Raw genomic sequence first — 54868 nt, 5'->3', positions numbered from 1 at the left:
CATCCCTTCGGTTTTTTCAGAGTTTCTCCCTGGTGCTCGGTTTGATGATCGAAATGCATGGCAGAATGTCGCCGATGAATTGAAGGCGCATGTGCTGAAGGAGGCCGAAGCGGCATCCGGTCGCAGCTGGTCGGTGATCAGGGCCGAGGATTACCGGCAATTCTCGATCACGGGCAACAGGGCGGATTTCGAGGCGCTGTATTTCTCCCGCCGGAGGATGCTGAACGATCTCGTGCTCGGCGAACTGGCCGAGGGTAAGGGCCGCTTTCTGTCATCGATCGTCGATGGCGTCATGCTGATCTGCGAGGAAAGCGGCTGGCAGCTTCCGGCGCATAATTCCTACGAGCGCGGCGGCGTGCGCCATGCCCTGCCGAATGTCGAGCGCCCGGTCATCGATCTTTTCGCCGCCGAAACCGGCGCATTGCTCGCCACCGTGGCTGCTCTCCTTGGCGGGCCGCTGGATGAGGTCAGCCCCGTTGTCCGACGCCGCATCGAGCAGGAAGTGCGTGTTCGAATTCTCACGCCCTATCTCGGCACCCATTTCTGGTGGATGGGCAATGGCGCGGAGCGGATGAACAACTGGACGGCCTGGATCACCCAGAACGTTCTTCTCGCGACCTTCAGCCTCGATGCCGATGATCAATTGAAGCGCCGTGTCGTGGAAAAGGCGCTCGGCAGCCTCGATTGCTTCATCAAGGATTATGCCGAAGACGGCGCCTGCGAAGAGGGCGTGGTTTATTACCGGCACGCCGCCCTTTGCATGTTCGGCGCTATGACGATCCTCGACACGGTCGCGCCCGGCTGCATGTCAGCGCTGTGGGCTGAGCCCAAGATCCGCAACATGGCGGAATACATTCTCCATATGCACGTGGACGGCCGCTACTATTTCAATTTCGCCGATTCCGCTGCCGTTATCGACCCCTGCACGGCGCGCGAATATCTGTTCGGCAAGGCTGTCGGATCGGATGCGCTGGCGGCTTTTGCCGCAAGGGACCGTGCGGTGAGCAAGGCGCCGCATCTGCCGGAAGAATGGAACCTCTGGTATCGCGTTCAGGAACTGCTGACCAAGGTGCGACTGCCCGAAGCGGAGCAGCTTCCCGCCGCTGATGCCTCCTATCCCGGCATCGGTCTCCATATCGCTCGCGACGATCGCTTCGCGCTTGCGGTCAAGGGCGGAAACAACGGCGAAAGCCACAATCACAACGATGTCGGCAGCGTTACGCTCTACAAGAACGGCCAGCCGTTCCTGATCGATGTCGGTGTCGAGACCTATACGGCAAAAACCTTTTCATCCCGGCGTTACGAAATCTGGACGATGCAGTCGGCCTTCCACAACCTGCCGACATTCGGCGGCGTGATGCAGTCGGACGGCGCAGCCTTTGCCGCACGCGACATGAAGGCGGAATTTTCGGCCGAAGTTGCGGAGATCTCGCTCGATATCGCCGCTGCCTATCCGCAAGAGGCGAAGCTCCGCGCCTATCGCCGCAAGATTTCCCTTAATCGCGGCCGGGGCGTCGAGATCACGGATGTCCACGACGGAGACCTGCCTGCTGTCCTGTCGCTGATGGTTCGCGATGAGCCGGTCCTTCGCGGCGGTTCGGTTCATGTGGGTGAATTGGGGTCTATCGAGATCGAAGGGGGCGGCGAAGCCGAGATCGAGACGATCGAGATCGGCGATGCGCGCCTGGCGATTTCATGGCCTTCGAAAATTTATCGGCTGCGCATTCCGCTTGTCGGCAAGCAGCTGAAATTGCAGATCGTCTGAGGAGGACGGAATGGAACTGAGACTGAAGGTAATCGGCGCGGGCGGTGATGTCCGTTGCGAGACGACCAATACGGACGAGGCATTTCTCATTTTCCGTGGTGCTTACGAAGATGGTGACCAGGTCGTAGTCGAGGCCTCTGAAGCCGGGCATGTCGTGCTTGCTCTCGATGATGCGATGAGCCCGACGCTCGTCTACCTGAAAGGCGAGAGTTACGCGCTGACCGTTCCCTTCGAAATCCGCCGCGCGCCCTATTCGCCGCGCGCATTTTCGGGTGAACTGCATCGCCTGCATGTCCGCAAGGCTCGCCCGGAAGAAGCGGCGCAGCGCCGCAATCTCGCGCTCAATCCGTGGGACGACAAGGGCAATACAACGCTGTTTCCGCATGCGGAAGCAAATGTCCAGACCCGCGGCGAGACCCAGTTTGCCGCGCGAAATGCCATCGATGGCGAAAAGGCCAATGATGATCACGGCCGCTGGCCCTATACGAGTTGGGGCATCAACATGGACCCGGCGGCTGAATTGACGGTCGAGTTCGGCCGGCCCGTCACGGTCGATGAGATCGTGCTCTATCTGCGTGCCGATTTCCCGCATGATGCCTGGTGGCAAAATGCCAGCGTCACGCTCTCGAGCGGGCAGGTGTACAGCTTTCCTCTGGTGAAGACAGGCAATGCGCAGAGTTTCGGGATCGAAGCGCAGGAGGTCGAGTGGGTCAAGCTGCATAGCCTGATCAAGGCGGAGGATCCGTCGCCTTTCCCGGCGTTGACGCAGATCGAAATCTGGGGCCGCGACTGAATTGGTGCGGAGGCGTTGCCTGGGATTGAAAAAGGGCGCGGTTTGCCCCTTCTCCCCGCACGCGGGGAGAAGGACGAATGCCGCACCCGTCAATTACCCGTTGCTTGCTCGCGAGTTGCGCAACAGCTCGCGATAGCGGGCCTGGCTGCCTCGCAGGTGGTCGCGCATGGCGTTGCGTGCGGCCTCTTCATCACGATCGGAAATCGACATGACGATCGCCTCATGTTCCTTGTGGATCAGGCGGCGATAGGCAGTCTGTTCGGCAAAATCCGGATCCGGCAGCGGGCGTGATTGCGGAATGACGGCGGTGCCGTGAAACTCCAGATGCTGGCGAAACAGCGGATTGTTGGTTGCCTCGGCTATTGCGACGTGAAGCGCCAGATCGGCCTCGCGGATCGATTCATTTTCCTCGATACAGCGCAGAACCTGCCTGTGACATTCGAAGATCGCCTCCTCCTGCGCCGGCGAGCGACGCGCGGCGGCAAGGCCGGCTGCCTCGATTTCCAAAGGCGCGCGGACTTCAAGCACTTCGAGATCGGACGATACGCGTGCCTTGTCGACAGTGCGGGCCGGCGTCACCTGAAAAGCCGGGTCGAGCACGAAAATGCCGGCGCCCTGCCGGACCTCCACGATGCCATCCGATTTCAACGCGGCAACGGCTTCGCGAATAACCGTGCGGCTGACCTTGTGGGTTTCGGTCAGCTCCACTTCGCTCGGCAATTTCTGCCCGGGCGAATACTGGCCGCTCGAAATGGCGTGCCGCAGGCTTGCCCCCACTTTTGAAACCAGTGATCCCGGCCCCTTTTGCCGAACCTTGGTCTGGACCGTCACAGCTGTTCCTCGCGATGCTGCGGATAGGGCGAAGCGATTTCCGGCATATCCGCATGTTTCCTAAATAGGTATGACAAATTTCAATTATTATCAATCGCAGAAAGCTGATCTGCAAAGGTTTTGCGTCCAATTGACGCTTTTCTGTCGAGGGAAACGAAGGCTGGACGAGGGTAATTGTCTGCTGTATCTCTCGAAATCGAGCACATTCGTTTCAGTCATATGATGACATGTGCAGCAGCATTTCGGGAGGATGCAGGCGTCATGGCCATGAATGATATTTTCGATCAGCGTCGTTGTGAACTTGGGGAAGGCGCCTTCTGGCATCCGCAGCGTCAGCAGTTTTTCTGGTTCGATATCGTCAACAATCGGCTCTTAAGCCGGGAAGGCGACAAGCCGCTTGAATGGGCATTCGACGAAAACGTGTCGGCCGCCGGATGGCTTTCCACCGATGAATTGCTGGTGGCGGGAGAGAGCGGCCTCTCGAGATTCGATCTTATCTCGGGAAAGCGCGAGCCAGTGGCTGTATTCCCGCATGATCCCACCTTACGTTCGAACGACGGCCGGGCAGACCCCTATGGCGGTTTCTGGATCGGCACGATGGGCAAACGCTCGGAACAGGAAGCCGGTGCGATCTGGCGCTACTGGCGCGGTGAGTTCCGCATTCTCTTCGATAGGATCAGCATCACCAATGCCATCTGCTTCGATGCGGAGCGCTCGCTTGCCTATTTCTCCGATACCCGCCTGAAAAAGATCTGGCGCGTCCGGCTGGACGGGCAGGGCTGGCCCTCGGGCGAACCGGAGTTGTTCGTCGACCTGACCGAGGCGGGTCTCAATCCCGATGGCGCAGTCATTGATGCCGCGGGTAACTTGTGGAGTGCCCAATGGGGCGCGCGCCGGGTTGCCTGTTACGCATGGGAGAGCGGGGAGGAAATCGCTGCCGAATATTTCGAGGCGACGCGCATATCCTGCCCGGCTTTCGGCGGTGCGGATATGCAGAGCCTTTTTGCCACTTCGGCCTGCCAGGGCATGGGTGCCGAGGCACGCGAGGCCGAACCGCTGGCCGGCGTGACCTTCGAGCGCAAACTCTCCGTCCGCGGAGTGAGCGAGCCGCAGGTAATCCTCGGCTGATCCCCGTTGCTCCGGCAGACTGAGCCCGATGCTGCAGGCATGAACAGGAAAATCGGATGAACCACGCAACGCACGCAGACCCAGATACGGACGAGGCGGTTCTGGAGCGCAAGGCCCGGCTGGAATTCATGACTTGGGAGCGCAAGCCGGCCGAAACCGACAGTGCCGGCCAGAGGGCGTTGAAGCAGAAGCTGGCGCGCTCCGCCAATGCGCGGATTGCCGACACGGCCTATATCGCCGAGGATGCGCGCATCTTCACCACGTCGCTCATCGTCGGCCACCGTTCGTGGATCGCGGCCCATGCGCTGGTTCGTGGAGATGTCGAGCTCGGCTTGAACTGCTCGGTCAATGCCTATGCCTGTATCTCGGGAAAGGTGCGTTGCGGCAATGGCGTTCGGATCGCCTCGCTGGTCTCGATCGTCGGCTTCAATCACGGTTTCGATGACCCGGATACGCCCATCAATGACCAGCCGCACGAAATCAAGGGCATCGTTATCGGCGACGACGTCTGGATCGGTGCCAATGCGGTCGTTCTCGATGGCGTGACGATCGGCAGCGGAGCGGTGATTGCGGCGGGTGCTGTCGTCAACAAGGATGTGCCGCGGCTGGCGATCGTGGCCGGTGTGCCGGCAAAGCTCATCCGCCGCCGCGGGGAAAAGCCGATGGCTGCAAAGTCCCGCCGGGGCGAAGTGGAAAAAGCGCTTCGTTCGATCAGCGATATGGCGGAAAGCCAGTGGCGGGATGTCTTGGGCCATTATCGCCGCCCCGAAGGTTATGTCTCACCGGATGCCGGTGGTGTCGCCCGCGAGAGCGCCCGGCATCAATGCGATGCAATCGAGATCGCCGCGGGTTTCGGCGCGCCGCCTTCCGGGGATGAGGCGAAAGCAATCATCGATCGCCTGCAAGCGATGCAGGACGCGAAGACGGGGCTGTTTCCCGATCCCTTCACCCCGCCCGATCCGTCTCTGCCGGTTCTGGAGGATAATCTCTCCCTCTATAACGTGCTTGCCGCCGGTTACGCACTGGAGATCCTCGGGTCCAGACCGAAATACCGGATCGCCAGTGCGGAGATGGATGCGGTTTCTCTCTGCGACTGGCTGGATGCCCTGCCGTGGAAGAAGCGCGCCTGGCGTTGCGGCGATCGCATCGATGGCATCGCGACGGCGCTTTATTTCAATGCGCGCTATTTCGAAAGCGCTAGAGGGCAAGAGAGGGCGCGCGAAGTCCTGTTCGGATGGCTGGCAACCCATGTCGATCGCGCTACGGGCCTTTGGGGCAGCGCGACTGCGGAGCAGGGGCTTCTCCAGCCGATCAACGGTTTTTATCGCCTCACACGCGGAAGCTATGCGCAGTTCGGCTTGCCCGTTCCGCATCCGGATGCTGCGGTCAATTCGGTTCTCACCCATTACCGGAATTACGAGGGTTTTTCCGGCGATGGCTACACCGCCTGCAACCTGCTCGACACGATCCATCCGCTCTGGCTCTGCCTGAAACAGACGGATTTAAGGCGCGCTGAGGCGGAAGCCATTGCGGAAACCATCATCCTGCGCGCGCCGGAACGGTGGCAGGAGGGAACAGGTTTTGCCTTTGTGGATGGTCAGCAGGCCGGCCTGCAGGGCACCGAAATGTGGCTTTCGACCCTGCATCTCGCCGCCGACCTTCTAGGCCTCAAGGATCAATTCGCCTTCGTGCCGCAAGGCGTGCATCGCACCCGTGCTGCGGGACTGGGCATATAGCCCAGTCGGTGATCGATCCTCAATCAAGCATGACCATGTAGGACGCCACCTGTTCCTCGAAGAATTTCGAAAAGGAGGCGATGCGCGGCAGCAGGGCCTGGTAGGGCGGATAATAAAGCGTCAGCCAGAGTTCCGGCGGTGCCCAGCCCTGCAGTACATGAACGAGGCGACCTGTCCTCAAATGTTCGGCGATGTGGAAGCCGGGCAGCATCGCAACGCCGGCGCCATCGGCCGCCATGTCCGCGAGCACCTCGCCATTATTGGCGCTGAAGGCGCGGCCGGCCGGGATTGTCATGCTGGACCCGCCGTCCGAAAGCACCCAGTTCTCCCTCCTGCTCTCGCCGCTATAGGCAAGGCAATCGTCGGATGAAAGCTCGCTCGGGTGCTGCTTGTCGACGAACCGGCTGCCGGGGGCTGCAACCAGAATGCGCGGCACGACGCGGATCTTGCGCCAGATGGTGAACTTGTCGGAAGGCTGGGACGAAATGCGGATCGCCAGATCGTAATCGTCGTCGACGATGTTGACGAGACCATCCGAGAGCGAAATCTCGAAGCTCATCTTCGGATAGCGTTCCTTGAAACCCGAAAGGATCGGCGGCAGCACTGCCTTGCCGAACCATGTCGGCGCGCTGATCCGCAACCGTCCTTCATCGGCCTTGTGGGCGTTCATCACATCGCGGCGCGCACCCTCCAGCGCTTCGATCGCCAGCTGCACCTGTGCCGCAAAGATCGCGCCGTCGGTGGTCAGCGAAACCTGCCGCGTGGTGCGGACGAAAGCTGGACGCCGAGATCGGTCTCCAAGGCCGCGATGGCGCGCGTCACCGCCGCCGGCGTCATGTCGAGTTCACGGGCCACCTGGGCGAAATTGCGCTTTTCGGCGGCAAGCAGAAAGATCCTGAGGGCTTTGTAATCGTTCATCTGATTATTTCAAAAATTGCAACTCAATCGAAAACAATATTGCAATTCCGCAAGCTGATCAATCGGCCTAAATCTCTGTCCACGAACACAGACAAACGCCGAGAAAGAAAGGCACTCAGATGATCAAGGATATCAAGGGACTGCACCACGTCACGTCTATGGCGTCGGATGCCCGTCAGAACAACCGCTTCTTCACAGAAACACTCGGCCTGCGCCGGGTCAAGCAGACCGTCAATTTCGACGATCCGAGCGTCTACCATCTCTATTACGGTGACGAAAATGGCTCTGCCGGCACCGTCATGACCTATTTCCCCTTCCAGCACATGATGCTCGGCCGCCCGGGCGTAGGTGAAGTCGGTGAAACCCAGTTTTCGATCCCCAAGGGCGGATTGAAGTTCTGGCAGGATCGCTTTGCGGCACAGGGCGTCGATGGGCTCGAAACCGATACCGTCTTCGGTGCCAACCGCTTGCGCTTCATGGGGCCGGATGGCGATGCGCTGGCGCTGATCGAATCTGCCGATGACAGCCGCAAGCCCTGGCTTGCGGAAGGAATACCCGACGATGCGGCGATCCGCGGTTTTGCCGGTGCACGCTTCAACCTGCACGACACGGCGGCGACGGAAGAACTGATCGGCTTCATGGGCTATCAGCGCGCCGAAACGGAAGGTGATGTCACCCGCTTCATCATCCCCGGCGGCAATGGCGCGGATACGATCGATCTGGTTTCCCTGCCGAAAACGCCCTTTGCCCGTCAGGGTGCGGGCTCCGTCCATCACATCGCCTTTGCCGTCGATAACCGCGAAAAGCAGCTCGAGGTGAGAAAGGCTCTGATGGATACCGGCTATCAGGTAACCCCGGTCATCAACCGCGACTATTTCTGGGCGATCTACTTCCGCACGCCGGGCGGTGTGCTGTTCGAAATCGCCACGAACGAGCCCGGCTTCAACCGTGACGAGGATACCGCGCATCTCGGCGAAGTGCTGAAACTGCCCACTCAGTACGAGCCCTTCCGCGACCGGATCGAAGCCAATCTCGAGCCGCTGGCAGCCTGATGGCAGAATAGAAAATCAAAACGCCGCGTGTCCCAGTGACCGCGGCGTTTCAATGTTGGTGCCGGGAGCGTCCGTAGCGCTTGGCGATATGGGCGTTGAACGCCAGCGCCACATGCACAAGCAGCCGGTCGCGCACATCGTCTGCCATATCGAAAAGCGGCATCAGGGCCGCGCCGATATTCTGCACCGTCCGATCTTCGATCCCGCGACAGATCACCAGATCCTCGACCCGCGGCTCCCCCGCCTCGTCGGCAAGTTCCGCCAGATGCTGGCACGGAATATGGAAGACCAGCGCTTCGAAACCGCCACGGATTGCAATACCTGCCCCCTGTTTCAGGCTGATCAGGCAGATGGAGCCTTTCGGATAAGATTTGATCGGTGCCGCTGGCCTGTCCGGCCAGATATCGCGATGCTCGACATCGGTGAGATAAAGCACCACGAGAAATGCATCGTCAGCCGGCAGGATGACCGGCCGGTCATCATCCTCGTAATTGCGCCAGAGATGGGTGATGGAAAGTTCCGCCCGCCGCAGCGGTCTCGTCATCATCAATCGGGCATTGTCCGTCCCGAAATAGTCCGCAATCTTCTCGCCTACCGGCAATGCCTCACTCACATGCGTCTCGCTTGTTCCCGTATCGGCAGCTTATTGCCGTTTTCGGCGGGTATTGAGAAAAGTTGCAGGACCCTGTTCGCCATTTCGACTTAAGCGCTATGGCGAAATCAATCATAATCGACAATCATGTTCGGTATAGAACAGAATAGACACAATCTCGCAGCCATGGCATCAAATTGCATATCACGCATAAACGGTTGAAAGAGAAAGTAGTGCGCCTTGCTCCGTAAATCCACTAGCGGGACGAAATCTTCTGCCGGCCAGAAAACCGACAGTTTCGGATGCCCTTTCGACAAACTCTACAAGGACCAGTTCCTGCAAGGGGCGGATATCTCGTTCTTTCGCAAGGGAACGCGTGAGGACAGGATCGAGCAGGTCGTAACACCCGCCAGCGATCGCGGCTTTGCCATCGGCATATCCACGCTTGCCGGCCACACGCGCCGGATTTTCCACGAGCATCATTCGACAACCCATGCGTTCGAGGAAAACTCGCTCTACATCCGCAATCTTGCCGAACCCTACAAGGCCGATCTCATCGGGGCATTCGACACGCTCCTGCTAGAAATTTCCCCGGCGTCGCTGGCCAGGATCGCGCAAGAAACAGATTTTTCCGGCGTCACGATGCTGGAGGCTGAAACCGCGTCTATCGATCCGGTACTCGCCAATCTCGTGCGCGCGCTCATCCCGGCGCTGGAGCGTCCCGAAGAGGCAAGCAGGCTGTTTGTCGATCAACTGGCAGCGGCGATCGGCACGCATCTGGTCCAGCGTTACGGCAGCAAGACCCCGGCATCCTCACTGCGATCGAGGAAACTCTCGCGCTCACATGAGGCGCTGGCGAAGAACCTTCTGCTCGAAAACCTCGATGGAGACATATCCATTCTGGATGTCTCGCGCGCCTGCAATCTCTCGCGCGGCTATTTTATCCGCGCTTTTCGCGAAACCACCGGCGTGACGCCCTATCAATGGCTGCTCAATGAGCGGATAATGCGCGCACGCGAACTGCTGAAAGGCTCTGAAGCCCCGCTTTCCGAAGTGGCGATTGCCTGCGGTTTTGCGGACCAGAGCCATTTTACCCGCGTTTTCACCAATGTCGTGGGAACCACGCCGGGTCATTGGCGGCGCAACGCCTGAGCGGATTGCCGCCGGTTTCTTCGCCGTGATCTGCCGGCCCAAAGGCCCGCGGTCCCGTATTCATTTTTGCTATTTGCCAAACTAACGTTCCTTACGTTCAAACCGCAGGACTTTAAGACAAGACCCCTGGCGGTAATTCAGCAATTTTCCGCAGTGCGACCGAATGAGTGTTTGGCCAAGGCCAACGATGCGAGCTGTAGAGAAGGCAAAACTACATTGTTTCAAAAAACGCAATTCATTCGCAATTAATATTGCACTTCCGTGAATTTCAAAATCGCTTTAGGTTCCTTGTCAGCAGCCAAGACGAAAGAGTGAACGGAGCGGCAAAGCCTGAAAGGCTCCGAAAACTTGAGAACTTCCTGAAACGAGCGCCGACACCCCGGCGTCCGGCGGGGTGCTGCTGCCAAGTCAAAACCTGCCGCATCAGCGGTTCAACAAACGCCAAGAGGAACCTGAAATGTCCAAGCTCGAAGTCCTGACCCCGAAGAACAGCCAGCTTATCTTCATCGACCAGCAGCCGCAGATGGCTTTCGGCGTCCAGTCCATGGACCGCCAGGTGCTGAAGAACAACGTCGTCGGCCTCGCCAAGGCGGCAAAAATCTTCAACGTGCCGACCACGATCACCACGGTCGAGACCCTTTCCTTCTCCGGCCATACGTTCCCGGAACTGCTGTCGGTCTTCCCTGAAAACGATATCCTCGAGCGTACCTCGATGAACTCCTGGGACGACCAGAACGTTCGCGATGCACTCGACAAGAATGCAGCGAATGGCGCCAAGAAGATCGTCGTTTCGGGCCTGTGGACCGAAGTCTGCAACACGACCTTCGCGCTCTCTGCAATGAACGACCGCTCCAACTTCGAAATCTACATGGTGGCAGACGCCTCCGGCGGCACCACGTCCGACGCCCACAAATACGCGATGGACCGCATGGTTCAGGCGGGCGTCATCCCGGTCACCTGGCAGCAGGTCCTGCTCGAATGGCAGCGCGACTGGGCACACCGCGAAACCTATGATGCCGTGACCTCGCTCGCCAAGGAACATTCCGGCGCCTACGGCATGGGCATCGATTACGCCTACACCATGGTTCACGACGCCGCCGAGCGCGTCACCCACGGCAAGCGCATCGGCCCGAACCCTGCCAACAAGTAAGGCCTGATGAGACCGCTCCGATAGCCCCTGATCGGAGCGGTTTTCTGTCACCGAGGAGGTTTCCCCATGAAAGTCTATCTTCTGTCTCTCGGCGCCGGTCTGCTGGTCGGCATCGTCTATAGCCTGCTCAATGTCCGCTCGCCCGCTCCGCCGGTCATCGCTCTGGTCGGCCTGCTCGGCATTCTCGTCGGCGAACAGATTATCCCGCTGGCAAAGACCCTGTGGGCCAAGGAGCATGCGGCGATCTCGTGGATACACCAGATCAAGCCGCACATGTTCGGCCATATGCCCAAGGGCAATGAGCGCACTGCCGATCTCGCCGATAGCCGGATCTCCTCGACAAAGGAGCAAGGTTGATGCCGACGCGCCGGACCCTTCTCGGCGCGGCGTCCAGCCTCGCCTTTCCTTCGCTTTTCTCGTCGGCCCGCGCTGCCGATCCCGTCAAAATCGGAACCGATTCAATGCATCCCGACACCATTCTCCATAACGGCCGCGTCACCACGCTCGACCGCAGCAATCCCAACGCCACGGCGATCGCCATCAAGGATGGCCTGTTCCAGGAAGTCGGCACCGATGCCGAGATCATGGCGCTTGCCGGACCGGATACGAAAATTGTCAACCTCAAGGGCAAGCGGGTCCTGCCGGGCCTGATCGACAACCACACCCACGTCGTGCGCGGCGGCCTCAACTACAATATGGAACTGCGCTGGGATGGTGTCCGTTCGCTGGCCGATGCGATGGACATGCTCAAGCGCCAGGTCGCAATCACGCCGGCACCGCAATGGGTGCGCGTCGTCGGCGGCTTTACCGAACACCAGTTTGCCGAAAAGCGCCTGCCGACCATCGAGGAAATCAATGCGATCGCCCCCGATACGCCGGTCTTCCTGCTGCATCTCTATGACCGTGCGCTGCTGAATGGCGCTGCTCTCCGCGCCGTCGGCTATACCCGCGATACGCCGAACCCGCATGGTGGCGAGATCACCCGCGATGCCAACGGCAACCCGACCGGCATGCTGCTCGCCAAGCCGAATGCCGGCATCCTTTATTCGACGCTGGCCAAGGGTCCGAAACTGCCCTTCGATTATCAGGTCAATTCCACCCGACACTTCATGCGCGAACTCAATCGCCTCGGCATTACCGGCGTCATCGATGCCGGCGGTGGCAACCAGAATTATCCAGATGACTACGAGGTCATCCAGAAGCTTTCGGATGAGAACCAGCTCACCGTCCGGCTTGCCTACAATCTCTTCACCCAGAAGCCAAAGGAAGAGAAGGAAGACTTTCTCAACTGGACGCAGTCGGTCAAATACAAGCAGGGCAACGATTATTTCCGCCACAACGGCGCCGGCGAAATGCTCGTCTTCTCCGCTGCCGATTTCGAGGATTTCCGCCAGCCGCGTCCGGAAATGGGTCCGGAAATGGAAGGCGAGCTTGAAGAGGTCGTGCGGGTTCTGGCCGAAAACCGCTGGCCCTGGCGCATGCACGCCACCTATGACGAGACCATCTCGCGCTCTCTCGATGTGTTCGAAAAGGTCGGCAAGGATATCCCCCTCGAAGGCCTCAACTGGTTTTTCGACCATGCCGAGACCATCTCGGAACGCTCGATCGACCGTATCGCGGCGCTTGGCGGCGGTATAGCCACTCAGCATCGCATGGCCTATCAGGGCGAATATTTCGTCGAGCGTTACGGCCACGGCGTTGCTGAAGCCACGCCACCGATCCGCCGCATGCTCGAAAAGGGCGTCAACGTCTCGGCCGGCACCGATGCCACCCGCGTTGCCTCTTACAATCCGTGGGTGTCGCTGTCCTGGATGGTGACCGGCAAGACGGTCGGCGGCATGCAGCTTTATCCGCGCGCCAATTGCCTCGACCGCGAAACCGCGCTTCGCATGTGGACCGAAAAGGTCACATGGTTCTCCAATGAGGAGGGCAAGAAGGGCCGGATCGAAAAGGGCCAGTTCGCAGATCTCGTCGTACCGGACAAGGACTTCTTCGCCTGCGCCGAGGACGAAATCTCGTTCCTGACCTCTGACCTCACCATGGTCGGCGGCAAGATCGTCTACGGTGCCGGTGATTTTGCAGCACTCGACGAAAGCAACATTCCGCCCGCCATGCCGGACTGGTCGCCGGTGCGCAAGTTCGGCGGTTACGCCGCCTGGGGCGAGCCGGAAGGCGCCGGCGCCCGCTCGCTGCGTCGCACGGCGATCTCGACATGCGGCTGCGCCAGCGATTGCGGCGTCCACGGCCACGACCACGCCAGCGCCTGGACCTCGAAACTGCCGATCGCCGACATGAAGGGCTTCTTCGGCGCGCTCGGATGCTCCTGCTGGGCGGTGTGAGGCCGGGGCATGCCGGCTGTCGGATAAGAAGCAAGCTCCCCTCTGGCCTGCCGGCCATCTCCCCCACAAGGGGGGAGAAAACCAACCGCAAACGCCTGCCTCGATTGAGCTTAGGCGGATCAGGTGGGTTAAGCCCTCCCCCTTGTGGGGAGGGTGGGGAGGGGTTTCCCCGCTGAACTGGGCGTGAAGCCGTTACACGCCCCGCTTGTTGCCCCAGAGCAGGACGTGAAGCTGCGGCAGCACGGTTGCGGAGAACCAGCGATCTTCCGTCACCTTGTCGACCAGCCACAGCATGCGGTCCATGATGCCGTCGAGGTCGATGCGGGCATCGTCGTCTTCCGGCGGTGGAGGCGTGTGGTTGCCGGGCTGGAGGTAGACGGGCAGTTCCGGAAAGCGCAGCGATGCCTCGCGGGCAAACGCATAATCGGCATCGTCGAAGATGACGAATTTGAGTGCGATGCGCGGTGCTTTTCCCGCCGCCTCGAGACAGTCGGCCAAAGCGTCCCAATCCGTCTCCATGCCGCTCGATGGTGGCTTCGGCGAGAGGACGAGCACGTCAAGATCCGCAAACCAGTCGCGGGCGATGCTGCCCTGGGTCTCGATGGCAAAACGGTAGCCATCGTTCTTGCCGCGGCGGATCAAAGGTTTCAGCGGCTGAATGGCCGGATTGCCGCCTGACAGCGAGACCATCAGCGGCCTGCCGCCGGAAAGGTCGCGGACCTCCTGCCAGATTGCCTCGGCATCCATCGGCGTCCAGTCGTGGCGATAGGCGCTGTCGACCGCATGCAGCGTATCGCACCAGGAACAGCGATAATCGCAGCCGCCGGTGCGGACAAAAACGGTCGGCTGGCCGATCAACATGCCTTCGCCCTGAATGGTCGGACCGAAGATCTCGCTGATGCGGATTGTTTCTGCGGAAGCGGTCATGGCCGGTACTCTGCCCAGGTCTTGGGCGTTTCGCTGACCTTGACTGCGGAGGTTTCCGGCAGGCGCTGTTTGCACCAGTCATAAAAATGCTTCGCCAGATATTCCGAGGTCACCTTGTCGTGGCCCAGAACCTCGTTCAGGTGACGGTGGTCGAATTCTTCATCGATATAGCGCTTCAGCGGCGCCAGTTCGTGATAATCGCGAACGAAACCGTCACTGTTCAGGTCGGCTGAGGCAAGTTCGACCACGACGATATAATTGTGGCCGTGCAGGCGTGCGCATTGATGGTCTGCCGGAAGATGCAGGAGCTGATGCGAAGCCGAAAAGTGGAATTCCTTGGTGATGCGATACATCAGCGGACCTCTTCTGCCTTAAAACCCTCGGTCGCGGCTTTCCAGAAATCCGGGTCTTCGTAGTCGGTCGGGTCAGCAACGCCCGCGAGGTGGAAGGCTTCGCGGCGTTCGACACAGGTGCCGCAGCGGCCGCAATGGCGCTCACCGCCCTTGTAGCAGGACCATGTCTCGACGAAGGGCGTGCCGTGCTTGGCACCATCGGTGACGATGTCGGCCTTCGAGCCGGTAACATAAGGCGCGAGCAGTTTCACCGAAGCATGGCCGTCCAGTGCATGGCGCTGCATCGTATCAAAGCTGTCGATGAAGCCGGGGCGGCAGTCGGGATAGATGAAATGGTCGCCGCCATGCACGGCGATCGCTACCGCATCGGCCTGACGGGCCGCCGCCACGCCAAAAGCAATCGTCAGCATGATGGCGTTGCGGTTTGGCACGACGGTGATGCGCATCGTCTCTTCGGCATAATGGCCGTCGGGAACGTCGACATCATCGGTCAGCGCCGAGCCGGTGAGTTGGCTGCCTATCGAACGCATGTCGATGATCTGGTGGAAAACGCCGAGGCGTTCCGCTGCCGCGGCGGCAAATTCCAGCTCCTTCCTGTGGCGCTGGCCATAGTCGAAGGAAATGAGGCCCATGAGTTCGCCCTTGGCGGCGATGTTATGGGCAAGCGAAACGGAATCCAGTCCGCCGGAGCAGACGACGATAGTCTTCATAATTGGTGTCCTTGTTTTATCCGGGTAGGCTGCGACCGGTCTTGAAGTGCCTTCTAGACTACCTTCCTGCGCTTGTGAATGGTGCTGCGGTTGAATAGGATTGCCGCGATTTTAAGCAATTCATAAGGGAGGCTCTCATGAGCTTGGGTGGTTTCGATATTTTCGTCATCGTTGTGGTGATCCTGGCGATCCTGCTCCTCTTCGCATTGGTGAAGACGGTACCGCAGGGTTATGCCTACACGGTCGAGCGTTTCGGCCGTTACACGCGCACGCTTCAGCCGGGTCTGAACATCCTCACACCGTTCATCGAGCGTATCGGCGCGAAGATGAATGTGATGGAACAGGTGCTCGACATTCCGACCCAGGAAGTCATCACCAAGGACAATGCCAGCGTGGCTGCCGATGCAGTCGCGTTTTTCCAGGTGCTGAACCCGGCGCAGGCGGCCTATCAGATCGCCAATCTGGAAAACGCCATCCAGAACATCACGATGACCAATATCCGCTCTGTCATGGGCTCGATGGACCTCGACGAGCTTCTGTCGAACCGTGATGTCATCAATGACAAGCTGCTGCGCGTGGTTGACGAAGCCGTGCATCCGTGGGGCATCAAGGTGACCCGTATCGAGATCAAGGATATCCAGCCGCCGAAGGACCTCGTCGAATCCATGGCGCGGCAGATGAAGGCCGAGCGCGAAAAGCGTGCGCTGGTGCTGGAAGCCGAAGGTGCGCGTAATGCACAGATCCTGCGTGCCGAGGGTGCCAAGCAGGCGGCAGTTCTGCAGGCCGAAGGCGAGCGCGAAGCAGCGTTCCGCGAGGCAGAAGCACGCGAACGTCTGGCCGAAGCCGAAGCGAGGGCAACCCAGTTTGTCTCGGAGGCCATCGCGGCCGGTGACGTGCAGGCGATCAACTACTTCGTAGCGCAGAAATATACAGAGGCGCTGGTCGAGATCGGCAAGGCCAACAATTCCAAGATCGTGCTGATGCCGCTTGAAGCCACGTCGCTGATCGGTTCGCTCGGCGGTATCGGGGCGATTGCCAAGGAAGTGTTCGGCGATGGCAATGGCCCGGCACCGTCCGGCCCGCGTCCGCAGCCGCCGCGTCCGGCTCGCAGCACGCCAACGGTGACCGCCGTGGTCCCGCCATTCACCCCGCCGACCTCCGAGAGGTGATGTGATGGTGGTCGAACTCTGGAACAGTTTTGGCCCTTGGGGCTGGTGGATTATCGGTCTCGTGCTTTTGGTGCTGGAACTGCTGGTTCCCGGCGTGTTTCTGATCTGGATCGGCGCCGCGGCCGTGGTGCTGGGGGCGCTGTCGGTGGCACTCTGGGATGCCGCCTTCTGGGGCTGGCATATTCAGCTTTTGCTGTTTGCGGTTCTGTCGGTCCTGTTCGCTGTCATCGGCCGGCGGATCTATAACGGCAAGCGCACGATAAGCGACGAGCCGACCCTCAACCGTCGAGGCGAAAGCCTTGTCGGGCGCACGGCGACGCTTTCCGAACCCATCCAGGAGGGGCGGGGGCGGATCAGGCTCGATGATACGATGTGGTCGGTGATGGGGCCGGACCTGTCGGTCGGATCACGTGTGCGGGTCGTCGCTTCAAGTGGGCGCGACCTGACGGTGGAGCCGGTGGTTAGGTAGCCTCCTCTCTACCCTCATCCCTGTGCTCTCGGGCTTCGCCCACGGTATGTCACAGGGATCCAGCGGCCCAAGTCCTTGGGCCGGAAGAGTCCTTTCACGGCGCAGACGCGCCGTGGCTGGATTCCTGTGACAAGCACAGGAATGAGGGGCGTATGCGGCCGAGGGTCTCCCCGGCCGTTTGTCGTTTGAGCCTCAGCCCAGTTCCTTATCCAGCGCTTCCAGTTCATCGATCAGGCCTTCGATCATCGACAGGCCCTTGGACCAGAATGTCGGATCGGTGGCGTCGAGGCCGAAGGGTTTCAGCAGTTCGGAATGGTGCTTGGTGCCGCCGGCCTTCAAAAGTTCGAAATACTTGTCCTGAAAGCCCGGAGCAGCATTCTGGTAGACCGCGTAGAGCGAGTTCACCAGGCAGTCGCCGAAGGCATAGGCATAGACATAGAAGGGCGAGTGGATGAAATGGGGGATGTAGGTCCACCAGCTTTCATACCCCTCCGAAATCCTGATCGCCGGGCCGAGGCTTTCGCCTTGCACCGACAGCCACAGTTCGCCGATCTGCTCCGATGTCAGCTCGCCCTCTTTGCGGGCCGTGTGGACCTTTCGTTCGAACTGGTAGAAGGCGATCTGGCGCACGACCGTGTTGATCATGTCTTCGACCTTCTGGGCGAGCATCGCCTTGCGTTCGCGTTTGTCCTTCGTCTTTTCCAGAAGCGTGCGGAAGGTCAGCATTTCGCCGAAAACGGAGGCGGTTTCGGCAAGCGTCAGCGGCGTCTGGCACATCAGCGCGCCCTGTCCGGCAGCGAGAACCTGATGCACGCCATGGCCGAGTTCGTGGGCGAGCGTCATCACGTCTCGCGGTTTGCCGAGATAGTTGACCAGAACGTAAGGATGCGCGGACGGAACGACCGGATGGGCAAACGCGCCCGGTGCCTTGCCGGCGCGTGCCGGTGCGTCGATCCATTCCTCATCGAAGAAACGACCGGCGATCTGCGCCATCTCGGGTGCGAAGGCACCGTAGGCCGAAAGCACGGTTTCCTTTGCGATCTCCCACGGAATGACGGCTTTCGGGGTTTCCGGCAGAGGTGCGTTGCGGTCCCAGTAGTTCAACTGGTCCATGCCGAGCCACTTGGCCTTCATCGCATAATAGCGGTGCGACAGGCGCGGATAGGCATCCTGAACGGCGGCGGCCAGTGCGTCGACTACTTCGCGCTCGACGCGGTTGGCAAGGTGCCGGCTGTCGGCGATATCCTCGAAGCCGCGCCAGCGGTTGGAAATATCCTTGTCCTTGGCGAGTGTGTTGGTGATCAGCGTGAAGACGCGCAGGTTCTCGCCAAATGTTTTCGACAGCGCAGCCGCTGCCTTGGCGCGGATGGCGGGGTCGGCCTCCTGCAGCATGTTCAGCGTTACTTCGAGCGGCTGTTCCTCTCCGTCGATGTCGAAGCGCAGCTCTGCCATGGTCTCATCGAACAGGCGGTTGAAGGCAGAAGCGGATGTCATCGACTTTTCGAGGAACAGCTGTTCCAGCTTGTCGTCTAGCTGGAAGGGTTTGTCCTTGCGCAGATCGACGATCCAGGGGCGATAGTGACCGGCCGCCGGATCGCGATCCATGCAGGCGTCCATCACCGCATCATCGATGCGGTTGAGTTCCAGCGCGAAGAACAGAAGGTGCGACGAAATATCGGTGAGTTTCGCCTGAGCATCGCCGAAAAATTTTCCGTTGGCCGGGTCCGATGTGTCGGAAAAGTAGGTAAGGCCGGCGAAGGAGCCGATCTTGCCGAGAAGGTCGTCGAGCGCCTCATATTCCTTCAAGGCTTCACCGATGCCGCCGGCACCGGTCTTCGTGGCGGCCTCGGCCAGCTTGCCCTTCCACTTCTTTTCAAAGGCGAGGGCGTCTGTCTCGGATTGCTTCAGGTCGGCCGTGAAAGCCGGCGCATCCTTGGCGGCGTAGAGGTCGGAGAGCTTCCAGACGGGCAGGAGACCAAGTGCTGGATCCGTTGCGCCGCCGCTAGCAGTCGGTGCGGCATGTGCGATATCAGGCGGCGCGATGCGATTTTTCATGGTCTTTCCTTCCCTTAACCGGGTACTCGAATGGGTGTCAGATGGGTAGCATTTCGACCCATCTGCCGCCACCCGTCCGTTTTCCGTTCAGACTGTTAAAATGTGAGCTTTTCTCAAAAGGGGATGTTCAAGCCTATCTGGCACAACTTCCAGCATAAGAGCCCGCAAAGGGTGCACGATGAACGTTGCCGGGAGTTCACAAATGTCTGCTCATATCCTTGTCGTCGATGACGATCCCATTCAGCGCCGCCTTCTGAAGAATGCAGTCGAGCGGCAAGGTTATGTCGCGCATCTGGCCGAAAACGGAAAGGTCGCACTCGATTTTCTCAGCCGCACCAGCGGTGACGTGAATGTCATCGTGCTCGATCTGATGATGCCGGAAATGGACGGGCTGACCTTCCTCGCCGCATTGCGCGAGATGGGCGTCCAGACCCCGGTCATCGTGCAGACCGGACAGGGCAGCATCGAATATGTCGTTCAGGCGATGCGGGCCGGAGCCTTCGATTTCGTCGTCAAGCCGGTCTCGCCCGAGCGGATCGCCACATCCATCGCCAATGCATTGAAGCTCGATTATCGCGAAGGCAAGGCCAAGGTCGGCCGTCGTCGCGCTGGTGTCGTCGGCTTCAACGATATCGTATCGGCAAGCCCGGACATGCTGCGGGTCATCGATCTGGCGCAGCGTGCGGCGCATTCGAACATCCCGGTCGTGCTCGAGGGTGAATCCGGCGTCGGCAAGGAAATGATCGCGCGCGCCATCCAGTCGGGCAGCGATCGGGCCGGCAAGCCGTTCATCACCGTCAACTGTGGGGCGATCCCGGCCAATCTGGTCGAGAGCATTCTCTTCGGTCACGAAAAAGGTGCGTTTACCGGAGCGACAGAGCGTCACACCGGTAAGTTCGTCGAGGCCGATGGCGGCACGCTTTTCCTGGACGAAATCGGTGATCTGCCGCTCGAAGTTCAGGTGAAACTTTTGCGCGCCGTGCAGTCGGGCGAGATCGAAACGGTCGGTGCCGGCCGGGTTCACAAGGTCAATGTGCGGCTGATTTCGGCCACCAACAAGGACCTGATCGAAGAGGTTCGCGCCGGTCGTTTCCGCGAAGATCTCTACTATCGCCTCAACGTTTTCCCGATCACCATTCCGGCTCTGCGCCGCCGCAAGGAAGACATTCCGCACCTCGTGCGCGTCTTTGCCGAGCGTTTTTCGCTGGAGCAGAAGCTGCCGCAGAACCTTGGTGTCAGCGCCGGTGCATTGGCTCTGCTGACGGCTTACGACTGGCCGGGTAATATCCGCCAGCTCGAAAACGCCATCTTCCGCGCCATCGTGCTTGCGGAAGGTGACGAGCTGACAGAGCTTGATTTCCCGCAGATTGCGGCCCAGGTGCCGGAGTTCCGCACGGCCGAGTTGGCCGCCACGGCTACTGCGTCGACGCCTGCTCCTTCATCGGTGGTACGCCCTATCACGGAAGATCTCGGTTTCCCGCAGCCGATGCTGCCGCCGCGTTCGACACGACCGGATCCGCGCGCTCTGCTGGCTGCTGCCTATCCGGCGTCGGACAACGTGATCGTGAGCACCGACGACACCGGCGAGGTGAGAAAACTTGCCGATGTGGAAGAGGAACTGATTCGCTTTGCGCTGAAGTTCTACCGTGGCCAGATGAGCCAGGTTGCCCGCAAGCTCGGCATCGGTCGCTCGACGCTTTACCGCAAATTGAAGGATTACGGTATCGATCCGGATGATCCGCTCAAGGAAGCCGCTTGATTAGAGAGTGTTAATTTTCAGGCAAGGAAGCGATGGCAATTTCTGTCAATCTCTCTTTAGCACATCATTGACTATACGAGAGATGCTTGTACATGTGTGGCAGATTTGCCATCGTGTGACCGCAATTGTCAGCCAAATGGGACAACGAGGGACGTTGTCTGCAGGACGGGGATCGCTTTGCCTGATTTGAATGCAAAAGAAATGCCTTCGGGCACAGGCGTTCATCGCCTCGTCCAAAAGGCCTTTCAGTCGCTGACCAGGCGTGCTGCTCAAGGCGCGGCACTTGCTGTTGTTGCTGCTTCCATATGGTTCGTGCCCGCCACCCAGGCGGCCGCGGAAAACCGCAGCCTCAAGCTCTATTTCGTCCATACGGGTGAAAAAGCCGAGATTACGTTCAAGCGTAACGGCCGATTCGACCCCAGAGGTCTCCAGCAGATCAACCAGTTCCTGCGCGACTGGCGCAAGAACGAGCCGACCAAGATGGACCCACGGCTCTTCGATCTCGTCTGGGAAGTTTATCGGCGCAGTGGCGCCAAGGATTACATCCACGTCGTTTCCGCCTATCGTTCTCCGGCAACCAACGGCATGTTGCGCGGCCGTTCGCGCAATACCGGCGTTGCCAAGAACAGCCAGCATACGCTCGGCAAGGCGATGGATTTCTATATTCCCGGCGTGAAGCTTGCGACGCTGCGTGCGCTTGCCATGCAGATGCAGGTTGGCGGCGTAGGCTATTATCCGAAGTCCGGCTCGCCTTTCGTGCATCTCGATGTCGGCGGTGTCCGCGCGTGGCCGCGCATGTCGCGCCAGGAACTCGTGTCGATTTTCCCGAAGGGCAATACGCTGCATCTTCCCGCCGACGGCCAGCCGCTGCCGGGGTATGATCAGGCCTTGGCCGATTACAAGAAACGCGTTGGTTCGAGCTCTATCGAGATTGCCTCGACCGCTGGCGGCGCGCCTACCGCGGAACGTAAGCGTCGCGGTTTCCTCGCCACGCTCTTCGGCGGTGGTGCAGACGAGGAAGAGGACAACGGCGAAATCAGCACGCCGGTCACACGGCCAAGCGCGCCGGCAAGCAGGCCCGCCCAGGCAGAGGATGAGGCGCCCGCCGCTCCGCTTCCGGGTGTGATGGTCGCTTCGGCCCAGCCGCGCCAGTCATCAGAGCCGCGTCAGGCCGCCGAAGCCATCGATGCGCCTATTCCTGCCTCGCGCCCTGCCTTCCGTCAGGATGGTCCCGGAGCGCTGGCGACCGCGCTTTATTCGCAGCAGCGTAATCCAGCCCAGGAGGCGCTTGCGCTTCAGGCAGCAGCAGCGGCCAACAGCCGTCCTGAGGGGGCGGCTTTCGAGGACCTGACCAAATATGCGGTTCCTGTGCCGACCCTGCTTGGTTCGCGCGGCGTGAAGGCTGATAGCGATACATCGGCCATGATGGCATCGCTTGGTGATGTTCCGGCCTCTCTGCAGGATATGTCCGGCGTGCCGTTGCCTGCGCACCGTCCCGCAGTCGCCCAGGTTGCTTCGGCCGTTGTCGTTCCCCAGCCGGTGCAGCCGGGTCGTCAGGAACAGACCCAGGAGCAGGCGTTGACGCCTGAACTCGTTGCCGCCCTTTCACGCAGTGTCGATGATGATCGCCGCTCCGCAGCCGGTATCCGGGCGGTCACCGATGCTGCTCCAGTGCCGGTCCCTTCGCAGGCGCGCAGACCGACTGAAGTTGCGGCTCTTCCGAAGAAGGTCATCCAGTCGCCTTCCGCTTCCGGCCATTTCGGTGATGGTTTCGATACGCCCAAGTGGGTTGCAGCGGCCGCCTCCGCTGTGCCGACCAAGGGTGGCCGCTCGACGAAGCCGGAGATGGCTCCCGCTTCCGCCAGCTTGACGAAGGGCACACTGGAAAAATGGGCGCTCGACAACAAGCGCTCAGGCGATGTGGTGTCGATGAAGGCTCCGCGCGTTGTGACCCGCACCTTGAACAGCGAGTATTCGGCGGCCTATGCCAGCGAAGGCTTCAAACCCGTCTCTGCAGCGGTGGCTATCGATCCAAGCCGTTTCAGCGGTTCAAACTGACCTCTGTGTCCCGATAAATTTTTCACTTTGATTGCCTGTCTGAGATCGCAGATTTTTGAGGTGCGATCTCCGCTGATGGCGGGACAGGCTGTTTAATTCCTGATGGGATCAGCTTTCTCTTTGAGGGGATCGCTTCATGCCGATTTGCTGCACGAAAAAAAAGCCCGCCGTGAGGGCGGGCTTTCCGTGATAGTTACCGCAAATGCGGAAATTGGAATGAATTCGATCAGGCGGCTTCTTCTTCGTCGGTGCCGGCGCCCGGGATCATGCCGAGTGCGCTGAGGTAGGTGTCGAGGATCAGATCCTCTTCCATGCGCTCCTGGTCATCCTTCTTGCGAAGGGCGATAACCTTTTTCATGATCTTGGTGTCGTAGCCCATCGATTTGGCTTCGCCATAGACGTCCTTGATGTCGTCGGCGATGGTCTTTTTTTCTTCTTCAAGTCGTTCGATGCGCTCTACAAAAGCGCGGAGCTGGTCGCGGGCGACGCCATGAGCATCAGACATAGGTGTCTCCTGATATTGGAAATCTTTGTTGGATGGTGGTGAAGTGCCGAAAAGCGGGCGCTAGGTCAAGCCCAATCAATCACGGTTGCAATTTCAGTCATGCGTCGGCTTGTTGATCTCGAATGCGGCTTTTTGAGCGTCACTTGCTTCCTTCTGGTGAAGGTTCTTCCAATCGTCATAGGGCATGCCGTAGACGATTTCGCGGGATGCTTCCTTTGATAGGTCTATGCCGACGTCCGTCGCTGCATCCCGATACCAGTTCGACAGACAGTTTCGGCAGAAGCCTGCCAGATTCATCATGTCGATATTCTGAACGTCGCTTCGCTCACGCAGGTGTTGGACAAGCCGGCGAAAGGCTGCAGCCTCAAGCTCCGTTTGCTGTTCCTTGCTGAGTTCGGTCATGGGAACCTCTCCTGAATATCATCGTCACGCAGGGTAAGGGCCGGTTCGCGACGGGAAAATCTTGTACTGGTGCAATGTGGGGGCCGCATTGAGCGCGGTAAAGATCGGCGCCAGCCGTGCCGCCCAGGCATCCATACCGGCGTCATCGCCGATAAGATCCTGCCGCACTTCAAGAAGCGCATGCGCAATTCCGGGGATCATGCAGTGACGATACATGGTGTCGCCCTCCAATGCGCCGTCATAGGGCTCATTATCGCCGACAACGATATCGCCCGGCTCTCTCAGCATGGAGATGAGCGGCATGATTGCCCGGTCGTCCGTATCCCACAATACCGCGGCGTGCCATGGGCGGGCGAAATCTTTCCAGAAGGGGGTGAAGGAATGCAGCGACAGCACCAGCGGGGCCTTGCCGGATGCTGAGGTGGTGGCTGCTATCGTGCGCTCGATCGCCTCGTGGTAGGGCCGATGATAGGTGTCGAGCCGGTTCTGCCATTCCTCGTCGGTGATCGGGTGGTTGCCGGGAATGATCGCGCCGTCCGAAATCTTCATGATGAGCGTCGGATCGTCCTCGCCCCGGTTCGGATCGATCAGCAGGCGGGAGAAGCAGCCGAGTACGGCCGGAACGCCCAGCTGTGCTGCTAGCCTTCGGGTCAGCCCCTCGATGCCGATATCGAAGGCGATATGCCTCAGAAAGGCGCTCTCCGGCAGGCCGAGATTACCATATTGCCCAGGCAGGCGGTTCATGGCGTGGTCCGCGAGAAGCACCATGCCTTTGTCATAGTCGCCGTCTATGATTTCGAACGGTTGGAAATTCTGCATGCTCACATACATTTCAAACGATTATGTTGTGAGTTTGGTGATCGCATGGTGCCCGATTTGGCGCAAGGGGAGAGGGCTGGCTTGTCAAAAATCAAGTCTGCCCAAAGGGATAATGGAATTTTGACGAAGCGCAGCGGCAGGGCGACGCAATCAACCACAGCTTCGTTGACTTTCTGCCCGTTGCGCGCGAGAAAGTGCCTCCACGATAACCATGGAGACCTGACGGAAACCGTGCCGATAAAATCGATTAAAATCTATCTTCGTTCACTCCTTTCCGTTCCGGCGGGTGCTTTTGCTGTTTGCGCAGGCGCACCGCTTCTTATGGCTTCTCCGGCTCATGCTGATTTCCGTGTGTGTAATGGCACGCAGAATCTTGTCGGGGTGGCAATCGGTTATCGTGCCCAGGATGGTTGGAATACCGAGGGATGGTGGCAGGTTCCTGCTTCCACCTGCGCTACTCTGATCGAAGGGGAACTGCAGTCACGATACTATTATCTTTATGCCGAGGATGCCGCCCGAGGAGGGCGGTGGACCGGTAATATCAATATGTGCGTCGCCGAGAATGAATTCAAAATCGTCGGCGTGAATGATTGTTTCACCCGTGGCCACCAGCGCATGGGTTTCAAAGAGTATGATACGGGTCGTCAGGGAAGCTGGATGGTCCAGCTTTCGGACACGCCCGGTACGCAAGAAGGCCAGAATTGATGAGGCGTAACCGCAAAGTAAAGATCCTTGCCACGCTCGGTCCGGCATCGTCGGAAGAGGCAATGATCCAGAAGCTCCACGAAGCAGGCGCTGACCTCTTCCGTATCAACATGAGCCATGCCAGCCATGACATGATGCGTACACTGATCGAGCGCATTCGCTCGGTCGAGAAGAAGTCGGGTCGCCCGATCGGTATTCTCTGTGATTTGCAGGGACCGAAGCTTCGCGTCGGCAAATTTGCCAACACCAAAGTAACGCTGACCCCGGGTCAGACATTCACGCTCGACAACAACGAAGCGCCGGGTGACGAAAACCGCGTCTACCTTCCGCATCCGGAAATCCTCGAAGCCGTAAAGGCCGGTGATCGCCTGCTGATCGACGACGGCAAGCTGGCGCTGAAGGCTGTCGAAGCTGACGGCAAGAAGATCGTCTGCACCGTTGTTGCCGGCACCAGCATTTCCGACCGCAAGGGCGTCAGCCTGCCCGACACGATCCTGACCGTCGGCGTTCTGACCGACAAGGACCGCTCGGACCTTGACGCCGTTCTCGCAACCGACGATGCCGACTGGGTCGCGCTGTCCTTCGTTCAGCGTCCGGAAGATCTGGCGGAAGTCCGCAAGATCGCACGCGGCCGCGTCGGCATCATGTCGAAGATCGAAAAGCCGCAGGCGATCGAACGCATCGACGAAATCATCGAGCTTTCCGACGCCGTCATGGTCGCCCGTGGTGACCTTGGCGTGGAAATGCCGATCGAAATGGTTCCCGGTATCCAGAAGCAGCTGACCCGCGCCTGCCGCCGTGCCGGCAAGCCGGTCGTGGTTGCCACCCAGATGCTGGAATCGATGATCACGGCTCCGGTTCCGACCCGCGCGGAAGTCTCCGACGTGTCGATCGCCGTTTTCGAAGGCGCCGATGCCGTCATGCTGTCGGCCGAATCCGCTTCCGGCCAGTATCCGGTCGAAGCCGTTTCGATGATGGCGTCGATTGCCCGTCAGGTCGAGCAGGATCCGCTCTATCCGAGCATCATCTACGCACAGCGCGCAACGCCGGAAGCCACCGGCTCCGACGCGATCTCGCTCGCTGCACGCCAGATTGCCGAAACGCTCAAGGCTGCTGCAATCGTCACCTACACGCAGTCCGGCACGACCGGTCTTCGCGCCTCGCGCGAGCGCCCGAATGTTCCGATCCTGGCGCTCTCCCCGAGCGTCAAGACGGCTCGTCGCCTTGCCGTATGCTGGGGCCTGCACTGCGTCGTGACCGAGGATGCACACGACTTGGAAGACATGGTGAACCGTGCTGCGCGCATCACCGTTTCGGAAGAGTTCGGCAAGCCCGGCGACCGGGTCATCATCTCGGCCGGCGTTCCGCTCGGCACGCCCGGTTCGACCAACATGCTGCGCATCGCCTATATCGGCGCTGACGGCCAGACCGGCGCATAATCGGGCTGACACAATTGGCAATTACCAGACGGCCGGAGCAATCCGGCCGTTTGTCGTTTTGGAATGGGCATGTCCATCAATAGTCAATCATCTCCTGCAATCCCCGTGATCGAAACATACCGGCTCAGGCTGCGGGTGCCGAACATGGCGGACTGGCCGATCTATGCGGCGTTCATGGCGTCGGATCGGGCAGAACATATGGGCGGTCCGTTTTCGCAGGCCGCCGCCTGGGGCATGTTCTGCCATGACGTGGCGCAATGGCAGTTGATGGGTCATGGTTCTTTGATGATCGTGACGCGGGACGACGGCACCTGCATCGGTCAGGTCGGCATCAATGCCGGCCCCCTGTTTCCCGAGCACGAATTGGGCTGGCTTCTCTACCCCGGCTTCGAGGGGCGTGGGTATGCTCTGGAGGCTGCGACTGCATTGCGAAACTGGGGCTTCGAGATCTTCGGCCTGAAGACGCTGGTCAGCTATGTTCATCATAGTAACGACAAATCCCGCCGGCTGGCCGAAAGGCTGGGGGCTCGGCTGGACGAGACGGCCGCGCGGCATGATCCGGACGATGTCGTCTACAGGCATGTCGTTACGCTGGGGTAATCTGCCAGATCAGATCTTTTCGATCGTCATTCCTATTGCAGGCTGATCCGAAACTCCCGACTGGGTCAGCCGGGCCTCCGCCATGCGCGCCAGTGCCTGCAGATCGCGATCCATGCCGGCGATCTTTTCGATCGCGGCAATCGCCACGTCGGGGACCACATAATCCGGCTTGTGGCCAAGGCCGTGGATCATCACCAGTTCCGAGCCAACGATATCGCGTGCAAGGCCTTGCGAATGGATCTCTTCAAGCACGATCGGGTCGCTGTCGCCGGTTATGATGACGGTCGGTGCCGTGATCTCCTTATAGCGAGGCGAGATCCGTGTGACGTAGTCGTGAAGGTTGGCGACGTCGATCGCGTTGTTGCGAAAATTCTCCGGACGCAGCACCAGTGCCGGTGCGCCTTCTTCGACATAGCGGTCGCGACGGCGGTTGGGGCTGAAGACGGACTTTGTTGCGCCATCCATGAGGACGAGGCCAGCGGGCAGGCTGACGAGGCGGGTGAACCACCAGCCCAGCCAGGGGGCAGCCGCAATCTTGTAGTACCAGTCCACGCCGCCTGGCCAAGGATGGGTGGCGGGCGCGAGAAACAGAAGCCCCGCCGTTTTTTCGGGATGGAAGACGGCAAAGCTTGCAGCAATCGCACCGCCGAAGGAATGGCCGACGATGATGGCGCGGTCTATGCCCTTCCAGTCCATGACGCGGCTGATGGCGGCGGCCTGTCCGTCCGGAAAGTCGTTCTCAGGCCCGCCACGCTCCGAATAGCCATGTCCGGGTCTGTCGATGAAGAGAAGCTCTGCACGGCCTTCCAGGAGCTTGCGGAAGGCGGTTTCCTGGTCGCGCAGGTTACCGCTGGCTCCGTGGATGAAAACGATCGGGGGGAGGGTGGGATTCGGCGGTGCCGGAACATGCAGCGCGTTGATCCTGTAGCCGCCGACATCCGCCAGCTCGCCATGTTGCGGAAACTGTCGCGCGATCTGTTGGCTCTTCCAGGCGGTAAAGCCGAAGGCCGCGGCGAGGAGGATGGCTGTGAGGGCAAGCGGCAGAATCATTGCAGGGCGACCGGGGAAAGGCTCACGTCCGGTTTCCGGCTATCTTTTCCGAGAGTTTCGAGACGGCTTCCTGTGCGTCTCGATCCGCCGGGTAGACGCTCAGATACCGCTCCCATGCCTTCAGCGCCAACGCGTCGTCCTCGGCTTCCATCAAGATACCGGCAAGGCCTGCAAGCGCACCGAAGTGGCGGGGTTCGCGTTTTAAAACTTCTGCTATGTCGGACATCGACTTGCGCCGATCGCCCATCGTGTAATGAAGTGTTGCGCGCCGGTTCCAGCCCTCGGTGAAGGCGGGGTCGAGAAGGGTGACGCGGTCGAGGAAATCCAGCGCGGCAGCGTTCTTCTTTTCCTTGATGGCGTCTTCGGACCACTGCATCAGAAGGTTGACCGTGGCGCTGCCGGAATCGTTCATCTCGGCAATGATCTGGCTGGCGATGCCCTTGGCTTTTTCCGGATCGCGTTCGCGCTTCAACGCCTCGAACAATGTGTCGAGCGGCTTTGCCGCTGCGGTTGTCGGTGCCGCTGATTCTATCGCAGCGGTGGGCGGTTGCGGTGCCGCTTGCGAGGGTGGGGCGGCTTGAGGCGCCTGTGCATGAGCGACAGGGGCGAAAGCGGCCATGGCCAGAATAGGGGTGCTCAAAAGCAAATAGCGCATCCGGATAAATTAATCCGGATGCGCCGAAGGTCAAAGCCGAATTGTCGCGCTATCGACAATTTGATTGCAGGCGAGAAACTCGCCCTGAGCAATCAGCCCTGGCGGGCCTTGAAGCGCGGGTTCTGCTTGTTGATGATGTAAATGCGGCCCTTACGGCGAACCAGACGGTTGTCGCGGTGACGAGCCTTCAGCGCCTTAAGCGAGTTCTTGATCTTCATTGTACTGGTCCAGCAGTCTGTGGGCTCATAGAGCCGCTTGTCTCTAACAATCGAAAGCGCGCCGCCTAGTCCCTAAAGAAAAGGGGCGCGCCTCAGGTTGGGGTGCAGATAACCCGAGGCTTTGTCCATGTCAACCTTGTGACGAGGTTTTCCGGCCTTTCAATTCGGTGACATGGCCCATTTTGCGGCCCGGGCGGGCTTCCGTCTTGCCGTAAAGATGGACAAGCACATCCTTGGTTGCCAGCCACTCAGGCAGGGCCATAATGTCGTCGCCGATCAGGTTAGTCATTACGCAATCGGAGTGGCGGACAGGATCGCCGAGTGCAAGACCGGCAACCGCGCGCATATGCTGCTCGAATTGCGAGATGACGCAGGCAGCCTCCGTCCAGTGGCCGGAATTGTGGACGCGCGGAGCGATCTCGTTGGCGATCAACGTTCCGTCGGCCATTGCGAAGAATTCCATGCCGATGACGCCGACGTAATCCAGCGCCGCAAGCAGCTTTTCGGCTGCGGCACGGGCGGTTGCCGCGGTCTCGGCCGGAATGTTTGCCGGCAGGGTGGAGGTGTGCAGGATGCCGTTGCGGTGGACGTTTTCGGCCGGGTCGTAGCAGCGGATCGTCCCGTCCTTGGCGCGGGCCGCGATGATCGAGATCTCGCGTTCGAAGGCAACGAAACTTTCGAGAATCAGCGGCACTCCGCCGAGTGCCTCATAGGCGCCTGCGGGTGAGTCGTCGCTCGAGCGGAAAACGCGCTGGCCCTTGCCGTCGTAACCCATGCGACAGGTCTTCAGCACGCCCTTGCCGCCGAAATCGGCCAGCGCTGCCTCAAGCTCCTGCTGGCTGTTGACCGCATGGAAACGGGCAGTCTCGATGCCGCAGTCGTTGAGGAAGCGTTTTTCCGTCAGCCGGTCCTGCGCAACCTCAAGAGCCTTGGATGGAGGATAGACCGGAACCGAGCGCTCCAGCGTCTGGGCGGCTGAAACCGGCACGTTCTCGAATTCGTAGGTGACGATATCGCAGCGACTGGCCAGTTCCGCGAGAGCGGCCGGATCGTCGTAGGCTGCGATGATCTGCTCGTTGGCGACCTGCGCTGCGGGACAATCCGCCTGCGGTTCCAGGATGATGATGGTGAGGTTCAGCCTTGCAGCTGCCATTGCGAGCATGCGGCCGAGCTGGCCGCCGCCGATAATGCCGATCGTCTGGGCCTTCATGCTTCGTCCATCGGGTATTCGGCAACGGCTGCACTCTGGCGGGCGCGCCATTCGTCCAGGCGGTAGGCGATGTCGTCGTCGGAGAGAGCCAGAACGGCTGCTGCGAGCAGGGCGGCGTTGACCGCGCCGGCGCGGCCGATGGCAAGCGTGCCGACCGGAATGCCGGCCGGCATCTGCACGATCGACAGAAGGCTGTCCTGGCCCGAAAGCGCCTTGGACTGGACCGGAACGCCGAAGACCGGCAGCGGCGTCATCGAGGCGGCCATGCCCGGCAGGTGGGCAGCCCCGCCGGCGCCGGCGATGATGACCTGAAAGCCTTCTTCACGTGCGCCCTTGGCAAAGCTGAACAGACGCTCAGGTGTGCGATGTGCCGAAATGATGCGGGCCTCGTAGTCGATTTCGAGAGCATCGAGGGTTTCGGCAGCGTTCTTCATGGTCTCCCAGTCGGACTGGCTTCCCATGATGATGGCGACGGGCGGTGTCTCGGCCATTTGAGCGTTCCTAGGCAATGATGTCGGGCAGGATCTGGTCTTCGATCTGGGTCATCTTGTCCTTGATCGCGAGCTTTTTCTTCTTCATCCGCTGGACGCGCAGCGCATCGCAGCCGACTGTGATCATGGCGTTGATGGCGGCATCGTAGTCTTCATGCTCCTGCCGGAGCTTTGCCAGCGCCAGCCGGTTGTCCGCCTGTTCTTGATCGGCCATGTCTTCAAGTCCCCATATCGATCCGGGCTTGTGACCCGGCCCAGCTTAATGCGCAAGCTCCTATCATCAAACCACATTAACTGGAAGTTAGCTGAGGTCACGAATTTGCCGCGCTCTTGTCATGAAAACACCTTCGACAAACCGAGCAGATCGTGTCACACTTCCGTCGTAAACCTGAAGCTTCGGCCGATGGAGTGGCCGGAGCAGGCAATAGGGAAGGACATGCCACATGACCATCCAGGCTCATATAGCATCGCTTGAAAAGAAGCACGGTGATCTCGAGGAGGAGCTCCAGGCGATTCTTTCGTCTCCTTCATCAGACGATCGCGAGATTGCCGATCTGAAGCGTCGTAAGCTGCGTCTCAAAGACCAAGTGCAGCGCCTCAAGGCGTCAACCCGCCATTAAGGTCAGCTAAAAGAGCCATCGCCGCGGATCTTGATTTGGAAATGATCCGATAGCGGCACAAAACCCAATCTTTCTGTTCTGGTCGTGGTTCATGCGGGCTACGGCCAGAATTGTTTTTAGGGGCCCTGCTTATTCCCAATTCGTGCCCGCTCAGAACGGCAGGCCGTCCCAGAGCAGTTTGAGGCCGGCCAGAAAGGCAAGACCGTAGGTCATCGGGTAAAAGGTTTCCGCCTTCAGATGCTTGACGATGGCCGCTCCCATTATGGTCGAGACGAGTGCCACGGGCAGAAGCGTTGCCGACACGGTCAGGTTATGCGTATCCAGCGCGCCGAGGAAGAAATAGGGAATGACCTTTACCGCATTGACGATGGCGAAGAAGCGAATGCTCGCGCCGGTGTAGTTTTTCGGGTCAAGCTGCATCGGCAGGACATAGATCTGGAATGGCGGGCCGCCGGCATGGGCAACGAAGCTCGCATAGCCCGAAAGAGATCCCCAGAATGTTGCGGCGACCGGGCGGTGCGGGAGAGGGGCCTGGATTTCCCCCCGGCGTCCATAGACCTGCCAGAAATAGCGCGCAGCGAAGAGGATGGTCGCAGATGCGATCACCACTTTCAGCGCATCATCGGAGACATAGGCCGACGTCGCCCAGCCGAGCGCAATGCCGATCACGCCGCCGGGCATGATCATCAGCAGCGTCTTCGGATCGTTGTACTTGCGCCAGGACCAGAGCGCGACCGCATCCATCAGAATAAGGATCGGCAGGAAAATCGCCGCCGCCTGCACCGGTTCAACCGCAAGCGACATGATCGGCACGCCCATCAGGCCGATCGCGCCGCCGATGCCGCCTTTCGACAGGCCGACAAGCATGACTGCCGGAATTGCGGCGAGAAAGAACGACAGGTTGGGGATATCTATCATCTGCGGTTACTGTCGGGGGTGTTGATCCTGCAATCCGTCCGGTCTATCGAATTGGTTGAATAAAACCAGAGCGGAACGTGCTGAAGCGGTACGTCTTCGCTTCAAGGCGAGAATGATCGGATAAGAACATGACAGAACCGGATAACCGCTGCCGCATCGTGCTGATCGTACCGGATGATGCCGATGCCGATCGCCAGGCAAAACTCCTTGCCGAGGCCATGTCGGGCGGCGATGTCGCATCCGTCATCCTGCCGCAATACGGGCTGGACGACCAGGCGTTCCAGAAGCGGGCCGAAGTGCTGGTGCAGATTATCCAGGATGCCGGCGCTGCCGCGATCATCTCCGGCGACAGTCGTGTTGCAGGCCGCGCCAAGGCAGATGGTCTTCACCTGTCGGGCTCGCTTGAGGAACTGGGTGAAGCGATCGAGAAATTCACGCCGAAGCTGATCGTTGGCGCCGGCGGTGCAACGGAACGGCACGCGGCGCTTGAGATCGGTGAACTGCGGCCGGACTATATTTTCTTCGGTCGTTTCGATGGTGACATCAAGCCGGAGGCGCATCCGAAGAATGTGGCGCTGGCCGAATGGTGGGCGTCGATGATCGAGATTCCCTGCATCGTCATGGGCGGCAGTGATGTCGAATCGGTCGTTGTCGTTGCCGAGAGCGGCGCAGAGTTCGTCGCCCTGCGTGATGCCGTGTTTGCCGTTGCTGTGGGGCCGGCTGAAGCCGTCGCAAAGGCCAATGCGCTGCTCGACGAAAAAGCGCCACGGTTTGGGGGTTGATGGTCGCATGCCATCAACGACACGTCTGTATCGCAATCCGCTCAAAGTCGTCACTGCCATGCTGATATCAGCGGTTGCAGTAACCTCCGTGCATGCCCAGTCCAACCGGGTCGTGACCCGTCCGGTCGGACCTGATGCCGGCAAGATGGAGCGGCAGCAGCAGCCGGATGGCATCGTGCCGTCAGGCGGTGTTGAGCTTTACCGGCGAATGGGGGCTGCATTGCCTGCGCCGCCGGAGGAAAAGCAATATGACGGCAAGGTCGACGAGGCTTACGGCGCTTACCAGCGCGGCATGTATGTGACGGCGATGAAGCTTGCTCTCGAGCGGGCGCAGCAAGGGGATGCGGCTGCGCAGACATTGGTCGCTGAAATGATGACTAAGGGCTATGGGATCGCTCGCGATCCCAAGGGCGCGGCGTTCTGGTACGGCCAGGCCGCAGAAGGAGGTGATGCTGCCGCCATGTTCGAATATGCGCTCCTGCTGATGAGGGGGCGTGATGTTACGGCAGACAAGCAGAAGGCGGATGACTACATGCGCCGCGCGGCGGAAGCAGGAAATTCGGCTGCCCAGTTCAACTGGGGGCAGATCCTGATTTCAGACAATCCCGGCGAAAAAGGCATGGAACTGGCCCTGCCATTCTATGAGAGATCCGCCAGCCAGGGTGTGGCCGATGCGCAATATGCCGTTGCCCAGCTCTACATGTCGCTTCGCGAAGTTGCGCCGACCAAAAAGGCGCAGGCGCGTGACTGGATGTTGCGTGCCGCCAAGGCCGGCTATGATACTGCCCAGCTGGATATGGGTGTCTGGTATGTGAACGGCGTCGGCGGCGAGCGGGATTACGACAAGGGGTTCGAATGGCTCCGGATTGCCGCCATGCGCGGCAATGTGGTCGCTCAGAACAAGCTTGCCTATCTCTACATCAACGCGCTCGGCACCCGGCCCAATCCCGTGGAAGCCGCCAAGTGGTATGTGCTCTCCCGGCGGGCGGGCCTTCAGGATGCCGGACTTGAGGATTTCTATCTCGGCATCAACGAAGACCAGCAGAAACAGGCGATCGACGCGGCCAACAAGTTCCGGCAGAATTAGGACTGTAGCGCCTGCAGTGCAAAGAGCGCGCCGCGGATGATAAAGCCGTGGCCGACGGCCAGTGCCAGAATGACAAACAGCCAGACGGCGGTATAGAAGCCCTGCCGATCAAGCGCCTTCGGATTGATATACGGCGACACGGCAAAGACGCAGGTTGCGAACAGCATAGCTCCCGGCAGCAGGAAAAGCGCGATTGCCGGGCGCGCGAAATTGTCCGGATTGCCGGAGAAGTCGAAGTGGATCGGCAGCATGGTATCGGCCGGTATGGCCGCCCACAGGCCCAGCGACAAAAAGGTCATGGTGATGAGCATGCCGAGGCTGATAAAGAGGGGGATAGGCATGCGCATGGGCTGTCTCCTGAATGTGGCTGGCACTCCTTTCGCAGGCTACGTCATGAATGACAACACTGCCGTGTAAGCGCATGACTTGAATTTACCGGCAATTTGTGGTCTTGAAGCCGCCCAATCAACAAAATCAGCATCGCCCGCTCTCCCGGTCTTCCGGATTCCAGGGCTTAAGGATTCCGAAATGGCCCGTTCAGCGCTTCTCAATGTCATGGTGCAGGCTGCCTTGAAGGCAGGCAAATCGCTTACCAGAGATTTTGGTGAGGTGCAGAACCTGCAGGTTTCGGTCAAGGGACCGAGCGATTTCGTCTCCCAGGCTGACCTGAAGGCTGAGAAGATCGTTCGTGACGAGCTGATGAAGGCTCGCCCGACCTATGGCTTCCTCGGTGAAGAGGGCGGCGAAGAGAAGGGTACCGACGGCGCGCATCGCTGGATCGTCGATCCGCTCGATGGCACGACCAACTTCCTGCACGGCATTCCACAGTTTGCCACTTCGATCGCGCTCGAGCGCAATGGCGAGATCGTCGGCGGCGTGATCTTCAACCCTGCGACCGATGAACTCTACACGGCCGAAAAGGGCGGCGGCGCCTTCCTCAACGACCGTCGTATCCGTGTCGCAGCTCGTCGCGTTCTTTCCGACTGCGTTATCGGCTGCGGCGTTCCGCATCTCGGCCGTGGCAATCACGGCAAGTTCCTCGTCGAACTGCGTCACGTCATGGGCGAAGTTGCAGGTGTTCGCCGCGCCGGTGCTGCTGCTCTCGATCTGGCCTATGTCGCTGCCGGCCGTTTGGACGGTTTCTGGGAAGCCGAGCTCTCGCCCTGGGACATGGCAGCCGGCCTGCTGCTGATCCGCGAAGCCGGCGGCTTCGTGTCTGACATGAAGGGCGCGCAGAACATGTTCGAGGCCCGCAATGTGATTGCCGGCAACGAGTTGATCCGCAATGCGCTGGTCGAAGTCGTCAACCGTCCGGTGCCGCAGCGCTAAGGCAATGATGAAAATCAGTGCCCGCTAATCAATAGCGCACTGTTTTCCAATGCTTGCGCACTTCAATTCGTCGCAATTTTACACTAGCCTCCGCTCAATTTAGCGGAGTCGAGGCGTATTATGGCGAATGCGACAGTGGATGATCTGGACGAGTCGGAAACCGGCCGCGGTGGCTATAAACACAAACTCTCCAATCCGGCGTCGTTCCTCTGGACGATGCTTATCTTCCTCATCCTTGTCGGCTTCGTTGCCTCCATCCTCTACCGGCAGGCGGCACACGCGTTCCAGACCAATCCGGGGCTGAACGGGCTGATCCTTGGCGTTCTGGCGATCGGCATCCTGCTCGTCTTTGTCCAGGTCATCAGCCTTGCCCGCGAAGTCGGCTGGTTCAATTCCTATCGTGCTGCCGGCGGCAATGCCGACAAGGTGGGTCGCGAGCCACGGCTGCTTGCGCCGATGCGCGCACTGATAGGCCGCCGCCGCAAGGTGGCGCTGTCGACAGTCGCCTATCGCTCCATTCTCGATTCGATCGGCACGCGACTGGACGAGACGCGTGATACGTCGCGCTATCTCATCGGCCTTCTTGTTTTCCTCGGCCTGCTCGGCACGTTCTGGGGGCTTATCGAGACGATCGGCTCGATCAGCGACGTTATCGGTGCGCTCGACCCGTCTTCGAGCGGCTCAAACGATATTCTAAGCGCCATCAAGAGCGGCCTCGCCCAGCCGCTTGCCGGCATGGGCACGGCGTTCTCGTCCTCGCTGCTTGGCCTTTCGGGTTCGCTGATCCTCGGTTTTCTCGACCTGCAGGCAGGTCGCGCGCAGAACCGCTTCTATACCGAGCTTGAGAACTGGCTCTCCTCCGTGACTGATGTCGGTTACGATGGGCCGATCGCCAATGGCGACAATGGCGCGGCAGACGAGCTAAAGGCCTTGACCACCGAATTGCGCAAGCTTGCCGCCGTGCAGGCGAAAGCCGGCCGTGACGGTGCGGAGACCGAACGCTCGATGGCTGCCATAGCGAACCTTGCAGAAGGTATCCAGGGCCTAGTCAAGAACATGCGCAACGAGCAGCAGATGCTGCGTGACTGGATCGAGGCGCAGCAGGAAGAATCAAAGGCCATGCGCCGTACGCTCGACCGACTTTCCGACAAGATCGGGGGGAAATAAGCGATGGCGCTTGCCAAGAACCGCCGTCGCGAACGCACAGTCGATTTCTGGCCGGGTTTCGTGGACGCGCTGTCCACGCTTCTTCTCGCCATCATGTTCCTGCTGACGGTCTTCGTGCTGGCGCAGTTCCTGCTCAGCCGGGAGATCACCGGCCGCGACGAAGTGCTCAACCGCCTCAACAGCCAGATTGCCGAACTGACGGAATTGCTGGCGCTGGAAAAGAGCGGCAGCCAGGATCTGGAAGATCAGCTTGCCAACCTGCAGTCCTCGCTGGCTGCGGTAGAGAGCGATCGTTCGCGTCTGCAGCAGCTGCTGAATGACGGCGTCGGCAGCAGCGCCGCTGCCAACGCGGAGGTCGGCGAACTGACCAGCGAGTTGAATAACCAGCAGCAGATCAGCCAGCGCGCGGCAAGCCAGATCGAGCTTCTGAACCAACAGATCGCAGCACTGCGCGCGCAGATCGCAGCGGTGGAGCAGGCGCTGCAGGCGTCGGAGGCGAAGGATTCCACCTCGCAGGCGCAGATTGCCGATCTTGGTCGCCGCCTCAATGTCGCCCTTGCCGCCCGCGTGCAGGAACTCAACCGTTACCGTTCCGACTTCTTCGGGCGGTTGCGCGAGATCCTGTCTGATCGCGAAAACATCCGGATCGTCGGGGACCGCTTCGTCTTCCAGTCGGAGGTGCTGTTCCCTGTCGGCGGCAGCGAGCTGGACGATGCCGGGCGTGGCGAAATGGACAAGCTGGCAATGGCCCTGCTCGAACTTGCCAAGGAAATTCCGGCCGAGATCAACTGGGTGCTCAGGGTCGATGGCCACACGGATAATTCTCCGCTCTCCGGCACGGGCCGTTATCGCGACAACTGGGAGCTTTCATCCGCCCGCGCAACATCGGTCGTGAAGTATCTGATCTCCAAGGGTGTTTCTGCCAATCGGCTTGTTGCCGCCGGCTTCGGCGAGTTCCAGCCTATTGCTCCGGGGGATACGCCGGAAGCCAGGTCGCAGAACCGCCGTATCGAGCTGAAACTGACGGAACGCTGATCGATGATGTCTGGAAAACGGGATATCAACGCCCTGATCAAGGCGGTGGCAGACACGCCACGCCGCGACAACAGCGCCTATCATCAGGCGCTTGCCGAGGCGCGCGAGATGTTCGATCAGGCGGAAGCCGCACTCGGCGGTCCGGTGAAGATGAAGACCAAGACAAAACTGAAGCCGAACGGCAAATATGTGGTGAAGTGGGTTTTCGAGCGGGCCGAGTGAGGCTCTGTCCTCAGGCCGTATAGTGGCCCGAGGTGAAGCCAAGGCGCTCCAGTCCACGCCGCACTTCCGGTGCCTTCATGAACAGGCTCCACAAAAGGCCGGAGCGATGGTTTTCGATCATTGCGATCAGCGGCCCCTGGTCGATGGCGATATAGGTCGGTGCGAGCCAATCTATCGCCGGAGCGAAGGCGTCTACGAAGCCGAACGAACCGAACAGCTTGCCATCCTCGTAACGGATCATGGCGCGCAGCGCCTCTTCCGCCTCCTTGGGCAGGAAGGGGAAGCTCGACAGCGCGGCTGTCGGAGCAATCGCTCCCATGTCCGATGTCGGGGAGTTGGCGTTGTAGCCGTTCGGTGCTTCCGAAGCCGTCAGGCCCCAGACGTCATATTGCTTGTAGGCGGGGATGCTCAGGCAGTAATCCCGATTGATCTTCGTATGCGCCACGGCCTGCTGCCAGTAGTCGGCATAGCGATCGGACAGGCCGCGCGGATCGAGAGCGCAGAAGGAATATTGGGAGAGGAATAGCGGGCCGCCGAGAGGTTCGCCAAGCGGAAGCTCTGTGCCGAAATAGCTCTCGCCGTTCTTCATCTCGCCGGAGCGCGCCCAGCCGGCATGATAGCTTTCCGGCTTTATCGGATGCGTGTCCGAGCCAGCTGCCAGCACATAGGCCGAAAGTGCCTCGTTCCAGCCCTTGATCGGCAGGTTCATGGTCCAGTTGTGGATCGGGCTCCAGTGCCAGTAAAGCGGACCATCGTCCTTGCCGCGGGTGAACCAGTCCCATTCGACCTCGTCAAACAGCCGCGTGACGGTGGCTCTCAATGCCTGCTCAGCCTCGGATGTGCCGGTAAAATATTCCCGCGCGCAGATCAGGCCCTGAAGCAGGAGGGTGGTTTCCACGAGGTCGCCGGCATCGTCATATTGCGAGAACTGGACGGTCTCGCTGGTGGCGCCATCGACCATGTGAGGGAACGCGCCGTGATAGCGGGTTGCGAGGTTCAGCCGGTCGAGAATGAGGTTGATCCGCTCCAGCGCCTCCGCGCGGCTGACCCATTGCCGTTCTGCCGCGACTAAGATCGCCATCAGCCCGAAGCCGGTGCCGCTGATGGAGATCATGTTGGTGGCAATCGCGCCGTTTACCCAGCGCTTGTCGTAGACCAGCTTGCTGTCGGTATGCGCGCCTTCCCAGAAATACAGGAAGGTCTGGTACTGGACACTGTCCAGCAATGTGTCGAGCGGGGCATTCGGGTCCAGTGGCTCGACAATCATGCAGTCTCAATCCTGTTTACTGTTCAGATAGCGCTTGCGCTGCGCTGTTCCAGATCATGAAACTGCAGGCGCGCCAGCTTGGCGTAAAGTCCACCTTTGGCAACGAGGCTTTGATGGGTGCCTTCTTCGACGACGCGGCCATCTTCCAATACCAGAATTCTGTCAGCCTTAAGGACGGTTGCCAGGCGATGGGCGATGACGAGCGTCGTGCGGTTTTCCATCAGCCCGTCGAGCGCGCGCTGAACCAGCGTTTCGCTCTCGGCATCGAGCGCCGAGGTCGCCTCATCCAGAAGCAGGACCGGCGCATTTTTCAGGATCGCCCGGGCGATCGCAATCCGCTGCCGCTGACCGCCGGAAAGGGTGATACCGCGTTCGCCGGCCATGGTGTCATACCCTTGATCGAGCTTTGAGATGAACTCGTCGGCCTGGGCGGAAATGGCGGCGGCGCGGACTGCCTCGCGGCTTGCGCCCGGCATGCCGAAGGCGATGTTGTCGTGGATCGAAGCGGCAAAGATCGTCACGTCCTGCGGCACGATTGCCAGGCGCGAGCGGATGTCTTCGATACGGGCATTGCGAAGATCGATGCCGTCCAGTTTCACCGATCCGGTCTGCGGGTCGTAGAACCGCATCAGAAGCGAGAAGATCGTGCTTTTGCCTGCACCCGACGGGCCGACGATCGCGATCGTCTCCCCGGCCTTGACGTTGAAGGACAGGCTGTTGAGCGTAATTGCGCTGACGCGGGCCGGATAGGCAAAGGACACCTGATCGAACTCGACTTCGCCGCGAGCCGGTGCTGGCAGGGCAACCGGCTGTTCCGGGTCCTGTACGGCTGGAATTTCGTGCAAGAGTTCGGTCAGCCGTTCGGCAGCGCCACCGGCGGCGGAAAGCTCGCCCCAGACTTCCGAGAGCTGGCCGAGAGAGCTGGCTGCGATGACTGAATAGAGCACAAACTGTCCAAGCGTCCCGGCGCTCATTTCACCGGCAAGCACGCTCTGCGCGCCATACCACAACACGCCGACGATGGAGCCGAAAACGAGGAGAATGGCAAAGCCGGTCAGAAGTGCGCGCGAGCGGATCGCGACGCGAGCGGCGTCATAGGCGTTCTCGACTGCGGAGGCATAACGGTCGCTTGCCATCTGCTCGCCGCCGAAGGCCTGAACCGTGCGAGTGGCGGCCACGGTTTCCGATGCGAAAGCCGAGCTTTCCGCCAGCGTGTCCTGTGCGGCGCGCGAGCGGCGGCGGACATTGCGGCCGAAACCGACGATCGGGAAAACGATGACCGGAATGGCACCGAGCACCATGACGGAGAGCCAAGGGCTGGTATAGATCATCATGCCCATCGCACCGAGACAGAGGATGGTGTTGCGCAGCGCCTGGGAAGCGGCGGAACCGAAGGCGGACTTGATTTGGGTCGTGTCAGCGGTCAGGCGCGAGACGATCTCGCCAGACTGGTTGACGTCGAAAAAGGAAGCGGAGAGGCGGGTTACATGGGCGAAAACTTCGCGCCTCAGGTCGGCCACCACCCGCTCGCCGATGGTGATGACGTAGTAGTAGCGCATGGCGCTTGCGAGCGCGAGAAGCACTGCGAGCAGCAGCAGCATGCCGAAATAGTTGTTGATGAAGCTGCCGTCGGCGGCGGCAAAGCCGTGGTCGACCATGCGGCGAACGGCAAGCGGAAGTGCAAGGGTCGTGGCGGCCGCCAGCACGAGGAAGAAAAGCGCCGAGGCGACCAGCCGTCGGTAGCGTGAGAGATAGGGGATCAGGCGGGCGAGGGGCTTGAGGCTGCGATTCTTCTTTTCGGTCTCAGACATGTCTGCCACGGGATCTCCTGTTTGCGCATCGTCATTTTCACAACACGCGAACTTCAATATTTCACCGTCCATCGGCCGCCATTGATGTGGGGCAAAGAACGCTGTAGAGGCCTTCTTAACTTGGCCTTGCGGGTACTTGTGCTAGTCGCGACCTTCCTGTATAGGCTCCGCATCGAATTGGGAAGCCGTGACCGTGCTGGTCTACGGCTTCATTGATTAAAGAGGGTCGGTGATCGCAAAAGCGGCATGGAGACCCCGCAGAGCAGGAATAGCGACATGAAGGCTGACATTCATCCTGAATACCACAAGATCAAGGTCGTCATGACCGATGGCACCGAGTACGAAACCTTTTCGACTTGGGGTTCTGCCGGTGACACCATGAACCTCGAAATCGACCCGAAGTCCCATCCGGCCTGGACCGGCGGCAACCAGCAGCTGATGGACCGCGGCGGCCGCGTTTCCAAGTTCAACAAGCGTTTCGGCGGCCTCGGCCTCTAATAGCCTTAACGGTTGCAGATCTAAAAAAAGCCTGGCGAAAGCCGGGCTTTTTTCGTTTTGTGTCGTGGCGGGCTAAAGGGGGGTGTCATGACAAAAGACAAGGAATTTGAAGATCTTCGCCGGGTGGCGATCATGGGCAATGGCGGCTCGGGCAAGACATGGCTCGCCCGCAAGCTATCCCTATATCTCGATCGCGCTCCCGTTCATCTCGATGATGTTTATTGGCAACCCGGTCCGCATGGCATCGCCCGCGACAAGGCGATCGTAATCGAGGAGATGCGGGAACTTTCGATGACGTCGCGGTGGCTGATCGAAGGTGTCTATGGCTGGCTGATCAATGTCATCCTGCCGCGGGCGACGACACTGGTGTTTCTCGACCTGCCGGAAGACGAATGCATCGCCAATATCAGGGCGAGGGGCAAGCAGCGTGGAGAAAGCGACGAGAGCTTCGAGGAACTGCTCGACTGGGTATCGAAATATCGCGAGCGGAAAAACAACTGGAATTCGTTCGAAAGCCATCTGCGGATGTTCGAGGAATTCCCGAACGAAAAAGTGCGGCTCAGAGGCCGCACCGAAATTCTCGAATATCTGGACCGGCTGGCTGGTCGCTGATCAGCTGCCGAAGGCCGTCTGCAGCAGGTTGAGCTGCGAGCGGACGCTGTTTTCATTGTCCGGAACGGTAACGGCGTCGGACGGGCGATAGATTTCGCGGTCGAGAAGTGCGACGCGGTTCTGGAGGCGCAGCGAACGCTCGACGAGATCGCGAAAACCTTCCGGAAGTTCGTTCCAGCCCGGCGCATTGCGGTCGACGTTGAAACCGTCGAGGCGAACCTTGTTCTTCTCTGCCAGAACCTGATCCTTCGACATTTCGCCATTGTTGACGGCGCGCTGCAAAAGCAGCCACGATGCCATCTGCATGAGGCGAGTCGTCAGGCGCATGGATTCAGCGGCGTAGAGAACCGAGGCGATACGTGGCAGGACCTTCGATGCGGCGCGACCCGTTCCGTCGAGATAGGTCGCGGTCTCTTCCACCAGGGACATGCCCTCGGAGTAAAGTGTCTTGAACTGCGAAGAATTCGCTGCGCGACCGGCGAAATTGACGGTATTCAGACCCTGTTCTTGCATGAATGTCATCCTGCTAACGCAACCACGATGAGGCAATGGCGGGATGTAGCGAAAGGTTCCATCGCCGCCCTCATTGACTTGAACATGATCTTTATAATTGAAATCCGCAAGGCGTTTATTAAGGAAAGGTTAATACCCACAAGAAGCGGTAAACCGATGCGGATGTTCTTGTTTTGGAACAGATTTCCGGAAATCGCAAGAGAGGCTGCGAAGGGTCCGCACACGGCCGAGTAAAGCAGTTTTGTGGCGGCCTGAAAAAAGAAGAGCCGCGGAAAGGCGGCTCTCAAGGTAAAACAGGGAGAAATCAGACCATTCGCCGGGTGGTGAAACTGTCTGAGTCCAGGAAGCCTGGACGGTCCGATAATGTCTGTTAATGATTAATATCCACTTAAAATCCCCAGGCTTTACTTGGGCATTTTCGGATCGCCTCACTTCTTGAAGAAGTTGTCGGCCGCCATTCGGCCCGCCTGTTTCTTCTGCTTGTCGGCTTCCAGCCGCGCGATTTCTTCCTTCAGAAGATCGATTCGAGCGTCGAGATCGCCCACCGAGAGCATGGAAAGATCCGAGCCGATCTCATGGGCGAGCTTCTTTACCGGTCGGTCGTCGTCGAAAAATGTCATCCTCAGTTCCTCCGGTCTTCTGTCGTGCCTTCAGCCTGTGCTGCACGCGGGTCGAGTGCCAGGCTCTCCGGTGTCGTCATCGGCGATGTCGCGGCCGGGGCGACCGTGTAGGCATCACGATGCTCCGCCGGTACCGGTGCCCGCTGGCGGCTGCGGATGATGGCATAGGCCGTGATCAGGATATGCGCGATCGCGGTGACGAGAAAGAGCGCATAAGGTCCGGCCCAGGTCATGACCGGGCCGCCGAGCGTCGGGCCGATAATGGTGCCGATGCCGTAGAGCAGCAGCAGTCCGCCCGAAACCTTGACGAAGTCCTCCGGCGAGGCGAAGTCGTTGGCATGGGCAACCGCGATCGGATAAAGCGCGTTTGCCGCCGCACCATAGATCGCGACCAGCACGATGATCCCGTAGGCATCGGTCGGCCGCACCATGGCGACGACCAGTCCCGCGAGCGCTGCGGCGGCGGAAAGGCCCGCCAGTACGTAGCGACGGTCCATGCGATCGGAGAGGCGGCCCGCCGGAAACTGCATGATCGCGCCGGCAAAGATGGTGATCGTCACCATAGCCGCCACCGCCCCCTGAGAGAGGCCGGCGCGGTTTGCGAAGACCGCGGCCAGAGTGCCGTAGGCGCCATTGGCGATGCCGATCAGGAGAATGCCGACGAAGGAGATCGGCGAGTTTTTAAACAGCCCCCTTAAGTCCAGCTTGGCGCGTTTGAGCGGCTGGGGGGACGCGGCCTTCGAGAGCGTCGTGGGCAGTGCGGCGATGCTGTAGAGAATGCCGCAGATCATGAACAGCGTCGTCGTCGTCACGTCGGCGAAGGGAACCAGCATCTGGCCGCCGACGACGCCGAAGAGCGTGATGGAAATGTAGAAGGAAAAAATCGTGCCACGGCTTTCCGGCGTCGCCCGCTCGTTCAGCCAACTTTCGATAATCATCGATGTGCCGGCGGTGCAGAAGCCGGTGATGGCTCTCAGCGTCAGCCATGCCGTCTGGTCGACCAGCAGGCCGGTCAGCAGTACGTTCAGGCAGATCAGTGCGAGAAAGCCGGAAAAGGCGCGGACATGGCCGATCCGTCGGACCACGTTCGGGGCAACGAAACAGCCGATGACAAAGCCTGCAGCCCAGGTGGTGCCAAGCAGGCCGAGCGTCTCGTTGGAATAGCCTTCGAGAGAGCCTCTGAGCGGCAGGAGCAGGCCCTGGAGGCCATTGCCAAGGAAGAGAAAAAGGGTTCCGGATAAAAGGGCGAGGACGGGAAGCAGGTTTCGTCTCATCGTCTCACAAATGGGTTCGTGTCAAACAATCAATAGCGCCGTTGCCTGCCGTCAGGCGTGTTGCGCCTTGCCGCAGGGAACGGTAACGAGGGACGGGGCTCGCTGTTGATTTGTTTGCCCCTCCCAAAGCCTATCTGTGGTGGAGTTTAAAAATGTCTACCCTGTGGCGGAAAGCGAAAAGATCGCAGCAGGGCGAACAATGACAAAAGCAATCTCCATCCTGCTCATGCTCGGCATGGTCGTTCAGATCATAAGGCCACTGGGCTTTCCGGGCCTCAAGCGCCGCATGGACTTCTGGAAGCTCGCCGTGCTTGCTTTCGTCATCTGGACCATTGCGCTTCTAGGCCGCGAGTTCTTCTGATCAGCATTCGACACTGCCGCGCATAACGAAGACCGATCGGCCGCTGATGCGGACATCGGTCACCTTGCCCTGCTGTTTGATGACATCGAGTTCGATAATGCTCCGGCGGCCCATTTCCACGCCCTGTTCGATGGTGAGGTTGGTGCGGATATCCGCCTCGGGCATGCTGGCGACCAGATAGGCGCCGAGCGCACCGGATGCGCTTCCCGTCGCGGGATCTTCCGGAACATCGTCGAGCGGAGCGAACATGCGCGCTCGGATATGATCCGGTCGCGATGGGTCGCGGACGTAAAGAAAAACGGAGAAGCCCAGGCCATCGCCGGGATGACGGGCGACTGCCTCGCGGAAGGCCGCAAGATCCGGTAGAGCGCGGCCAAGGGCGTCGAGGCCATCCAGTTCGGCAAGGACGAAGCCGAGGCCGACAGAGGCGAAGACCGGAGGGTGCCGATCGATGCGGACATTCTTCGTATCGATCGCAACGCAGCGGGCCACCAGCTCTGCGGCCACCGTCTCTCCGATTTCGAGCGATCTCGGGGCGCGGATCGAGGCAGCGGCGACCTTGCCGGCTTCGCGCTTCAACTCCACCTCGACGAGACCTGCCTTTTCCTCGAAACGAAGGCTGTCGCCGACGGGCTTGCCGAACAGGTTTGCCTCCTGACCTAGAACGTAGGCCGTGCCGACATTCGGATGGCCGGCGAACGGCACTTCCAGCGTCGGCGTGAAGATGCGGACATGGGCGCTGTTGGCCGGATCTTCGGGCGGCAGCACGAACGTGCTTTCGGAATAGCCGAATTCGGTGGCGATCTGTTGCATCTGCTCCGTCGTCAGGCCGCGCGTGTCAGTGATGACGGCAAGCGGATTGCCGGTGAAGCGTTCGGCAGTAAAAACATCGACAGTGACGAATTCGACTTTGGGCATGGTATCCTCCAAGGGTGAGGGACGATGCTTAAGCGGCTGCGATGCGGCTCACCAGTCAAACTTTGTGATGGTGTCAATCAACGGAAAAACCGCGCCGTTGCCGACGCGGTTTTCTCCCTCCCTGCAGCATCCGCGCTCAATTAAGGCTGCGGACCGGCTGCAACGATTTCGGCGAAAAGGCTTGGATCATGCAGCCTTTTCGAGATCCTTCTTCCAGGTGCCCTTGGCGGCGAGCGTGTTCATCTCGGCGCGGTGCTGGAAGGCGCGCTGGCCGGCTGCAACATTCTCGGACTTGCCGCCCCATGCCTTGAGGGCGGTTTCCTGCAGCGCGCGGCCGTAGGAATAGGTCAGCTTCCAGGGCAGGTCGTAACCGGCAACCATGGTCGATAGGTGAGCAGTTGCTTCTTCCGATGTCTGGCCGCCGGAGAGGAAGGCGATGCCGGGTACTGCGGCAGGAACGGTTGCCTTGAGAACCTTGACGGTGCGCTCGGCAACTTCCTCGACGGACGCCTTGCGGGCCTTGATGCCGTCAATGACCATGTTCGGCTTCAGCACCATGCCTTCGAGATCGACGCGGGCGTCGAACAGGTCGGCAAAAACGGTCTGCAGCACGTGCTGGGTCACTTCGGCGCAACGCTCGATGTTGTGGTCGCCGGGCGTGCCGTCCATCATGACTTCCGGCTCGACGATCGGCACGATGTCAGCCTGCTGGCAGAGTGCTGCATAACGGGCGAGCGACTGCGAGTTGGCCTTGATCGAACCCCAGCTCGGGCGCTGGTCGCCGATGGTGATGACGCCGCGCCACTTGGCGAAACGGGCACCGGCTTCGCGATATTTGCGCAGGCGCTCATAGAGGCCATCGAGACCTTCTGTGATGAATTCGTGCGGGTGGAGCGCCATCGGCTTTGCGCCGATATCGACCTTGATGCCGGGGATGGAGCCGGCGGCATTGATGATGTCGACGAACGGCGTGCCGTCGGCTGCTTTCTGGTAGAGGGTTTCCTCATAAAGGATGACACCGGAAATGCAGTTCTTCATTGCGGATTCGGTGCGGAAGAGCATCTCGCGGTAGTCACGGCGGCTCTCTTCGGTAGACTCGATCCCGATGCTATCGAAGCGCTTTTTGATCGTCCCGGTGGACTCGTCGGCGGCCAGGAGGCCCTTGCCGTTCGATACCATTTTGAGTGCAATATCTTCCAGACGTTCGGTCATTTGTCGATCTCCAACACTTGATATCTGAGGCGATAACAGATGTAGGGCGGAAGTAAATCCACGGCTAAATATTTGAAACGATTGAATTCAATTCAATCGTTTAAAACATCTAAAAAATTTAAAGGGGTCTTGAAACGCGAATGCGCGGAGCTATGTCCGCGCACTCTGGTTGTAGTCGAGCTGTGGATAAACAGCGATCAGGCCGTCTTGGACAGAACTGCCACGCCTGGCAGTTCCTTGCCTTCCATCCATTCAAGGAAAGCGCCGCCTGCTGTCGAGATGTAGGTGAAGTCGTCAGCGACGCCTGCATGGTTCAAGGCTGCGACCGTATCACCGCCACCGGCGACCGAGGTCAACTTACCGGCTTTGGTCTGTGCTGCGGCAAACTTTGCGGCTGCAACGGTCGCTGCGTCGAAGGGTGTGATTTCGAAGGCGCCGAGCGGGCCGTTCCAAACCAGCGTGGAAGCCTTGCCGATCCATTCGTTGATGGCTTCGACCGACTTCGGGCCGACGTCGAGGGCCATGGCATCGGCCGGGATGGCGTCGATGGCAACGGTCTCGTTTGCGGCATTGGCCTTGAACTCACGAGCAACGACGGCGTCGATCGGAAGAACGATGGAGCAACCGGCGCTTTCAGCTTCGGTCATGATCGTCCGGGCGAGGTCGCCAAGGTCGTGTTCGCAGAGCGACTTGCCGACATTGATGCCCTTGGCAGCGATGAAGGTGTTGGCCATGCCGCCGCCGATGACCAGCGCATCAACCTTCTTTACGAGGTTCTGCAGCAAGTCGATCTTGGTCGAGACCTTTGCGCCGCCAACGATGGCGACCGTCGGGCGAACCGGTGCGCCAAGACCCTTTTCCAGCGCTTCAAGCTCTGCCTGCATGGTGCGGCCGGCGTAAGCCGGAAGGTGATGGGCAAGGCCTTCGGTCGATGCGTGGGCGCGGTGAGCGGCGGAGAAGGCGTCGTTGACGTAGATATCGCCGTTTACGGCAAGCGCTTCAGTGAAGCCTGCTTCGTTCTTTTCCTCGCTCTTGTGGAAGCGGGTGTTTTCCAGAAGCAGGATGTCGCCGTCCTTCATCGAGGCGACGGCCTTTTCGGCGTCGGGGCCGATGCAATCGGCGGCGAAGAGGATTTTGGTGCCGAGCACTTCGTTGATGGCCGGTACGATCAGCGAGAGAGACATGTCGGCGACAGGCTCACCCTTGGGGCGGCCGAAATGGGCAAGCAGGATGACCTTGGCGCCCTTTTTCGACAGTTCAAGAATGGTCGGGGCAACACGCTCGATGCGGGTCTTGTCCGTTACCTTACCGTCGGCAACCGGTACATTGAGATCGACGCGTACGAGAACGCGCTTGCCTGCAGGGTTGCTGATGTCGTCAATAGTCTTGAATGCCGGCATGGGCTAATCCACTCCTTGAGTGCTGAAATAGGACCGAGCGCCCTTGAGCGCCCGGCCGCTGAAACTGGGCGGACCATACTATGGTTGCAGCCCGACGCAAGGGCGCCAAGAGCCGCAGCGGTCCCTCAAATATAGCCTATTGCCTTTGGGTGGGCACCGGCTTTCCGCGGTATTTGCGGATGAGGTCGCGCACGCGGTGGGCGATCTCGCGCATGTTGATGAAGATCGGCAGGTTAGTAGTCGGCTCGACCGGTTCCAGCGACACGCCGATGGAGCGGATATGGTTCAACTCATCGACTTCACGGACGATCAGAACGATCGAGCCGAAGCGCATGCGGTCGGCATATTCCGCCTTGCCACCAAGGCGGGCGATGATGAGTTCGCCAACCGTCATGCTCTGTTCGGCCGTGGAGAGAAGGCCGGGACCGTAGGCGGCGTCGAGTTCCTTTGCCGGGCGGGCGGGGGAGATGGCGAAAGCGCCGAAGAATTCCTCGTCATTATCATCCACCGGCGCGCGCGCTGCAAACAGGCGGTCGAGCAGTTTTGTGTAGGTCGGGGCGACGAAGAGATAGACCTGATCGCCTTCCCTCAATCGTCCGGCATATTGATAACGCATGCTCTTTGCATCGCGGATGACGAGCGAAGGCATGGCCCAGCGGGGGATGCGCTCGCCGCGCATGATCGGGCTGTCCTTGATGACCTTGTAGGAGATCAGTTCGTGCTGGGCGGCGCCCGGCAGATCCAATTCGATCTTATCGACTGCGCCCATGCGAGGCGGAATGATGAGGCCCAGTTTTGTCGCCACCGGCTTGATCGTCCAGCCCTGCAGGCAAAGCGATACGAGGACGATGATGAAGGCGGTATTGAAGAAGAGTTCGCCGTTCTCAACGCCGCTCAAGAGCGGCATGATCGCGAGCAGGATCGAGACCGCACCGCGCAGGCCGACCCAGGCGACGAAACCGATTTCCTGCTGGGTGAAATCGAAGGGCAACAGGCTCAGCCAGACCGCGATGGGCCGGGCGACGAAGATGAGGAACAGTGCAAGGCCGATCGCCGGCAGGAGGATCGCCGGAAACTGCGATGGGGTGGCGAGCAGGCCGAGGACGAGGAACATGATGATCTGGGCAAGCCAGGTCAGCCCCTCGTTGAAGCGCATGATCTGCTGCTTGGCGTACATTTTGCGATTTCCGGCATACATGCCTGCGACATAGACCGCGAGAAAGCCGCTGCCGCCCATGGCGCCGGTGAAGGCGAAAACGAGCAGAGCGAGTGTCAGGACAAAGATCGGCGCGAGGCCACGGTCGGAGGTAAAGCGGTTGAGGATCGCGACGATCATCATGCCGCCGAGCAGGCCGAAGACGAGGCCAAGCCCCATTTCCTCGAAGAAGGTGAGGAAGAAATGCAGGTCGATGCCGGAAAGGCGCTGACCGGTGCCGATCAGCTCTGCAATCGCGATGGTCAGGAAGATCGCCATCGGATCGTTGGTGCCGGATTCGACTTCGAGCGTCGAGCGCACCTTGTCGCGGATGTTGATGCCGCCGATTCGAAGCAGGAAGAAGACGGCGGCCGCATCGGTGGACGCGACGATAGAGCCGAGCAGCAGTCCTTCCAGCCAGCCGAGGTTCAGAAAAAACGCTGCGGCAAAGGCGAAAATGCTGGCGGTCAGCAGGACGCCGACCGTTGCCAGCGTGATTGCCGGAACGGCCGCGATCTTGAAGGAATGGATCGGGGTGATGAAGCCGGAATCGAACAGGATGACGGCGAGCGCCAGAGACCCCAGCATGAAGGTGAAGGGATAGTTGGAGAATTGTATTCCGAGGCCGTCAACACCAGCGAGAAGGCCGATCGATAGAAAGACGAGAAGAAGCGGTGCGCCGAAGCGGAAGGCGAGAAGGCTTGAGAAGGCCGATACGAGCACCAGAAGGGTGCCGATCAACAAGACGATATAAAAAGCCTCCAACGGCCCCGACCTCTTTGTTTGCCGCCATGCTCTCGGATCAGGCAGCACGTGGTGGTCGCGGAGCCGTGATGGAGCCGCGGGTCGTGTGTCGAAGCGGGGGCAGATCCGGCGCATGCCGGAGCGAATCGTTACGGTGTGCAATTAGGCAGGAATGAATCCGGCAAGAGAAGGGCAGGGCGGAAAAAAGACGGTCTTACTCCTTGGTGCCTTCAGCTTCTCAAAGAACGGAGAGCCCACACGAATGCGGAACCGCGATTGGGTGGATAAGGCGGCTCCGCATTCGCGTGGCCTTCGGCGTTTTCTCGGGACTTCCGGTCTCTGCGGGTGATCTTCTCGCCTCGCTGCACGCAGGATCGCTCTTGGGCTTGGACGGCTCAACCGAACCCGGCATGGCTGCCGGGGGGAGGCTTGATAGGAGAGCCGGTTTTTACGCCGCACCCTCCATGCGTTTCACCCCTTCCGCTCTTGCCGCACGTTACGGTTCAAACGAAAGCGCCGGCTCCCGCCTGCCCGCGAACGTCTCGCGAAACACTCCGGCGACGGAAGCGGGGGAATTGTATGCATGAAAGAATGGGGTGGGGATGATGGGCGCAACTGCGCATTTTTTCGCGCGAGCGTGCCCGTTTTCTTAGTGCCGTGGCAATGGAACGGTGCCGTGTCGAAAGGGGCTTTCCGTCCGCAAACATACCTGCTTGACGGATTCCAAGGACATTCAAAAACTGGTGCCCTACTTTCCAGTTTGCTGCGGAGGCAGCAAAACATTGATTGGAGGATTAGTGTGACCAGACGTCATTTTATCGAATTGAACAAACGGCAATTGATCGGGCTAGGGGCTGTAACCGCGATTGGCGCAATGGCAGCACCCGCCGTGCTGCGGCAGGCGCATGCAGAAGCGTCGGGTATTCCGACCGAATGGAAAGATCCCGAAACCGGTTATCGCATCGTGCGCCTGTCACGTGAGGACAATTCCCGCTCGCTCTATTTCCATGACAATGCGTTCACCGCCGACGGGCGATGGATGGTTTTCGAGCGGCCGGAAGGCCTCTCGCTCGTGGACTTCACCAGTATGGCGGTCCAGCCCCTTGTCGCCGGTCAGTTCAAGGTGTTGATGGTTTCGCGAACGAAGCCGATCCTCTATGCCGAGCGCCTGAAGCCCAAGGGAGATAAGAGTGGTCGCGACTATATTTCCGTGACCATTCCCGATGGCAAGATTGCCGAGATCGCCACCGGCGTGAACGGCCAGATCTATTCGGTGAATTCCGACGACACGCTGCTGCTCGGCACATGGGTGGAGCGAGAATACGAGCTGCAGCCTGGCCCCAAGGTCGCCAACACGGATGGCGGTTACAATGCTGTCGGTCCTGATGGAAAGCCGCTCTCTTTCCAGGCGGCCAAGGAAGTGCGTCTTGCCGAACGGCTGAACCAGCGCATCCCGATGGAGATTTTCACGCTCAACATGGAAGGGAGAGATCGCAAGGTTGTCACAGGCTCGACGGACTGGCTCAACCATGTGCAATTCTCGCCGGCGGATCCAAAGCAGATCATGTACTGCCATGAAGGCCCGTGGCATGGCGTCGACCGCATTTGGTCTGCGAGAACGGATGGCGGTGAGCCGCAGCGTGTCCACAAGCGCTCGATGAACATGGAAATCGCCGGACACGAGTTCTTCTCCTATGACGGGGGTACGATCTGGTACGATCTGCAGACGCCGCGCGGGGAGGACTTTTGGCTTGCCAGCTACGACATGGCGACCGGAAGCCGAATCTGGCGGCATATGGAGCGCGATGCATGGTCGGTGCATTTCCAGGTCTCGCGTGACGGCAAGCTGCTCGCCGGTGACGGCGGCGACGAGACGATGGTCGCCCGCGCAAAGGACGGTAAATGGCTCTATCTCTATGAGGAGGAGATCATCGAGGATCTGGGTGTGTCAGCGCCCGATGCCAAGGATCTGGTCCGCCCCGCCGTGCTGCATCCCAAGCGTATAGCCGATCTGCGCAAGCATGATTACCGCGTGGAGCCGAACATCCAGTTCTCGCCGGACAATCGCTGGCTGGTGTTCCGGTCGAACATGCATGGACCGATCCACACTTATGCCGTGGATATGACGTCCGCTTGATTGGCGGCAGATGAACTGAGATCCGGCCGTGGAGGCGGCCGGATCGGACGCGGAGTTCGGTTGCGCAGAGTAGCAGAGGCTGGATTGGCCGTAATCGATCTTTCATCTTCGACTTGGGCGCTCGACGGCTGCTTCGCCATCAATTATCTATAATTCATGACGACAGCCAAATCAGACACGATTGCCTCCCGTATCAGCCGAGAGCTTGCCGAGCGTATCGTGACCGGCGTGATCGCCGCCGGGGCGAGGCTCAGGCAGGATCATATTGCCGAGGAGTTCGGGGCAAGCCATGTGCCGGTGCGTGAGGCGTTTCGGCGGCTGGAGGCGCAGGGGTTGGTTGTCAGCGAGCCGCGCCGGGGGGTGAGGGTCGCGGGCTTCAGTCTCGACGAGGTGAAGGAAGTGGCTGAAATGCGCGCTGCGCTGGAAGTGTTGGCTTTGCGCCATGCCGCGCCGCATCTGACAAGGGCCATTCTTGATGCGGCCGAGGCGGCCAACCATGCCGGCGAAAAGGCTGTCGATGTGCAGGCGTGGGATGAGGCAAACCGGAGTTTTCATCGCCTGATCCTCAGTCCTTGCGGCATGCCGCGCCTGCTCAAATCCATCGACGACCTGCAGGTTGTCGGTGCCCGATTGCTGTTTTCCGGATGGCGGGCCGAGTGGGAGGCGCCGACGGATCGGGATCATCGCGCCATTCTCTCCGCGCTCAGGGCCGGAGATGTGGATCAGGCCGCCTCGGTTCTTGCGCGACATGTGCAGTGGGTCGGGCCAAGCCCCCGCAAAAGCTAAAATTTCTTTGCGATTTCAAGGCGTTTTGCTGGCCGTGAATTTCATGGCTTGCCAATCCTGCTGCTCTGTGGACTCATTAGCTATAGATTACTGAAATTATCTATAATTTGGAGATCCATATGAACTACGCTTCTACTCGCTCTGCCAAGCCTGCCTTCAGCCCGCTTGATCTGCAGAATGCCTCGCTGGTGCTGCGTGGCCTAGCCATCGTGCTCGGCACCGGTATTCTGGCCGCGTCTTCATACGTTTCGGTGCCGATGATACCCGTGCCGATCACCATGCAGACACTGGCTGTGACGCTGATCGGTGCGCTTTACGGTTGGCGTCTGGGGGCAGCGACGGTTGTCGCATGGCTTGCAGAGGCTGCCATGGGTATGCCGGTTCTGACCAACGGAGCTGGCGGGCTTCATGCTTTTGCAGGCCCGACATCCGGGTATCTCTTCTCCTTCCCGATCATCGCAGCCGTCACGGGCTTTCTGGCGGAGAAGGGCTGGAATGGGCATCGCCCGGTTCTGGCGTTCGTGGCGATGATGCTCGCCAATCTTCTATGCCTTGTCATCGGGGGCGTCGTGCTGGGCTTCATGATCGGTGTGGAGAAGGCATTTCTGCTCGGCGTGCTGCCCTTCCTCGTCGGGGCTGCACTGAAATCCGCGCTTGGTGCGGCTCTTCTTCGTCTGCTGACGCGTGGCAAGGTTCGGCCTGCCGCATGACGGTTCGGCTGAGGCCGCATCATCTCCTTTGCCTGCTCACCTATGTGGGCAAGGGATACACGCCCGGTTTCGTCGCCAATTACGATCGCATCGCTCTCAGGCTTTCGAAGGGTGAGGATGTCCTTGTCGTCGACGGCCTGGACGATATCTGTGCGGCGCTGCTCTGCGAACCCGACGCGCATTGCTTTCGCGACAGTGTGCGGAGGCGCGATGCGCAGGCGGCCTACGATGTCGGTGATCTGCTGGGTATGGAAATATCGGCAGGTGTGCGGATCGAATTGCATCCCGGGCTGTTGGCGCGGATGCGCAAGGCTTTTGCAGAGGGTGTGACGCGAAAAGCCTGTCGTGGATGCGAGTGGTCGGAACTTTGCAGCGGTATTGCGGCCGGGGGATATGGTGATGTGCGGGTGAGGGCGGTGGCTGAGGTCTGCTGGTAAGTGCTCGGGTCAAGGCCATCGCTATCGCAGATGAAGCAAGTCCCCCTCTGGCCTGCCGGCCATCTCCCCCACAAGGGGGGAGAAAGCCAGCCGCAAACGCCTGCCTCGATTGAGTTTCGACGGATTGGCTGGGTTAAGCCCTCCCCCTTTTGGGAGGGTGGGG

56 protein-coding genes and 1 pseudogene (1 of these 57 cut by a window edge) are annotated in these 54868 nt (G+C 60.0%); 30 read left to right on the top strand and 27 right to left on the bottom strand.

The annotated features are described in order from the left end of the window. Both JNB91_RS26280 and JNB91_RS26275 read left to right on the top strand, forming a co-directional pair. Positions 1 to 1765 carry the 3' portion of a heparinase II/III domain-containing protein gene (locus tag JNB91_RS26280; RefSeq protein WP_220328438.1) on the top strand. 23 nt of this gene lie to the left of the window's left edge, so the window shows 1765 of its 1788 coding nt (coding positions 24-1788); its start codon lies beyond the left edge, outside the window; the stop codon is at positions 1763 to 1765. A gap of 10 nt (positions 1766 to 1775) precedes the next feature. Beyond that, on the top strand, positions 1776 to 2558 hold the full coding sequence (locus tag JNB91_RS26275) for a carbohydrate-binding protein (RefSeq protein WP_220328437.1): 783 nt from the start codon (positions 1776 to 1778) through the stop codon (positions 2556 to 2558). 93 nt (positions 2559 to 2651) lie between these two features. Here JNB91_RS26275 and JNB91_RS26270 read toward each other — a convergent pair whose 3' ends face one another. Continuing rightward, on the bottom strand, positions 2652 to 3389 hold the full coding sequence (locus JNB91_RS26270; RefSeq protein ID WP_220328436.1) for a FadR/GntR family transcriptional regulator: 738 nt from the start codon (positions 3387 to 3389) through the stop codon (positions 2652 to 2654). Positions 3390 to 3650: 261 nt separating this feature from the next. Between JNB91_RS26270 and JNB91_RS26265 the strand changes: the two genes are divergently transcribed. Both JNB91_RS26265 and JNB91_RS26260 read left to right on the top strand, forming a co-directional pair. Continuing rightward, positions 3651 to 4517 (top strand): SMP-30/gluconolactonase/LRE family protein, encoded by an 867-nt coding sequence (locus JNB91_RS26265; RefSeq protein ID WP_223218395.1) that lies wholly within the window; start codon positions 3651 to 3653, stop codon positions 4515 to 4517. 56 nt (positions 4518 to 4573) lie between these two features. Then, positions 4574 to 6253, top strand: coding sequence for an acyltransferase (locus JNB91_RS26260; RefSeq protein WP_220328435.1), 1680 nt, complete (start codon positions 4574 to 4576; stop codon positions 6251 to 6253). A 19-nt stretch (positions 6254 to 6272) separates the two neighbouring features. On the opposite strand, the pseudogene JNB91_RS26255 reads toward JNB91_RS26260, so the two are convergent. After that, positions 6273 to 7171, bottom strand: a pseudogene (locus tag JNB91_RS26255) (LysR substrate-binding domain-containing protein). A gap of 119 nt (positions 7172 to 7290) precedes the next feature. Here JNB91_RS26255 and JNB91_RS26250 point away from each other — a divergent pair. Continuing rightward, a complete protein-coding gene (locus JNB91_RS26250; protein ID WP_220328434.1) occupies positions 7291 to 8223 on the top strand; it encodes a VOC family protein in 933 nt (310 codons plus the stop codon). Between the two features lie 49 nt (positions 8224 to 8272). Here the strand turns inward: JNB91_RS26250 and JNB91_RS26245 are convergent, their stop codons facing one another. Continuing rightward, positions 8273 to 8836: a hypothetical protein gene (locus JNB91_RS26245; protein WP_220328433.1), complete on the bottom strand. Its 564-nt coding sequence runs from the start codon at positions 8834 to 8836 to the stop codon at positions 8273 to 8275. A gap of 219 nt (positions 8837 to 9055) precedes the next feature. Between JNB91_RS26245 and JNB91_RS26240 the strand changes: the two genes are divergently transcribed. The 4 genes from JNB91_RS26240 to JNB91_RS26225 all read left to right on the top strand — a co-directional run bounded on the left by JNB91_RS26240 (position 9056) and on the right by JNB91_RS26225 (position 13456). Continuing rightward, a complete protein-coding gene (locus tag JNB91_RS26240) occupies positions 9056 to 9967 on the top strand; it encodes a helix-turn-helix domain-containing protein (RefSeq protein ID WP_220328432.1) in 912 nt (303 codons plus the stop codon). A 457-nt stretch (positions 9968 to 10424) separates the two neighbouring features. Next, a complete protein-coding gene (locus JNB91_RS26235; protein ID WP_220328431.1) occupies positions 10425 to 11117 on the top strand; it encodes a hydrolase in 693 nt (230 codons plus the stop codon). 66 nt (positions 11118 to 11183) lie between these two features. Beyond that, complete coding sequence (locus JNB91_RS26230) at positions 11184 to 11474, top strand: XapX domain-containing protein (protein WP_220328430.1); 291 nt, start codon at positions 11184 to 11186, stop codon at positions 11472 to 11474. Next, positions 11474 to 13456, top strand: coding sequence for an amidohydrolase (locus JNB91_RS26225; RefSeq protein WP_220328429.1), 1983 nt, complete (start codon positions 11474 to 11476; stop codon positions 13454 to 13456). Before JNB91_RS26230 ends, JNB91_RS26225 begins: the two co-directional genes overlap by 1 nt. A gap of 192 nt (positions 13457 to 13648) precedes the next feature. Here JNB91_RS26225 and queE read toward each other — a convergent pair whose 3' ends face one another. Genes queE through queC form a run of 3 tightly spaced genes read right to left on the bottom strand, consistent with a single transcriptional unit; the run spans position 13649 to position 15446 of the window. After that, positions 13649 to 14383, bottom strand: coding sequence for a 7-carboxy-7-deazaguanine synthase QueE (gene queE / locus JNB91_RS26220; protein ID WP_220328428.1), 735 nt, complete (start codon positions 14381 to 14383; stop codon positions 13649 to 13651). Next, positions 14380 to 14736 carry a 6-carboxytetrahydropterin synthase QueD gene (gene queD, locus JNB91_RS26215; protein ID WP_220328427.1) on the bottom strand — a complete coding sequence of 119 codons (357 nt, stop codon included), beginning with the start codon at positions 14734 to 14736 and terminating at the stop codon, positions 14380 to 14382. Before queD ends, queE begins: the two co-directional genes overlap by 4 nt. Beyond that, the gene (queC, locus tag JNB91_RS26210; RefSeq protein ID WP_220328426.1) at positions 14736 to 15446 is read right to left on the bottom strand and encodes a 7-cyano-7-deazaguanine synthase QueC; all 711 of its coding nucleotides are present in this window, start codon (positions 15444 to 15446) and stop codon (positions 14736 to 14738) included. Before queC ends, queD begins: the two co-directional genes overlap by 1 nt. A 137-nt stretch (positions 15447 to 15583) precedes the next feature. Between queC and JNB91_RS26205 the strand changes: the two genes are divergently transcribed. Further along, on the top strand, positions 15584 to 16615 hold the full coding sequence (locus JNB91_RS26205) for an SPFH domain-containing protein (RefSeq protein WP_220328425.1): 1032 nt from the start codon (positions 15584 to 15586) through the stop codon (positions 16613 to 16615). Positions 16616 to 16619: 4 nt separating this feature from the next. After that, a complete protein-coding gene (locus tag JNB91_RS26200; RefSeq protein ID WP_220328424.1) occupies positions 16620 to 17084 on the top strand; it encodes an NfeD family protein in 465 nt (154 codons plus the stop codon). A 192-nt stretch (positions 17085 to 17276) separates the two neighbouring features. Here JNB91_RS26200 and JNB91_RS26195 read toward each other — a convergent pair whose 3' ends face one another. After that, positions 17277 to 19139: a M3 family oligoendopeptidase gene (locus JNB91_RS26195; protein ID WP_222857638.1), complete on the bottom strand. Its 1863-nt coding sequence runs from the start codon at positions 19137 to 19139 to the stop codon at positions 17277 to 17279. A gap of 178 nt (positions 19140 to 19317) precedes the next feature. Here JNB91_RS26195 and JNB91_RS26190 point away from each other — a divergent pair, with 178 nt between their 5' ends. Both JNB91_RS26190 and JNB91_RS26185 read left to right on the top strand, forming a co-directional pair. Beyond that, positions 19318 to 20898 carry a sigma-54-dependent transcriptional regulator gene (locus tag JNB91_RS26190; protein ID WP_430736366.1) on the top strand — a complete coding sequence of 527 codons (1581 nt, stop codon included), beginning with the start codon at positions 19318 to 19320 and terminating at the stop codon, positions 20896 to 20898. Positions 20899 to 21099: 201 nt separating this feature from the next. Then, complete coding sequence (locus JNB91_RS26185) at positions 21100 to 22956, top strand: peptidoglycan L,D-endopeptidase MepK (protein ID WP_220328422.1); 1857 nt, start codon at positions 21100 to 21102, stop codon at positions 22954 to 22956. A gap of 226 nt (positions 22957 to 23182) precedes the next feature. Here JNB91_RS26185 and JNB91_RS26180 read toward each other — a convergent pair whose 3' ends face one another. The 3 genes from JNB91_RS26180 to JNB91_RS26170 form a co-directional block, all read right to left on the bottom strand. After that, entirely contained in the window at positions 23183 to 23461 is a 279-nt protein-coding gene (locus JNB91_RS26180; RefSeq protein WP_112454363.1) for a DUF2312 domain-containing protein, read from the bottom strand. A 93-nt stretch (positions 23462 to 23554) separates the two neighbouring features. Continuing rightward, positions 23555 to 23863: a DUF1244 domain-containing protein gene (locus JNB91_RS26175; protein ID WP_220328421.1), complete on the bottom strand. Its 309-nt coding sequence runs from the start codon at positions 23861 to 23863 to the stop codon at positions 23555 to 23557. A 24-nt stretch (positions 23864 to 23887) separates the two neighbouring features. Then, on the bottom strand, positions 23888 to 24682 hold the full coding sequence (locus JNB91_RS26170; protein ID WP_220328420.1) for an N-formylglutamate amidohydrolase: 795 nt from the start codon (positions 24680 to 24682) through the stop codon (positions 23888 to 23890). A 321-nt stretch (positions 24683 to 25003) separates the two neighbouring features. Here JNB91_RS26170 and JNB91_RS26165 point away from each other — a divergent pair, with 321 nt between their 5' ends. The 3 genes from JNB91_RS26165 (at position 25004) to JNB91_RS26155 (ending at position 27426) form a co-directional block, all read left to right on the top strand. Further along, complete coding sequence (locus JNB91_RS26165; RefSeq protein ID WP_223218398.1) at positions 25004 to 25387, top strand: DUF1036 domain-containing protein; 384 nt, start codon at positions 25004 to 25006, stop codon at positions 25385 to 25387. Further along, on the top strand, positions 25387 to 26826 hold the full coding sequence (gene pyk / locus JNB91_RS26160) for a pyruvate kinase (RefSeq protein WP_220328419.1): 1440 nt from the start codon (positions 25387 to 25389) through the stop codon (positions 26824 to 26826). Before JNB91_RS26165 ends, pyk begins: the two co-directional genes overlap by 1 nt. Before the next feature lie 69 nt (positions 26827 to 26895). Beyond that, positions 26896 to 27426, top strand: a complete 531-nt coding sequence (locus tag JNB91_RS26155) for a GNAT family N-acetyltransferase (RefSeq protein WP_220328418.1) — start codon at positions 26896 to 26898, stop codon at positions 27424 to 27426. A 9-nt stretch (positions 27427 to 27435) separates the two neighbouring features. Here the strand turns inward: JNB91_RS26155 and JNB91_RS26150 are convergent, their stop codons facing one another. The 6 genes from JNB91_RS26150 to JNB91_RS26125 form a co-directional block, all read right to left on the bottom strand. Beyond that, complete coding sequence (locus JNB91_RS26150; RefSeq protein ID WP_220328417.1) at positions 27436 to 28476, bottom strand: alpha/beta fold hydrolase; 1041 nt, start codon at positions 28474 to 28476, stop codon at positions 27436 to 27438. A gap of 22 nt (positions 28477 to 28498) precedes the next feature. Then, complete coding sequence (locus JNB91_RS26145; RefSeq protein WP_220328416.1) at positions 28499 to 29131, bottom strand: tetratricopeptide repeat protein; 633 nt, start codon at positions 29129 to 29131, stop codon at positions 28499 to 28501. Between the two features lie 92 nt (positions 29132 to 29223). Then, positions 29224 to 29349: a type B 50S ribosomal protein L36 gene (gene ykgO, locus JNB91_RS26140; protein ID WP_006726873.1), complete on the bottom strand. Its 126-nt coding sequence runs from the start codon at positions 29347 to 29349 to the stop codon at positions 29224 to 29226. 130 nt (positions 29350 to 29479) lie between these two features. Then, on the bottom strand, positions 29480 to 30559 hold the full coding sequence (locus JNB91_RS26135; protein WP_220328415.1) for a 5-(carboxyamino)imidazole ribonucleotide synthase: 1080 nt from the start codon (positions 30557 to 30559) through the stop codon (positions 29480 to 29482). Further along, positions 30556 to 31050 carry a 5-(carboxyamino)imidazole ribonucleotide mutase gene (gene purE, locus JNB91_RS26130; protein WP_220328414.1) on the bottom strand — a complete coding sequence of 165 codons (495 nt, stop codon included), beginning with the start codon at positions 31048 to 31050 and terminating at the stop codon, positions 30556 to 30558. Before purE ends, JNB91_RS26135 begins: the two co-directional genes overlap by 4 nt. A gap of 10 nt (positions 31051 to 31060) precedes the next feature. Next, positions 31061 to 31264 carry a YdcH family protein gene (locus JNB91_RS26125; protein WP_220328413.1) on the bottom strand — a complete coding sequence of 68 codons (204 nt, stop codon included), beginning with the start codon at positions 31262 to 31264 and terminating at the stop codon, positions 31061 to 31063. A 229-nt stretch (positions 31265 to 31493) separates the two neighbouring features. On the opposite strand from JNB91_RS26125, the gene JNB91_RS26120 reads away from it, so the two are divergent. Continuing rightward, entirely contained in the window at positions 31494 to 31670 is a 177-nt protein-coding gene (locus JNB91_RS26120; protein ID WP_220328412.1) for a YdcH family protein, read from the top strand. A 150-nt stretch (positions 31671 to 31820) separates the two neighbouring features. Here JNB91_RS26120 and JNB91_RS26115 read toward each other — a convergent pair whose 3' ends face one another. Then, positions 31821 to 32588 (bottom strand): sulfite exporter TauE/SafE family protein, encoded by a 768-nt coding sequence (locus tag JNB91_RS26115; protein ID WP_220328411.1) that lies wholly within the window; start codon positions 32586 to 32588, stop codon positions 31821 to 31823. A gap of 128 nt (positions 32589 to 32716) precedes the next feature. Here JNB91_RS26115 and JNB91_RS26110 point away from each other — a divergent pair, with 128 nt between their 5' ends. Continuing rightward, a complete protein-coding gene (locus tag JNB91_RS26110) occupies positions 32717 to 33370 on the top strand; it encodes a thiamine phosphate synthase (RefSeq protein ID WP_220328410.1) in 654 nt (217 codons plus the stop codon). Between the two features lie 7 nt (positions 33371 to 33377). Next, positions 33378 to 34457: a tetratricopeptide repeat protein gene (locus JNB91_RS26105; RefSeq protein WP_220328409.1), complete on the top strand. Its 1080-nt coding sequence runs from the start codon at positions 33378 to 33380 to the stop codon at positions 34455 to 34457. On the opposite strand, the gene JNB91_RS26100 is transcribed toward JNB91_RS26105, so the two are convergent. Beyond that, positions 34454 to 34804: a DUF1648 domain-containing protein gene (locus tag JNB91_RS26100; protein ID WP_220328408.1), complete on the bottom strand. Its 351-nt coding sequence runs from the start codon at positions 34802 to 34804 to the stop codon at positions 34454 to 34456. The two genes, JNB91_RS26105 and JNB91_RS26100, sit on opposite strands and share 4 nt — an antisense overlap. Positions 34805 to 34985: 181 nt before the next feature. Here JNB91_RS26100 and JNB91_RS26095 point away from each other — a divergent pair, with 181 nt between their 5' ends. From JNB91_RS26095 to JNB91_RS26080, 4 genes are all read left to right on the top strand, one after another. Further along, entirely contained in the window at positions 34986 to 35786 is an 801-nt protein-coding gene (locus tag JNB91_RS26095) for an inositol monophosphatase family protein (protein WP_220328407.1), read from the top strand. 120 nt (positions 35787 to 35906) lie between these two features. Further along, on the top strand, positions 35907 to 36953 hold the full coding sequence (locus JNB91_RS26090) for a flagellar motor protein MotA (protein WP_220328406.1): 1047 nt from the start codon (positions 35907 to 35909) through the stop codon (positions 36951 to 36953). A gap of 3 nt (positions 36954 to 36956) precedes the next feature. Next, a complete protein-coding gene (locus tag JNB91_RS26085) occupies positions 36957 to 37988 on the top strand; it encodes a peptidoglycan -binding protein (protein ID WP_220328405.1) in 1032 nt (343 codons plus the stop codon). Positions 37989 to 37994: 6 nt separating this feature from the next. Next, on the top strand, positions 37995 to 38210 hold the full coding sequence (locus tag JNB91_RS26080) for a hypothetical protein (protein ID WP_346269398.1): 216 nt from the start codon (positions 37995 to 37997) through the stop codon (positions 38208 to 38210). A gap of 10 nt (positions 38211 to 38220) precedes the next feature. Here JNB91_RS26080 and JNB91_RS26075 read toward each other — a convergent pair whose 3' ends face one another. Together JNB91_RS26075 and JNB91_RS26070 are read right to left on the bottom strand one after the other, a co-directional pair. Beyond that, complete coding sequence (locus JNB91_RS26075) at positions 38221 to 39477, bottom strand: glucoamylase family protein (protein ID WP_220328403.1); 1257 nt, start codon at positions 39475 to 39477, stop codon at positions 38221 to 38223. A 23-nt stretch (positions 39478 to 39500) separates the two neighbouring features. Further along, the gene (locus JNB91_RS26070; RefSeq protein WP_220328466.1) at positions 39501 to 41288 is read right to left on the bottom strand and encodes an ABC transporter transmembrane domain-containing protein; all 1788 of its coding nucleotides are present in this window, start codon (positions 41286 to 41288) and stop codon (positions 39501 to 39503) included. A 276-nt stretch (positions 41289 to 41564) separates the two neighbouring features. Between JNB91_RS26070 and rpmE the strand changes: the two genes are divergently transcribed. Then, positions 41565 to 41786: a 50S ribosomal protein L31 gene (rpmE, locus tag JNB91_RS26065; protein WP_112454588.1), complete on the top strand. Its 222-nt coding sequence runs from the start codon at positions 41565 to 41567 to the stop codon at positions 41784 to 41786. 87 nt (positions 41787 to 41873) lie between these two features. Continuing rightward, positions 41874 to 42398 (top strand): P-loop NTPase family protein, encoded by a 525-nt coding sequence (locus tag JNB91_RS26060; RefSeq protein WP_223218394.1) that lies wholly within the window; start codon positions 41874 to 41876, stop codon positions 42396 to 42398. Here JNB91_RS26060 and rcdA read toward each other — a convergent pair whose 3' ends face one another. The 3 genes from rcdA to JNB91_RS26045 all read right to left on the bottom strand — a co-directional run bounded on the left by rcdA (position 42399) and on the right by JNB91_RS26045 (position 44805). Beyond that, entirely contained in the window at positions 42399 to 42911 is a 513-nt protein-coding gene (gene rcdA / locus JNB91_RS26055) for a protease adaptor protein RcdA (protein ID WP_220328402.1), read from the bottom strand. It abuts the gene before it with no gap. 428 nt (positions 42912 to 43339) lie between these two features. Beyond that, the gene (locus tag JNB91_RS26050; RefSeq protein ID WP_220328401.1) at positions 43340 to 43531 is read right to left on the bottom strand and encodes a DUF1192 domain-containing protein; all 192 of its coding nucleotides are present in this window, start codon (positions 43529 to 43531) and stop codon (positions 43340 to 43342) included. A 2-nt stretch (positions 43532 to 43533) separates the two neighbouring features. Then, entirely contained in the window at positions 43534 to 44805 is a 1272-nt protein-coding gene (locus JNB91_RS26045; protein ID WP_220328400.1) for an MFS transporter, read from the bottom strand. A 199-nt stretch (positions 44806 to 45004) separates the two neighbouring features. Between JNB91_RS26045 and JNB91_RS26040 the strand changes: the two genes are divergently transcribed. Continuing rightward, positions 45005 to 45166: a hypothetical protein gene (locus JNB91_RS26040; protein WP_220328399.1), complete on the top strand. Its 162-nt coding sequence runs from the start codon at positions 45005 to 45007 to the stop codon at positions 45164 to 45166. Here JNB91_RS26040 and JNB91_RS26035 read toward each other — a convergent pair whose 3' ends face one another. From JNB91_RS26035 to JNB91_RS26020, 4 genes are all read right to left on the bottom strand, one after another. After that, positions 45167 to 46084: a PhzF family phenazine biosynthesis protein gene (locus tag JNB91_RS26035; protein ID WP_220328398.1), complete on the bottom strand. Its 918-nt coding sequence runs from the start codon at positions 46082 to 46084 to the stop codon at positions 45167 to 45169. It lies immediately after the preceding gene. Positions 46085 to 46270: 186 nt separating this feature from the next. Then, complete coding sequence (locus tag JNB91_RS26030) at positions 46271 to 47296, bottom strand: class I fructose-bisphosphate aldolase (RefSeq protein ID WP_220328397.1); 1026 nt, start codon at positions 47294 to 47296, stop codon at positions 46271 to 46273. Positions 47297 to 47493: 197 nt separating this feature from the next. Further along, positions 47494 to 48696, bottom strand: coding sequence for a phosphoglycerate kinase (locus JNB91_RS26025; protein ID WP_220328396.1), 1203 nt, complete (start codon positions 48694 to 48696; stop codon positions 47494 to 47496). A gap of 136 nt (positions 48697 to 48832) precedes the next feature. Continuing rightward, positions 48833 to 50656 (bottom strand): potassium/proton antiporter, encoded by a 1824-nt coding sequence (locus JNB91_RS26020; protein WP_220328395.1) that lies wholly within the window; start codon positions 50654 to 50656, stop codon positions 48833 to 48835. 778 nt (positions 50657 to 51434) lie between these two features. Between JNB91_RS26020 and JNB91_RS31500 the strand changes: the two genes are divergently transcribed. The 4 genes from JNB91_RS31500 to JNB91_RS26000 all read left to right on the top strand — a co-directional run bounded on the left by JNB91_RS31500 (position 51435) and on the right by JNB91_RS26000 (position 54705). Further along, positions 51435 to 52772 carry an oligogalacturonate lyase family protein gene (locus JNB91_RS31500; protein ID WP_220328394.1) on the top strand — a complete coding sequence of 446 codons (1338 nt, stop codon included), beginning with the start codon at positions 51435 to 51437 and terminating at the stop codon, positions 52770 to 52772. Between the two features lie 156 nt (positions 52773 to 52928). Beyond that, positions 52929 to 53558, top strand: a complete 630-nt coding sequence (locus JNB91_RS26010) for a GntR family transcriptional regulator (protein WP_220328393.1) — start codon at positions 52929 to 52931, stop codon at positions 53556 to 53558. Positions 53559 to 53677: 119 nt separating this feature from the next. After that, entirely contained in the window at positions 53678 to 54268 is a 591-nt protein-coding gene (locus tag JNB91_RS26005; protein ID WP_220328392.1) for a biotin transporter BioY, read from the top strand. Continuing rightward, entirely contained in the window at positions 54265 to 54705 is a 441-nt protein-coding gene (locus tag JNB91_RS26000; protein WP_220328391.1) for a DUF1284 domain-containing protein, read from the top strand. The genes JNB91_RS26005 and JNB91_RS26000 overlap by 4 nt, the downstream gene beginning before the upstream one ends. Positions 54706 to 54868: the final 163 nt, after the last annotated feature.

The sequence above is a fragment of the Aliirhizobium wenxiniae genome, assembly GCF_019511445.1.
In the GTDB taxonomy this organism is placed as follows: domain Bacteria; phylum Pseudomonadota; class Alphaproteobacteria; order Rhizobiales; family Rhizobiaceae; genus Neorhizobium; species Neorhizobium wenxiniae_A.
This window is presented reverse-complemented; position numbering and strand designations above follow the sequence as displayed.

Bases quoted from the DNA above. Each gene is read 5' to 3' on its own strand.
- JNB91_RS26180 (WP_112454363.1), bottom strand. From the start codon at position 23,461: ATGTCTGATGCTCATGGCGTCGCCCGCGACCAGCTCCGCGCTTTTGTA.
- JNB91_RS26090 (WP_220328406.1), top strand. From the start codon at position 35,907: ATGGCGAATGCGACAGTGGATGATCTGGACGAGTCGGAAACCGGCCGC.
- JNB91_RS26205 (WP_220328425.1), top strand. From the start codon at position 15,584: ATGAGCTTGGGTGGTTTCGATATTTTCGTCATCGTTGTGGTGATCCTG.
- queC (WP_220328426.1), bottom strand. From the start codon at position 15,446: ATGAAGACTATCGTCGTCTGCTCCGGCGGACTGGATTCCGTTTCGCTT.
- JNB91_RS26110 (WP_220328410.1), top strand. From the start codon at position 32,717: ATGACAGAACCGGATAACCGCTGCCGCATCGTGCTGATCGTACCGGAT.
- JNB91_RS26025 (WP_220328396.1), bottom strand. From the start codon at position 48,696: ATGCCGGCATTCAAGACTATTGACGACATCAGCAACCCTGCAGGCAAG.
- JNB91_RS26050 (WP_220328401.1), bottom strand. From the start codon at position 43,531: ATGACATTTTTCGACGACGACCGACCGGTAAAGAAGCTCGCCCATGAG.
- JNB91_RS26120 (WP_220328412.1), top strand. From the start codon at position 31,494: ATGACCATCCAGGCTCATATAGCATCGCTTGAAAAGAAGCACGGTGAT.
- JNB91_RS26165 (WP_223218398.1), top strand. From the start codon at position 25,004: ATGGCTTCTCCGGCTCATGCTGATTTCCGTGTGTGTAATGGCACGCAG.
- JNB91_RS26040 (WP_220328399.1), top strand. From the start codon at position 45,005: ATGACAAAAGCAATCTCCATCCTGCTCATGCTCGGCATGGTCGTTCAG.
- JNB91_RS26080 (WP_346269398.1), top strand. From the start codon at position 37,995: ATGTCTGGAAAACGGGATATCAACGCCCTGATCAAGGCGGTGGCAGAC.
- JNB91_RS26035 (WP_220328398.1), bottom strand. From the start codon at position 46,084: ATGCCCAAAGTCGAATTCGTCACTGTCGATGTTTTTACTGCCGAACGC.
- JNB91_RS26260 (WP_220328435.1), top strand. From the start codon at position 4,574: ATGAACCACGCAACGCACGCAGACCCAGATACGGACGAGGCGGTTCTG.
- JNB91_RS26100 (WP_220328408.1), bottom strand. From the start codon at position 34,804: ATGCGCATGCCTATCCCCCTCTTTATCAGCCTCGGCATGCTCATCACC.
- JNB91_RS26200 (WP_220328424.1), top strand. From the start codon at position 16,620: ATGGTGGTCGAACTCTGGAACAGTTTTGGCCCTTGGGGCTGGTGGATT.
- JNB91_RS26135 (WP_220328415.1), bottom strand. From the start codon at position 30,559: ATGAAGGCCCAGACGATCGGCATTATCGGCGGCGGCCAGCTCGGCCGC.
- JNB91_RS26010 (WP_220328393.1), top strand. From the start codon at position 52,929: ATGACGACAGCCAAATCAGACACGATTGCCTCCCGTATCAGCCGAGAG.
- JNB91_RS26005 (WP_220328392.1), top strand. From the start codon at position 53,678: ATGAACTACGCTTCTACTCGCTCTGCCAAGCCTGCCTTCAGCCCGCTT.
- JNB91_RS26175 (WP_220328421.1), bottom strand. From the start codon at position 23,863: ATGACCGAACTCAGCAAGGAACAGCAAACGGAGCTTGAGGCTGCAGCC.
- JNB91_RS26075 (WP_220328403.1), bottom strand. From the start codon at position 39,477: ATGATTGTCGAGCCACTGGACCCGAATGCCCCGCTCGACACATTGCTG.
- purE (WP_220328414.1), bottom strand. From the start codon at position 31,050: ATGGCCGAGACACCGCCCGTCGCCATCATCATGGGAAGCCAGTCCGAC.
- JNB91_RS26230 (WP_220328430.1), top strand. From the start codon at position 11,184: ATGAAAGTCTATCTTCTGTCTCTCGGCGCCGGTCTGCTGGTCGGCATC.
- JNB91_RS26250 (WP_220328434.1), top strand. From the start codon at position 7,291: ATGATCAAGGATATCAAGGGACTGCACCACGTCACGTCTATGGCGTCG.
- rcdA (WP_220328402.1), bottom strand. From the start codon at position 42,911: ATGCAAGAACAGGGTCTGAATACCGTCAATTTCGCCGGTCGCGCAGCG.
- JNB91_RS26000 (WP_220328391.1), top strand. From the start codon at position 54,265: ATGACGGTTCGGCTGAGGCCGCATCATCTCCTTTGCCTGCTCACCTAT.
- rpmE (WP_112454588.1), top strand. From the start codon at position 41,565: ATGAAGGCTGACATTCATCCTGAATACCACAAGATCAAGGTCGTCATG.
- JNB91_RS26045 (WP_220328400.1), bottom strand. From the start codon at position 44,805: ATGAGACGAAACCTGCTTCCCGTCCTCGCCCTTTTATCCGGAACCCTT.
- JNB91_RS26155 (WP_220328418.1), top strand. From the start codon at position 26,896: ATGTCCATCAATAGTCAATCATCTCCTGCAATCCCCGTGATCGAAACA.
- queE (WP_220328428.1), bottom strand. From the start codon at position 14,383: ATGACCGCTTCCGCAGAAACAATCCGCATCAGCGAGATCTTCGGTCCG.
- JNB91_RS26150 (WP_220328417.1), bottom strand. From the start codon at position 28,476: ATGATTCTGCCGCTTGCCCTCACAGCCATCCTCCTCGCCGCGGCCTTC.
- JNB91_RS26085 (WP_220328405.1), top strand. From the start codon at position 36,957: ATGGCGCTTGCCAAGAACCGCCGTCGCGAACGCACAGTCGATTTCTGG.
- JNB91_RS26105 (WP_220328409.1), top strand. From the start codon at position 33,378: ATGCCATCAACGACACGTCTGTATCGCAATCCGCTCAAAGTCGTCACT.
- JNB91_RS26190 (WP_430736366.1), top strand. From the start codon at position 19,318: ATGAACGTTGCCGGGAGTTCACAAATGTCTGCTCATATCCTTGTCGTC.
- JNB91_RS26030 (WP_220328397.1), bottom strand. From the start codon at position 47,296: ATGACCGAACGTCTGGAAGATATTGCACTCAAAATGGTATCGAACGGC.
- JNB91_RS26275 (WP_220328437.1), top strand. From the start codon at position 1,776: ATGGAACTGAGACTGAAGGTAATCGGCGCGGGCGGTGATGTCCGTTGC.
- queD (WP_220328427.1), bottom strand. From the start codon at position 14,736: ATGTATCGCATCACCAAGGAATTCCACTTTTCGGCTTCGCATCAGCTC.
- JNB91_RS26170 (WP_220328420.1), bottom strand. From the start codon at position 24,682: ATGCAGAATTTCCAACCGTTCGAAATCATAGACGGCGACTATGACAAA.
- JNB91_RS26225 (WP_220328429.1), top strand. From the start codon at position 11,474: ATGCCGACGCGCCGGACCCTTCTCGGCGCGGCGTCCAGCCTCGCCTTT.
- JNB91_RS26125 (WP_220328413.1), bottom strand. From the start codon at position 31,264: ATGGCCGATCAAGAACAGGCGGACAACCGGCTGGCGCTGGCAAAGCTC.
- JNB91_RS26115 (WP_220328411.1), bottom strand. From the start codon at position 32,588: ATGATAGATATCCCCAACCTGTCGTTCTTTCTCGCCGCAATTCCGGCA.
- JNB91_RS26095 (WP_220328407.1), top strand. From the start codon at position 34,986: ATGGCCCGTTCAGCGCTTCTCAATGTCATGGTGCAGGCTGCCTTGAAG.
- pyk (WP_220328419.1), top strand. From the start codon at position 25,387: ATGAGGCGTAACCGCAAAGTAAAGATCCTTGCCACGCTCGGTCCGGCA.
- JNB91_RS26235 (WP_220328431.1), top strand. From the start codon at position 10,425: ATGTCCAAGCTCGAAGTCCTGACCCCGAAGAACAGCCAGCTTATCTTC.
- JNB91_RS26195 (WP_222857638.1), bottom strand. From the start codon at position 19,139: ATGAAAAATCGCATCGCGCCGCCTGATATCGCACATGCCGCACCGACT.
- JNB91_RS26070 (WP_220328466.1), bottom strand. From the start codon at position 41,288: ATGTCTGAGACCGAAAAGAAGAATCGCAGCCTCAAGCCCCTCGCCCGC.
- ykgO (WP_006726873.1), bottom strand. From the start codon at position 29,349: ATGAAGATCAAGAACTCGCTTAAGGCGCTGAAGGCTCGTCACCGCGAC.
- JNB91_RS26265 (WP_223218395.1), top strand. From the start codon at position 3,651: ATGGCCATGAATGATATTTTCGATCAGCGTCGTTGTGAACTTGGGGAA.
- JNB91_RS26185 (WP_220328422.1), top strand. From the start codon at position 21,100: ATGCCTTCGGGCACAGGCGTTCATCGCCTCGTCCAAAAGGCCTTTCAG.
- JNB91_RS26145 (WP_220328416.1), bottom strand. From the start codon at position 29,131: ATGCGCTATTTGCTTTTGAGCACCCCTATTCTGGCCATGGCCGCTTTC.
- JNB91_RS26060 (WP_223218394.1), top strand. From the start codon at position 41,874: ATGACAAAAGACAAGGAATTTGAAGATCTTCGCCGGGTGGCGATCATG.